This window comes from Rhodoferax sp. EU05-FHT12H12, assembly GCF_058791215.1.
Genome location: NZ_JBYTDI010000003.1, coordinates 366697 through 422355, shown reverse-complemented (window position 1 = coordinate 422355; position 55659 = coordinate 366697). Strand labels below are relative to the sequence as shown.

At 61.6% G+C, this 55659-nt stretch carries 53 protein-coding genes and 3 tRNA genes (1 of these 56 only partly in view); 23 read left to right on the top strand and 33 right to left on the bottom strand.

Annotated elements, in window-relative coordinates:
* Nucleotides 1-685 precede the first annotated feature (685 nt).
* From AC3WS7_RS11435 to AC3WS7_RS11405, 7 genes are all read right to left on the bottom strand, one after another.
* On the bottom strand, nt 686-1717 hold the full coding sequence (locus AC3WS7_RS11435; protein WP_492656422.1) for a phage/plasmid replication domain-containing protein: 1032 nt from the start codon (nt 1715-1717) through the stop codon (nt 686-688).
* A 318-nt stretch (nt 1718-2035) separates the two neighbouring features.
* Nucleotides 2036-3892, bottom strand: coding sequence for a DUF3631 domain-containing protein (locus AC3WS7_RS11430; protein ID WP_492656421.1), 1857 nt, complete (start codon nt 3890-3892; stop codon nt 2036-2038).
* On the bottom strand, nt 3879-4178 hold the full coding sequence (locus AC3WS7_RS11425; protein WP_492656420.1) for a helix-turn-helix transcriptional regulator: 300 nt from the start codon (nt 4176-4178) through the stop codon (nt 3879-3881). Before AC3WS7_RS11425 ends, AC3WS7_RS11430 begins: the two co-directional genes overlap by 14 nt.
* Nucleotides 4179-4274: 96 nt before the next feature.
* The gene (locus AC3WS7_RS11420) at nt 4275-5036 is read right to left on the bottom strand and encodes a transcriptional regulator domain-containing protein (RefSeq protein ID WP_492656419.1); all 762 of its coding nucleotides are present in this window, start codon (nt 5034-5036) and stop codon (nt 4275-4277) included.
* A complete protein-coding gene (locus tag AC3WS7_RS11415) occupies nt 5036-6280 on the bottom strand; it encodes a tyrosine-type recombinase/integrase (RefSeq protein WP_492656418.1) in 1245 nt (414 codons plus the stop codon). The genes AC3WS7_RS11420 and AC3WS7_RS11415 overlap by 1 nt, the downstream gene beginning before the upstream one ends.
* Before the next feature lie 487 nt (nt 6281-6767).
* A complete protein-coding gene (locus AC3WS7_RS11410) occupies nt 6768-8525 on the bottom strand; it encodes a methyl-accepting chemotaxis protein (protein WP_492656417.1) in 1758 nt (585 codons plus the stop codon).
* Nucleotides 8526-8578: 53 nt separating this feature from the next.
* Entirely contained in the window at nt 8579-9109 is a 531-nt protein-coding gene (locus tag AC3WS7_RS11405) for a chemotaxis protein CheW (RefSeq protein ID WP_296468947.1), read from the bottom strand.
* Between the two features lie 314 nt (nt 9110-9423).
* Between AC3WS7_RS11405 and AC3WS7_RS11400 the strand changes: the two genes are divergently transcribed.
* Nucleotides 9424-10674 (top strand): MFS transporter, encoded by a 1251-nt coding sequence (locus tag AC3WS7_RS11400; RefSeq protein ID WP_492656416.1) that lies wholly within the window; start codon nt 9424-9426, stop codon nt 10672-10674.
* 1 nt (nt 10675) lies between these two features.
* On the opposite strand, the gene AC3WS7_RS11395 is transcribed toward AC3WS7_RS11400, so the two are convergent.
* The 6 genes from AC3WS7_RS11395 to AC3WS7_RS11370 form a co-directional block, all read right to left on the bottom strand.
* Nucleotides 10676-11362: a CBS domain-containing protein gene (locus AC3WS7_RS11395; RefSeq protein ID WP_296468943.1), complete on the bottom strand. Its 687-nt coding sequence runs from the start codon at nt 11360-11362 to the stop codon at nt 10676-10678.
* A gap of 99 nt (nt 11363-11461) precedes the next feature.
* On the bottom strand, nt 11462-12694 hold the full coding sequence (hemW, locus tag AC3WS7_RS11390) for a radical SAM family heme chaperone HemW (RefSeq protein ID WP_492656415.1): 1233 nt from the start codon (nt 12692-12694) through the stop codon (nt 11462-11464).
* A gap of 6 nt (nt 12695-12700) precedes the next feature.
* Nucleotides 12701-13306, bottom strand: a complete 606-nt coding sequence (gene rdgB, locus AC3WS7_RS11385) for an RdgB/HAM1 family non-canonical purine NTP pyrophosphatase (protein ID WP_492656414.1) — start codon at nt 13304-13306, stop codon at nt 12701-12703.
* Between the two features lie 42 nt (nt 13307-13348).
* Complete coding sequence (gene rph, locus AC3WS7_RS11380; RefSeq protein WP_492656413.1) at nt 13349-14077, bottom strand: ribonuclease PH; 729 nt, start codon at nt 14075-14077, stop codon at nt 13349-13351.
* 38 nt (nt 14078-14115) lie between these two features.
* A complete protein-coding gene (locus AC3WS7_RS11375) occupies nt 14116-15030 on the bottom strand; it encodes a PP2C family protein-serine/threonine phosphatase (protein WP_296468937.1) in 915 nt (304 codons plus the stop codon).
* Nucleotides 15027-16034, bottom strand: a complete 1008-nt coding sequence (locus tag AC3WS7_RS11370) for a serine/threonine protein kinase (RefSeq protein WP_296468935.1) — start codon at nt 16032-16034, stop codon at nt 15027-15029. Before AC3WS7_RS11370 ends, AC3WS7_RS11375 begins: the two co-directional genes overlap by 4 nt.
* A gap of 79 nt (nt 16035-16113) precedes the next feature.
* Between AC3WS7_RS11370 and AC3WS7_RS11365 the strand changes: the two genes are divergently transcribed.
* The 4 genes from AC3WS7_RS11365 to AC3WS7_RS11350 all read left to right on the top strand — a co-directional run bounded on the left by AC3WS7_RS11365 (nt 16114) and on the right by AC3WS7_RS11350 (nt 20231).
* Nucleotides 16114-17031, top strand: coding sequence for a YicC/YloC family endoribonuclease (locus AC3WS7_RS11365; protein WP_296468933.1), 918 nt, complete (start codon nt 16114-16116; stop codon nt 17029-17031).
* 38 nt (nt 17032-17069) lie between these two features.
* Entirely contained in the window at nt 17070-17690 is a 621-nt protein-coding gene (gene gmk / locus AC3WS7_RS11360; RefSeq protein WP_296468931.1) for a guanylate kinase, read from the top strand.
* 16 nt (nt 17691-17706) lie between these two features.
* Nucleotides 17707-17910: a DNA-directed RNA polymerase subunit omega gene (rpoZ, locus tag AC3WS7_RS11355; protein WP_094477502.1), complete on the top strand. Its 204-nt coding sequence runs from the start codon at nt 17707-17709 to the stop codon at nt 17908-17910.
* A gap of 86 nt (nt 17911-17996) precedes the next feature.
* Nucleotides 17997-20231 carry a RelA/SpoT family protein gene (locus tag AC3WS7_RS11350; protein WP_492656412.1) on the top strand — a complete coding sequence of 745 codons (2235 nt, stop codon included), beginning with the start codon at nt 17997-17999 and terminating at the stop codon, nt 20229-20231.
* On the opposite strand, the gene greB is transcribed toward AC3WS7_RS11350, so the two are convergent.
* The 7 genes from greB to AC3WS7_RS11315 all read right to left on the bottom strand — a co-directional run bounded on the left by greB (nt 20228) and on the right by AC3WS7_RS11315 (nt 27657).
* The gene (greB, locus tag AC3WS7_RS11345) at nt 20228-20788 is read right to left on the bottom strand and encodes a transcription elongation factor GreB (protein WP_492656411.1); all 561 of its coding nucleotides are present in this window, start codon (nt 20786-20788) and stop codon (nt 20228-20230) included. The genes AC3WS7_RS11350 and greB overlap by 4 nt on opposite strands.
* 79 nt (nt 20789-20867) lie before the next feature.
* Nucleotides 20868-20944 (bottom strand) — tRNA-Arg (locus AC3WS7_RS11340).
* A 94-nt stretch (nt 20945-21038) separates the two neighbouring features.
* Entirely contained in the window at nt 21039-21917 is an 879-nt protein-coding gene (locus AC3WS7_RS11335; RefSeq protein WP_492656410.1) for a beta-keto acid cleavage family enzyme, read from the bottom strand.
* On the bottom strand, nt 21914-23875 hold the full coding sequence (locus tag AC3WS7_RS11330; protein ID WP_296468923.1) for an acetyl/propionyl/methylcrotonyl-CoA carboxylase subunit alpha: 1962 nt from the start codon (nt 23873-23875) through the stop codon (nt 21914-21916). Before AC3WS7_RS11330 ends, AC3WS7_RS11335 begins: the two co-directional genes overlap by 4 nt.
* Nucleotides 23876-24010: 135 nt before the next feature.
* Nucleotides 24011-24829 (bottom strand): enoyl-CoA hydratase/isomerase family protein, encoded by an 819-nt coding sequence (locus tag AC3WS7_RS11325; protein ID WP_492656545.1) that lies wholly within the window; start codon nt 24827-24829, stop codon nt 24011-24013.
* A gap of 29 nt (nt 24830-24858) precedes the next feature.
* Nucleotides 24859-26010, bottom strand: coding sequence for an acyl-CoA dehydrogenase family protein (locus AC3WS7_RS11320; protein ID WP_492656409.1), 1152 nt, complete (start codon nt 26008-26010; stop codon nt 24859-24861).
* A 36-nt stretch (nt 26011-26046) separates the two neighbouring features.
* The gene (locus tag AC3WS7_RS11315; RefSeq protein ID WP_492656408.1) at nt 26047-27657 is read right to left on the bottom strand and encodes an acyl-CoA carboxylase subunit beta; all 1611 of its coding nucleotides are present in this window, start codon (nt 27655-27657) and stop codon (nt 26047-26049) included.
* Nucleotides 27658-27809: 152 nt separating this feature from the next.
* Between AC3WS7_RS11315 and AC3WS7_RS11310 the strand changes: the two genes are divergently transcribed.
* Together AC3WS7_RS11310 and AC3WS7_RS11305 are read left to right on the top strand one after the other, a co-directional pair.
* Nucleotides 27810-28106, top strand: coding sequence for an SCP2 sterol-binding domain-containing protein (locus tag AC3WS7_RS11310; protein ID WP_296468916.1), 297 nt, complete (start codon nt 27810-27812; stop codon nt 28104-28106).
* 4 nt (nt 28107-28110) lie between these two features.
* On the top strand, nt 28111-28569 hold the full coding sequence (locus AC3WS7_RS11305; protein ID WP_492656407.1) for a MerR family transcriptional regulator: 459 nt from the start codon (nt 28111-28113) through the stop codon (nt 28567-28569).
* 80 nt (nt 28570-28649) lie between these two features.
* Here AC3WS7_RS11305 and AC3WS7_RS11300 read toward each other — a convergent pair whose 3' ends face one another.
* The gene (locus AC3WS7_RS11300) at nt 28650-30728 is read right to left on the bottom strand and encodes an AsmA family protein (protein ID WP_492656406.1); all 2079 of its coding nucleotides are present in this window, start codon (nt 30726-30728) and stop codon (nt 28650-28652) included.
* A gap of 233 nt (nt 30729-30961) precedes the next feature.
* On the opposite strand from AC3WS7_RS11300, the gene AC3WS7_RS11295 reads away from it, so the two are divergent.
* Complete coding sequence (locus tag AC3WS7_RS11295; protein WP_492656405.1) at nt 30962-31282, top strand: hypothetical protein; 321 nt, start codon at nt 30962-30964, stop codon at nt 31280-31282.
* Between the two features lie 35 nt (nt 31283-31317).
* On the opposite strand, the gene AC3WS7_RS11290 is transcribed toward AC3WS7_RS11295, so the two are convergent.
* The 3 genes from AC3WS7_RS11290 to hrcA form a co-directional block, all read right to left on the bottom strand.
* Nucleotides 31318-31704: a translational machinery protein gene (locus AC3WS7_RS11290; protein WP_296468908.1), complete on the bottom strand. Its 387-nt coding sequence runs from the start codon at nt 31702-31704 to the stop codon at nt 31318-31320.
* Between the two features lie 134 nt (nt 31705-31838).
* Nucleotides 31839-31915 (bottom strand) — tRNA-Ile (locus AC3WS7_RS11285).
* 34 nt (nt 31916-31949) lie between these two features.
* On the bottom strand, nt 31950-32954 hold the full coding sequence (hrcA, locus tag AC3WS7_RS11280) for a heat-inducible transcriptional repressor HrcA (RefSeq protein ID WP_492656404.1): 1005 nt from the start codon (nt 32952-32954) through the stop codon (nt 31950-31952).
* A gap of 39 nt (nt 32955-32993) precedes the next feature.
* Here hrcA and AC3WS7_RS11275 point away from each other — a divergent pair, with 39 nt between their 5' ends.
* The 3 genes from AC3WS7_RS11275 to rapZ are packed head-to-tail and all read left to right on the top strand — an operon-like array spanning nt 32994 to nt 36432.
* Nucleotides 32994-33890, top strand: coding sequence for an NAD kinase (locus tag AC3WS7_RS11275; protein WP_296468905.1), 897 nt, complete (start codon nt 32994-32996; stop codon nt 33888-33890).
* Between the two features lie 20 nt (nt 33891-33910).
* Entirely contained in the window at nt 33911-35560 is a 1650-nt protein-coding gene (gene recN, locus AC3WS7_RS11270; protein ID WP_492656403.1) for a DNA repair protein RecN, read from the top strand.
* Complete coding sequence (gene rapZ / locus AC3WS7_RS11265) at nt 35560-36432, top strand: RNase adapter RapZ (protein ID WP_492656402.1); 873 nt, start codon at nt 35560-35562, stop codon at nt 36430-36432. The genes recN and rapZ overlap by 1 nt, the downstream gene beginning before the upstream one ends.
* Nucleotides 36433-36459: 27 nt before the next feature.
* Here rapZ and mutY read toward each other — a convergent pair whose 3' ends face one another.
* From mutY to mutM, 3 genes are read right to left on the bottom strand one after another with little or no spacing between them, the layout of a single operon-like run.
* Nucleotides 36460-37503: an A/G-specific adenine glycosylase gene (mutY, locus tag AC3WS7_RS11260; RefSeq protein ID WP_492656544.1), complete on the bottom strand. Its 1044-nt coding sequence runs from the start codon at nt 37501-37503 to the stop codon at nt 36460-36462.
* On the bottom strand, nt 37500-39479 hold the full coding sequence (locus tag AC3WS7_RS11255; protein WP_296468897.1) for a dynamin family protein: 1980 nt from the start codon (nt 39477-39479) through the stop codon (nt 37500-37502). The genes mutY and AC3WS7_RS11255 overlap by 4 nt, the downstream gene beginning before the upstream one ends.
* 50 nt (nt 39480-39529) lie before the next feature.
* Nucleotides 39530-40345 carry a bifunctional DNA-formamidopyrimidine glycosylase/DNA-(apurinic or apyrimidinic site) lyase gene (mutM, locus tag AC3WS7_RS11250; RefSeq protein WP_492656401.1) on the bottom strand — a complete coding sequence of 272 codons (816 nt, stop codon included), beginning with the start codon at nt 40343-40345 and terminating at the stop codon, nt 39530-39532.
* 87 nt (nt 40346-40432) lie between these two features.
* Between mutM and AC3WS7_RS11245 the strand changes: the two genes are divergently transcribed.
* The 8 genes from AC3WS7_RS11245 to AC3WS7_RS11210 all read left to right on the top strand — a co-directional run bounded on the left by AC3WS7_RS11245 (nt 40433) and on the right by AC3WS7_RS11210 (nt 46543).
* Entirely contained in the window at nt 40433-42121 is a 1689-nt protein-coding gene (locus tag AC3WS7_RS11245; protein WP_492656543.1) for a tetratricopeptide repeat protein, read from the top strand.
* 77 nt (nt 42122-42198) lie between these two features.
* Nucleotides 42199-42624 (top strand): outer membrane lipoprotein LolB, encoded by a 426-nt coding sequence (locus AC3WS7_RS11240; RefSeq protein WP_492656400.1) that lies wholly within the window; start codon nt 42199-42201, stop codon nt 42622-42624.
* Between the two features lie 32 nt (nt 42625-42656).
* A complete protein-coding gene (gene ispE, locus AC3WS7_RS11235) occupies nt 42657-43529 on the top strand; it encodes a 4-(cytidine 5'-diphospho)-2-C-methyl-D-erythritol kinase (RefSeq protein ID WP_492656399.1) in 873 nt (290 codons plus the stop codon).
* 36 nt (nt 43530-43565) lie between these two features.
* Nucleotides 43566-43642, top strand: a tRNA-Gln gene (locus AC3WS7_RS11230).
* A 77-nt stretch (nt 43643-43719) separates the two neighbouring features.
* Nucleotides 43720-44691: a ribose-phosphate pyrophosphokinase gene (locus tag AC3WS7_RS11225; protein ID WP_105261220.1), complete on the top strand. Its 972-nt coding sequence runs from the start codon at nt 43720-43722 to the stop codon at nt 44689-44691.
* Between the two features lie 104 nt (nt 44692-44795).
* Nucleotides 44796-45425, top strand: coding sequence for a 50S ribosomal protein L25/general stress protein Ctc (locus AC3WS7_RS11220; protein WP_296468884.1), 630 nt, complete (start codon nt 44796-44798; stop codon nt 45423-45425).
* Nucleotides 45426-45516: 91 nt separating this feature from the next.
* Nucleotides 45517-46161: an aminoacyl-tRNA hydrolase gene (gene pth, locus AC3WS7_RS11215; protein ID WP_296468882.1), complete on the top strand. Its 645-nt coding sequence runs from the start codon at nt 45517-45519 to the stop codon at nt 46159-46161.
* Nucleotides 46162-46165: 4 nt separating this feature from the next.
* Nucleotides 46166-46543: a hypothetical protein gene (locus AC3WS7_RS11210; RefSeq protein ID WP_492656398.1), complete on the top strand. Its 378-nt coding sequence runs from the start codon at nt 46166-46168 to the stop codon at nt 46541-46543.
* 41 nt (nt 46544-46584) lie between these two features.
* Here the strand turns inward: AC3WS7_RS11210 and AC3WS7_RS11205 are convergent, their stop codons facing one another.
* Genes AC3WS7_RS11205 through rsmD form a run of 4 tightly spaced genes read right to left on the bottom strand, consistent with a single transcriptional unit; the run spans nt 46585 to nt 48499 of the window.
* Complete coding sequence (locus AC3WS7_RS11205; protein ID WP_296468876.1) at nt 46585-46863, bottom strand: YfhL family 4Fe-4S dicluster ferredoxin; 279 nt, start codon at nt 46861-46863, stop codon at nt 46585-46587.
* 41 nt (nt 46864-46904) lie between these two features.
* Nucleotides 46905-47348: a universal stress protein gene (locus tag AC3WS7_RS11200; protein WP_492656397.1), complete on the bottom strand. Its 444-nt coding sequence runs from the start codon at nt 47346-47348 to the stop codon at nt 46905-46907.
* A gap of 18 nt (nt 47349-47366) precedes the next feature.
* Nucleotides 47367-47855, bottom strand: a complete 489-nt coding sequence (coaD, locus tag AC3WS7_RS11195) for a pantetheine-phosphate adenylyltransferase (protein ID WP_492656396.1) — start codon at nt 47853-47855, stop codon at nt 47367-47369.
* A 26-nt stretch (nt 47856-47881) separates the two neighbouring features.
* On the bottom strand, nt 47882-48499 hold the full coding sequence (gene rsmD, locus AC3WS7_RS11190) for a 16S rRNA (guanine(966)-N(2))-methyltransferase RsmD (protein ID WP_492656395.1): 618 nt from the start codon (nt 48497-48499) through the stop codon (nt 47882-47884).
* Between the two features lie 100 nt (nt 48500-48599).
* On the opposite strand from rsmD, the gene AC3WS7_RS11185 reads away from it, so the two are divergent.
* A complete protein-coding gene (locus AC3WS7_RS11185; RefSeq protein ID WP_296468868.1) occupies nt 48600-49298 on the top strand; it encodes a GGDEF domain-containing protein in 699 nt (232 codons plus the stop codon).
* A gap of 23 nt (nt 49299-49321) precedes the next feature.
* Here the strand turns inward: AC3WS7_RS11185 and AC3WS7_RS11180 are convergent, their stop codons facing one another.
* Nucleotides 49322-50662, bottom strand: coding sequence for a M16 family metallopeptidase (locus AC3WS7_RS11180; protein WP_492656394.1), 1341 nt, complete (start codon nt 50660-50662; stop codon nt 49322-49324).
* 15 nt (nt 50663-50677) lie between these two features.
* Nucleotides 50678-52114, bottom strand: a complete 1437-nt coding sequence (locus AC3WS7_RS11175; RefSeq protein ID WP_492656393.1) for a M16 family metallopeptidase — start codon at nt 52112-52114, stop codon at nt 50678-50680.
* A gap of 29 nt (nt 52115-52143) precedes the next feature.
* Here AC3WS7_RS11175 and ftsY point away from each other — a divergent pair, with 29 nt between their 5' ends.
* The 3 genes from ftsY to AC3WS7_RS11160 form a co-directional block, all read left to right on the top strand.
* Complete coding sequence (gene ftsY, locus AC3WS7_RS11170; RefSeq protein WP_492656392.1) at nt 52144-53256, top strand: signal recognition particle-docking protein FtsY; 1113 nt, start codon at nt 52144-52146, stop codon at nt 53254-53256.
* Nucleotides 53257-53322: 66 nt separating this feature from the next.
* Complete coding sequence (locus AC3WS7_RS11165) at nt 53323-54522, top strand: ABC transporter substrate-binding protein (protein WP_492656391.1); 1200 nt, start codon at nt 53323-53325, stop codon at nt 54520-54522.
* A 15-nt stretch (nt 54523-54537) separates the two neighbouring features.
* Nucleotides 54538-55659 carry the 5' portion of a cache domain-containing protein gene (locus tag AC3WS7_RS11160; RefSeq protein WP_492656390.1) on the top strand. 336 nt of this gene lie beyond the right edge of the window, so 1122 of the gene's 1458 nt are visible here — the first part of the coding sequence; the start codon lies at nt 54538-54540; its stop codon lies beyond the right edge, outside the window.

The following is a 55659-nucleotide window of genomic DNA, read 5'->3' as shown; positions in this document are numbered from 1 at the left end:
GGCGCGAGGAGTTTCAGGCTGGCCTTCTGCAGGCCTCGTGCCCTTTGACGGACGTAACCTGATGTCGCCCGAATCTAGCAGCCGAACCTCACAGTAGTCACCTACGGTAAGTCCTGCGCCTTTGAGCACCTGTTGAGATAGGCGAATCCCCACGGAGTTGCCCCACCTAAGAAGTTTTACGGCCATAGTTTCTCCTCGGCTAAACAATGGCTAAATTGAGGAGCATCGTGGCCACAGTGGCGCTGAATTGCCATTTGGCGCCAAATAGCCTGCGATCACACGCCACGATGCGTCACGAGCAGGTTTACAGGTCGATCCTTGCTTGCCAAACTAGCCGCCCTGGCAATATTTGTCGGAGCGTCGCACCAGCTTCAGCGGCACCACAGCCGTAGATGCGGCCCTGAACCAGGATGGTGTCTGTGGTGTAGACGGAGATTGTTGCGCCACATCCCAATCGAATCCATATGTGATGCTTGTGCTCCACGATTTCGCATATGTGAAAGTCGTGCTTTCCGAGGAGCGAAAGTACCTGTCCCGCCGTAGGTGTTCGGGCTGGGAATTTACTCTTGGGGGAAAGGTACTTCTTACGTTGGTGTTCATTGAGATGGGTTTGAAAGCGGGACATAAAGGGCTCCTATTCGCACAAAGATGTGTAGAAGCCCTTTACAGAGCATTGCTTGACAGCTTAGAAGCGCAGTCCAGAAGGTGCTGCGATCAGGCCCAACGGAGTGAACACTTTTTCAAGCTCAAGGTCCGGGAGCGCGTCGGGGCGGCGATTTCCGCTGCAGTCAACGCTGGTGATCTCTCGAATCAGGTTGATGTGCTTCCAAGCGGTGCTTCTCGACGCGAACTGCTCGAACACTGCAACTCCCTTCAGCCAGAGCATGTAGACCTTGCGAGTCGCAAGTGGCAGGGCACTGAGCTCGTCCGAGGTGAGTAGGCGTTGAATTGCATGCTTCACCCCGAAAGCGTTAAGTGCGTCGAAGAAGGTGCTATTCAGGTCCGCACCTCGCCACATCCAACCTTCGTTCAGACCTAGGCGTTTCAATTGCATGGAGTACAACTTCAACTCGGCGCGAATCGAGTCCTCGATGGCATCCAGGATGCGCTGTTGCTCCTGGGTAGGGTCGGTCCACAACGTCTTCATCAAAAGCCACTTGTCATACAGGGTAAGAGCCCAGTAGCGCGAGCGGCGAGCCGGAGAGAACCCGATAGTTATCGCTGTTTCTGCGTCGCGATGCTTACCCTTGCGATGGTTCTGGTCTACGGCATCAATGGTCGGAAGCACGCACTCGCGCGGCATTGCCAGATTTCCAGTGATATGCGCCTCAGTTACCTTGAATTTACCCTCGCGCCAAGTACGCCACGGGTCGCCAAGGAGCTGAATGTCCTCTTGCTCGATGACCGATTCTAGGCAGCGAACGGCGAGATTGACGAGATCGTTACCGCCGAACACGTTCTGCTGGGTGAGCAGTTGAGGCGGGCAGACATGTAATTCGATCTGGCGAGCCTCGCTATGGCTCGAAAGCTGGCGCGACCGGACGTAGTAGTCTGGGGCACCTTTGACCGCTGTGCCCTTGATGGCGAGGGCCGAGTAGATTTCCCCGAAGAGGGCGACCTTACCAACTGGGCGGTGAGGGCAGTAGCCGATAACTCTGAAGCGGTCGATGTGGAGGTGGCCGTGTTGGTCTTGGCCGGTAGTACGCGTTGTAGGCATGGATGCTCCTATGGAGGGTTGTGCGGTATGCGCGTACAAATTGCGAACGGATGTGCATTGCTATAGCTTTTGGCTAGTTAAATGTGCATATCGGTGCGTTGTTTCTGGCGGTAACGTCGTAGATCCCGGAAAGTGGTGGCAAACCATCTCTTTGGGCCGCCGAATGGCTCTTCCGGACGGAATGTCGGCTGTGAGAGGATCAACCGATTGCTTGCATGCAAATTTCAGAAATTTGCAATTGGAGGAGTATTTGGTTTTCAATACCTGCTACACCCGCTACACCCGCTACACCCGCTACTGCGGAGCCGATATGCATGGTCAAATATCCTCGGAGCATGCAGCAGTGGTGGCCTCGTCTGGCAATTCGGCGTCCGGAAGATACCTGCTGAAAGCGACTTGAAGCGCTGAGGTGTGAAACCTTTTGACAATATGCTTCCCAATTCGAGCGTTTGCGGTCGAAAGGCCGTAGGGCCCGAGAATTCGCCACAGGTTAGCGCTGTTGAGGTGCGCCCAAGGCGAGTCCGGAAGTGCCTTCAGCTTTCCGACCAGGTCCGCGGTTGAGATGTGATTTTCGCCATATCCATGCATAACGTTGCGTATCTCCCAAAGCAACTGCAGGCCTGGGCTCGTGCTGACTCCTTCTGCCACGCTGGCCGTCGCCGCATTCACGGCCTCTTCCACGACATCAGAATTAATGGCACGCGCAATTGCCAACAGCGGCATGAAGACATCATTCGCCCGAGGATTCTTTAGCCCCAATGAAAGGACCTCGCTCTGAGAAAGTGTGGTGCTGTTGTCTTCAACCCAGCGGCGCATCATTGCTCGAATAGCCATGAATTCGCTCTGAACCGATTCGTCAAGCAACGTTTCCTGGCGCAAAAGTTCCTGGTCTGCGTCGAGTCGTTGCAACTGAATGTGGACGCTGCGGCTTGCCAGGGATTCCGGCAGGGAGTCTGCCCGATAGGCAAGGACGACGGACCCTTGCAGACCTTCTTTTGCCATCTTGTACTTTGTGCTTGTCGTAATCTCAAGAGACAAGCGGTCGAACGTCGTGCGCAGTGCAGCCACTACTTTTCGGTCATTGAAGATGTCCTGTGCCTCGTCCAGGATCAACGTCTCATGATCAGCAGCCCTGAATTCCCTTGCCGAGTTGAGTGTTCTGCTTGCGAGAAGTGTCTTTAGATTGGCCGAACCAATGAAGCTCGTGCCGTGTGCACGACGGCACAGGAACTGGAGCAAATAGGCTGTTGTGGATTTTCCGCAACCAAGCTCGGGCGAGCCAATTGCGAGGACCGGGCTGAATCGGAAGCACGTTGATGCATAGGTCCTGATGATCCAAAGGGCAACCAGAAGATTTGCAGCTGGGGTCATACTGATGAAGCTGCTTAGAGTCTGCCTAAGGTGCATCAAAAGGAACTGCCCCGCGACAGGGCTTGGCCATGACAGCGGCAGGTACTTCACACCAAGTTCTGGATGCTTTTCATACTTGAGGAATGGCGGTGATTTCGCCTCGCGCGCACGGTAAACGACCTCAGCCAGCCCCGCGTAGCCACGATGCTTATAGACGTCAAGGAAGGTTCGTCCAGCGCCGGATGGGATGAGGTGCAGTCGAGCCGATTTGTTCTCGAACAAGGACGTGAGGGCAATGAGCTCCGGGTTATCTATATCGTCTGCAGAACCGTCAAAGCAGACCCAGAACGACTGTTCCGTGCCCCGACTTGACCAAGTGCTGAGTACCTTAGGCATGTTTTCTGCAAAGAGACAGGCTACAGCCGCATAGCCCGTCACCTTTCCCAGCAGGTAGGCGGTGTACCAATCTGCTGTCACGATGAGGACCTGGGATGGCGGTGTCTTTGTGGCGGGAAAATGTATGTAGGTTCCGCTCACCGGCGCCAGTGGCAGCAATTCCTGCCGCCTATCCTCCGGAAAGCGGGGGTGCAACGTCAGCAAATTCACCGGCTCACCCGCACCGTTCCTTATCAACAGGGCGTGACCTGTCGACTCTCGACCGTTGTAACGAAGAAGGCCACCTGGGATCGGTCCAATACCGTTGATGCCTTGAACTTTTGTGTAGATGCGTCCTCGAAATGCGCCCTTCTCACCGGGACCCAACGCGCTGAGAGTAGCCAAGATTGACCTGCCAGTGAAAGTGTTGGCCGGTTTAGATGGCTTCATGATTCACCTCCAAGTTGGCGGTGACAGCACTTTCAACGGCAAGCTTCAGCCATTCGCTAATCCAAATATCAGGCCAACGAACTGAGCCGCGCCGACCAGGTGAAAACTTGATGGGGCGAGGAAAACAACCCGCAGCCATCATGTCGTAGATCTGCGCCCGACTGAAGCTGACGCGGGCACACACATCATGGATGAGCAGCAGGCGGACGGTGGAAAATTCGTGAGACTCCAGTACCCGCGGAGTCCAGCGCGGGAGATCATCGAACTTGCGTGTTTTTGCTGCCACTGTTTGCCTACTTCCATAGCTGTCTTGGAATGTGTAGTGTGCGGCGCAAGCACAAGAAAACTCTAAATTCCTATTAATCGTGATTGGTTTGCCGGATTAATCCCAGCTGGGAGGGGTATCAATGACAAGTACCTTGGATCTTGTCGGAATTGACTTCCGGCGCAGGGCGAACGGAACGCTCCGCAGCGGCGATAGTTCTTGATCCAAAAGGCGAGAATAGTCCTTCTCGATTAGAGAACTGGCTTTGACGTACGCCTCGTGCAATTCCCTCCCGGCCCGTGCCGATGTAAGCCCAAGTGCTTTTTGTAGCTGCTCTGCATCAATGTTTCTATCTTGCGCGACAGCGTCCGCGAATCGAAGGCAGGTAAGTAGGGAAGAGAGACTGTATGTTCTGCCTCCACTGTTTTTCTTCGGGAGGACCTTTCCCCAACTGTGTTCATCCGACCGGAAAAGTCGCTCGACGAATTCGGCGAGTTGCCGTTGCAAAACGTCCTTTTGCAAGGTGCGCCGTCGATCAAAGACCAACGCAATTTGATCCGCCGTCAAGCTCAATGGTGGTTGAGGTCCGAGAAGCAATTCAAAGGTTTGGAGCGTCAGCCACTTGGGACGAGAAGATTCTCCCAAACGTGCGAATGACTTTCGATAGTCCACCAACGCTACGAGGCCCCACTTCCCCGCCGATTCGTCATCGCCTGAATCCACTGATGCTTGGTATGAAGCATTGCGCCTAAGGAATTCCCATGCCCAACCTTGCATTGGCGTTTCTTCAGAAAGACCATACTTGCCCGGCTGCCTCCAGTTTTGATTGCCGCATGTCCATGACAGTTCACCTTTGCGCCATGCCGCAGTTCTGGCCATTACGACGCCCCCAAGGTGCAGTGAGCCATCCAATCATTCATCATGGCAAACCTCTTCTCATACAGATCAGATCTTGCGTAGGCCGCCGCAACTTTGTCCGGAAGCTTGTGGGCCAACGCGGCCTCGGCTGTGCGGTGGTCGTGAGTGGTCTTCTCTCCGACCCAGTCGCGAAACGTGCTACGAAAACCGTGCACTGTCGCATCAGCAACTCCCATGCGCCGAAGCAACATGGACAACGCCATATTGCTTAATGGCTTGTCTTCCGAGCCACTTGGGAAGATGTAAACACCGGCCCCTCTCTTGAAAGGCTTTACTTGTTCAAGTATTTCCAGGGCGCGAGGTACCAATGGCACTCTATGTTCCTTTCCCGCCTTCATCCGGTCTTTGGAAATGACCCACAGCGTGCCGTCGGAGGACACCTCTTGCCATTGGGCACCCAGCACTTCCGATGTGCGGCAGGCCGTGAGTATCAGGAATTCCAATGCCCATCTCGACATGCCATCTTGCTTGGCCAATTCAACAAAAAAATCAGGGATTTTGTTGTGAGGCATGGCGAGGTGATGCTTCTCGGCGCGTTGCTCCGGCGTTGAGCGCGCCAAAAGGTGCTCAAGATGTCCGCGAAAGCGTGCCGGATTCTCTCCACTACGCATGCCGTGGGCGGTAGCCCAGTCGAGTACAGCTTCAATGCGCCCACGAACCCGCGAGGCGGTTTCGTTCTTTGTCAGCCAGATTGGTTTCAGTATTCGCACTAGATCTGCAGTGGAAATACTGCCGATCTCCCGGTCACCGATGATCGGCGAAGCGTACATAGCCAAGGTATTAGTCCATTGTTGTGCATGCTTTGCAGACTTCCACTCGGCCTTGTGATCAGAGATGTAGGTTGCAGCGCAACTGTCGAACGTCGTTTTACTTGTTGCCGCGAGCTTCTCTTCGGCTTGTTGCGCCCGCTTTGAAGCCAGCGGATCCGTCCCATTTGCGAGCTGCTGTCGTATTTCTTCAGCCTTTTTCCTTGCGCCCTTCAAGCTAATGGCGGGGTACGGGCCCAAGCCCATGCCAACGGGTTTGCCATGACGCATATATCTATGGAGCCAGGAGGCAGTGCCGGTCCTAGAGATTTGGAGGGTTAGCCCTCCGCCGTCGCCCAAGAGGATCGGCTTTCCGTTGCCCTTAGAGGTGGCGGTTCGCGCCTTCTTGAGTTCGGCTTCGATCTTGGTATCCGTCAGCTTGTGGATTGGTCCAGGCATTGCTCCTCCAATAGGTGAGCATAACTGGCTCCGCCTTACTATCAAAATCAACTATCAAAATGTCAGAGGATACTGTTGGACATCGAGTAGTTGACTAGAAAGACATTCGTGGACAAGTCGGTTCACGGGCTCAATGATGCGTTCATCAATCGTGAGCATTCGCGTACATTCATGGAAACTCGTTACACCGACACAGCTTCCGCCATTCTGGCTTGCGCTCGCGCAGCCTGTCTAAATGTCCCATTCACCATAACCTGTCCATTTGGACACGTTGCGCTTTTTTGAACGATGGGCCGCATTTTGCTTTCTCGCAAAACCGCACTAAAGCCCAAGCAATGCAAAAACTCCCTCAGGACGCCCGACGGAGTTTTTTGGCTGGGCTCATCGCATCAGCGACAAACAGCTACCAGCACGCATGGTTCGGCTATGGAGTCTGCTGCGCGGACTGCCAAGCTTCTGATAACACCCGTAGCACAGCGGGCGCAGATTAGAAGTTCGCCCAGTCATCACCACCTGCAACCGCCAGTTTGGGAGTACTCAGACCAAATTGCCGCGGTACGACCGCAGCCTTTGGGGCTGTAAATCCCAGTTTTTTGGTCGCCGGTTTGGTCAACTTTGCGGCATTTGCGGGAGCGCTGCTGGTCGACAACTTGCGCTGCGTGTTAGCTTGGCCAACTGTCGGGCTTGTATGTGCCAGTTTGAACACCCCTACGGTCTGCACCAGATCGCCGGCTTGGCTTTGAAGGCTGCTGGCAGCGGCGGCCATTTCTTCCACCAACGCAGCGTTTTGCTGGGTGACCTGGTCCATTTGCTGCACGGCTTCACCAATCTGGGCTACACCGGCTGCCTGTTCGGTACTGGCGGCACTAATCTCACCCATGATGTCTGTCACCCGCTTGATCGAACTCACCACTTCGGTCATGGTTTCACCGGCTTGGTCAACCAGCACAGTGCCCTGCTCCACGCGGTCCACGCTGGCATTGATCAGTGACTTGATTTCCTTTGCAGCGTCCGCGCTGCGGCCAGCCAGGGAGCGCACTTCACTTGCCACCACCGCGAACCCACGGCCCTGTTCACCGGCACGGGCCGCTTCCACTGCAGCATTAAGCGCCAAGATATTGGTTTGAAAGGCAATGCCGTCAATCACGCTGATGATGTCGGAAATCTTTCTGGAAGATTCGTTGATGCCCTTCATGGTTTCCACCACCTGGCTCACCACTTCTCCGCCCTTGATGGCCACTGTGGAGGCGTTCTTGGCGAGTTGATCGGCCTGACGGGCGTTGTCGGCGTTTTGCTTCACAGTGGATGCGAGTTCTTCCATGCTGGCGGCGGTTTCCTCCAGCGCACTGGCTTGCTGCTCGGTGCGTGAGGACAGGTCGTGATTGCCGGATGCAATTTCAGCGCTGGCAGTTGATACCCCTTCGGAGCCCTGGCGCACACTGGACACGACCCTGGACAGGCTTTCCTGCATGCTCTTGAGTTGAACCATGAGGCTACTAGTGTCACCACCTTGGATCAGTATTTCAGTACTTAAATCACCCGAGGCAACACTCTTGGCCAAACTGACTGCGTCGCTTGGCTCTCCACCCAACTGGCGACCGATTCCACGCACCAGGGCGTATCCAAAAGCCAAAGCAAACAGGAGACCAGCCACGATGGCTGCAACGTAAATAGTCAATGTGGTTTGAAGACCCGCCTTGGCCGTTTCATACTCGCGCTTCGCAACATCGAGTTGCAGCTGATTCAATTTTCGAATCGCTTCGAACACGGCCGGTGACTGGCCTTCAATCTTTCCCACAAAAATGGCTTTCGCTGCCTCAAAGTCACCCGCGACGATTGCGTCGGCTGCAGGCAACAGTCCTTCCTTCACATAGGGGGTTTCAACTTTTATAAATTCCTGAGCCAACGTTGACTCATTTGGCGTCAAGTAGGTGGCCATATAAGAGGCCCACACTTGCACAATTTTCTCTGCATTTGTGCGGAACTCTTGGTTGTTCCGCTCGACCGCGGTAGCAGTCGGTTGTAGCAACATGCCCATTATCAAAACACGATTACGCTGCAGCAAGTAGCTCACTTGACCCAGTTGATCAAGGGCAACCACTCGGTCTTCATAGACCGTCTTCAGTGAGTCGTTTGACTTACTGATGCCATAGAGGCCCAGCATGCCGACGCCAATCAAAAGTGTTGATAAAACGCCTATGAGGATAGACAGGCGGGTTGATATTTTTAGGTCATTAAAGTTCATACAAGGTTCAATTCATGGGTTGTCTTCGTGCTTCACGCAGTGAGCTGCGGTATTTACTGGAGCGCAGGCTGTATCAGCCCCATGTCGCTGCCGCCCATCAGCTTTTCGATATTCAACAGAATCAGCATGCGGTCTCGACCGGACTGCTCTAGGGTCCCGATGCCGGTGATGCATGTGGAGGTCACGTAACCGCTGAATTCCGGCACGCGCTTGACCTGCTCAGGTGCAAGTTCCACGACGTCACTCACAGAATCAACCACGATCCCCACCACAAAATGGTCCAGCGCAAGAATCACGGTGACCGTCAGCGCGTCATACGAAGGGTCAGGGATTCCGAACTTCAGTCGCAGGTCCAGAATGGGCACGATGACGCCACGCAAGTTCAATACGCCTTTGACGAATTCCGGTGCACCGGTCATGCGAGTGGGCTGCTCGAATCCCCGGATCTCCTGCACCTTCAGGATGTCAATGCCATATTCCTCACCGCCAAGGCAAAAACTCAGGTACTCCTGCGGGCCGGATGAAAAATCGGCAGCAGTGCGATGGGCGACTGAAAAATTGGGGCTGTGTTCGGCAGTGTTCATCTGTATTACGTCCTTCATGAAATAGGCCGAAAATGATTAATTCATTGCCTAAATCAATCTTTAGCGGTGAAAATCAAATCAACTTGGTGTCAAATTTATCATATTTGCCATTTATTGGGAAGTAGAATCCATTCTTGACTGTTTTGGTTGGCTATGCCCAAGCCCGTTGTCATGCTGCCGCTGCCTCTTTCCATTCCTCTAGCGCTGACGCAGAGGGTGTTGTTTCAGGCATGGCCTGGCACGCCGTTGTTCAGTTGGACAATTCATGATTTTTCGAACACCGGGAAATACCCCGTTTTCCCGAAAGAACGGCCATGAAATTCTTGATTCGGCAGCCATCAAATGATTTGCAGCATCCCCACGAACCCCGCCTGCTGAACCAAACTGCATTCGTCCGGTTCTGGCTGGCCCGCCTGTCGGGCATCATGGGCAACCAGATGCTCATGGTGGCTGTGGCCTGGCACATGTACGACATCACCGCCAGTGCCTGGGACCTTGGTCTGGTAGGGCTCTTCCAGTTTGTTCCTGCCCTGCTGATGACGCTGCCTGCTGGCCACCTGGCCGACCGGGTGCACCGCGGGCGCATTTTTGCCTGCTGCATGGCCTTGCAAGCCGCAGTGGCCACCCTCATGCTGGTGTCTAGTTCCCAGGGCTTTGCCACACGGGAGCTGATTCTGGGGCTGGCGGTGATGCTGGGTGTGGCGCGTGCCTTCCAGATGCCGGCGCAGCAAGCCCTGATTCCCCTGCTGGTGCCAGCAAGTCTTTTGCCCCGCGCATTTGCCATCAGCTCCACGGGCATGGAGATGGCCATCATTGGCGGCCCGGCGCTAGGCGGACTGCTGTATGCCCTGGGCCCCCGTTACGTCTATGTCACCTGCATGGCCTTGTTGCTCGGTGCCGGTGCGCTGACCCTGCTGGTGCGCTACCGGCACAAGCCGCCGCAGGCTGCGGCCACTTGGCAGTCGCTGTTTGCAGGCATCGGTTTTGTCTGGCGGCGCAAAGTGATTCTGGGTGCCACCTCGCTGGACCTGTTCGCGGTGCTGCTGGGCGGCGCCACCGCTTTGCTCCCGATATATGCCAAAGACATTCTGCACACCGGCCCTGCCGGTCTGGGGTTGCTGCGCTCGGCACCTGCCGTGGGGGCTTTGGCCATGTCCCTGGCACTCACGCGCTGGCCGCTGCGCCGCCGGGTGGGGCCGCGGCTGCTGATCGCCGTTGGCGTGTTCGGGCTGGCCATGCTGGTGTTTGGTCTGTCCACCTCGTTCTGGCTGTCGCTGCTGGCGCTGGTCGTCACCGGGGCGGCCGACTGCATCAGCGTGGTGACGCGCAACACCCTGGTCCAACTGGAAACGCCGGATGAGATGCGTGGGCGTGTCTCTGCCGTCAACTCCATCTTCATCGGTGCGTCTAACCAGCTTGGCGAGTTTGAATCAGGTGCCACCGCGGCGCTGTGGGGACCGGTGGGCTCGGTGGTCATGGGCGGCGTGGGCACCATGCTGGTGGCGGGCCTGTGGTTCCGGCTGTTCCCGGCACTCGCACAGCGCGATCACATGGAAAAAGCCTGATTCAGGTCCACAAATCCAAGGGCGGGTCGGCCACCACGGCGCGCAGGATGTCGGAGCGCGACACAAACCCGGTGACCACGCCCTCATCGTCCACAACAGGCAGTCCCGGCAAACCAGTGTCCAGCAGCACGCGTGCCACACGGCGGATATCGGTGTCCTGTGCCACGCTGGGAACAGGCGTCCACATGACTTCGGTCACGCTCTGGGCCAGCCACGCGCGCCAGACCAGGGGGTGCTGTTCGGCCTGGGGCAAGTGATCGGCACGCATCAGGCCGGCACGGGCCAGCAGGCCCACGAGCACCTTTTGCTCCGACACCACGGGCGCTTGGCCTATGCCATGCTGCTCCAACAACAGCCAGGCCTGCTCGATGGTGCAGCTGTCTGGCACCAGCACTACCTGGCTGCTCATGATGGACTCCACCTTGGTCAGTGGCTGGCGGGGCGTGTCCGTCTTGCGCACCTCGGTGTAGGCGGCCAAGGCCACACGGTGGGCCAAGTCAGCAGGTGCTGGGGGTGGTGCAACAGCCATCAAGGCCGAGAAACCCGAGTCACTGCCGTGGTCGCGCCCCTCTTGCCCCACCGCGCTGAGGCCCCGCGTACGCGTGAGGCCCGCAGCCGCCCCGACGCGGCGCAACTCTTCCATGGAGCCCCGAAACACACGTCCCGCTTTGCCATACACCGAAAACATGAACAGCCTCCTGTCGTTGTGCCGGGACATGCGGGCAACGCCCCACAAAGCCGCCCGAAGGACCATGTGCCAACTTGCCGCAGTGGCGGGGCCGTGGGCTCATTCTTGCAGGAAAAGCGCCTGCAAGTCACTCAAAAAGTCAAAACCACGCACCGTGGGACGCACGCGTGCGAAGTCGCGCTCGATCAGGCCCTTACGCTCGGCCTCCTGCAGACCCGCCTGGATGGCCGTGATGGGCAAACCAGTCCGCTCGGTGAAATCGCGCAAGCCAAAACCGTTGCGCAAGCGCAGCGCATTGAGCATGTACTCAAACGGCAGGTCCGCACGCGCCACCTCCTCGTCCTGCGCCAGCGCGTTGCCAGCCAGTGCCTGTTGCATGTAGCGCACAGGGTCGCGAAAGCGCACCTGGCGTACCACGCGGTGCGCAAAACTCAGCTTGCTGTGCGCACCCGCACCAATGCCCAGGTAGTCGCCAAACTGCCAGTAATTGAGGTTGTGAAAGCAGCGGTGCGTGGGCTTGGCATAGGCCGACACCTCGTAGCGCTCCAGCCCGGCCACACCCGTCAGCTCGGTGATGCGGTCCAGCATGGCGTAGGCCGTGTCGTCCTCGGGAATCTGCGGCGGGAACTTGGCAAAGTAGGTGTTGGGCTCGATGGTCAGGTGGTAAATGGAGATGTGCGGCGGCGCGAACTGCAACGCCAGTTGCACATCGGCGTCCAGCTGCTCCATCGTCTGCCCGGGCAGCGCATACATGAGGTCCAGGTTGAAGGTGGCAAACGACTGCGCAGCTTCTTCCACCGCCGCCAGCGCCTGCGCGCGGTCATGCACGCGCCCCAACGTCTTCAGGTGCCCGTCATTAAAACTCTGCACGCCGATGGACAGGCGCGTGACACCGGCGCTGCGAAAGGCCTTGAAGCGGTCCTTCTCGAACGTGCCGGGATTCGCCTCCATGGTGACCTCGCAGTTCGCCTCCAGCCGCAGGCGGGCGCGGATGTCAGCCAACAGGCGGTCGATGGACTGTGGTGAAAACAGGCTGGGCGTGCCACCGCCAATGAAGATGCTGTGCACCGTGCGGCCCCAGATCAGCGGCAACGCCGCTTCCAGGTCGGCAACCACGGCATCGATGTAGCGCTGCTCCGGCAGGCCTTGTGAACTTTGCTCGTGGGAGTTGAAGTCGCAATAGGGGCACTTCTTCAAACACCAGGGCAGGTGCACATACAGCGACAGCGGCGGCAGCGCCGACAGCTGCAAGGTGCCGGGCCGCATGTAGTGCTGGATGTCGCGCTGCACCGCGGCGTCTGTTTCGCGGCCCACTGGCGTGATCGGAATCATGGCCGCTCAGGTCCCTAACCAGTTGGCGCGGATAAGTGCCGCCATGGCCTGCGCCGCACGGCCACGGTGGCTATGGGCATTCTTCACTTCCACCGGCAGCTGGGCAAAGGTCTGGCCAAACTCGGGAATCCACATCACCGGGTCAAAACCGAAACCGTTGCTGCCCAAGCGCTCGCGTGCAATCTCGCCCACCACCCGCCCCACGGCGATGAGTGGCTCCGGGTCTTCGGGCGAACGCACCGCCACCAGCGTGCTGACCATGGCCGCACGGCGGTTGTCAATTCCCTGCATCTGCTCCAGCAGCGCGGTGACGTTGTTGTCGTCACCCTTGGCGTAGCCGTGCTGGGTGGCGTAGTAGGCCGTGTCCACGCCCGGCAGACCACCAAAGGCGTCGATGCACAGGCCGGCGTCGTCGGCCAGCGCGGGCAAGCCGGTGTGCTGTGCCGCATTGCGTGCCTTGGTCAGCGCGTTTTCCACAAAGGTGCGGTAGGGCTCGGGCGCCTCGGGCACGCCCAGGTCGCCCTGGCGCACCAGGGTGCAGCCCAGCGTGCCAAACATGGCTTGCAGTTCGACCAGCTTGCCCTGGTTGTTGGATGCGAGAACAATTTGCATGAAATATGCCTCTAGCGCTTATGAATACTGCGCGAGCAGCTATTATTTTGATAGTGAATTTTGTTGCAAGGCCATCAGCTCGCCAATGCCTTGTTCGGCCAGCCCCAGCAGCTGGTCCATCTCGGCGCGCGTAAACGCCACGCCTTCCGCGGTGCCCTGCACTTCCACAAAATGTCCCGCCCCGGTCATCACCACATTCATGTCGGTGTCGCAGGCGGAGTCTTCGGTGTATTCCAGATCCAGCAGCGGGGTACCTTGCACGATGCCCACACTGATGGCTGCCACGGCGGCGGTGATCGGTGTCTCGGTAATCTTGTCGGCCTTGAGCAGGCCGTTCACTGCATCCTGGGCCGCCACAAAGGCGCCCGTAATGGCGGCGGTGCGGGTGCCTCCGTCGGCCTGGATCACATCGCAGTCCAGCTGGATGGTGCGCTCGCCCAGCTTCTTCAAATCAAACACCGCGCGCAGCGAGCGACCGATCAGGCGCTGGATCTCCTGCGTGCGCCCGCTCTGCTTGCCTTTGGCCGCTTCGCGGTCGCTGCGGCTGTGGGTGGCACGCGGCAGCATGCCGTATTCCGCCGTCACCCATCCCTCGCCACTGCCGCGCTTGTGCGGCGGCACACGCTCTTCCACCGACGCGGTGCACAGCACCTTGGTGTTGCCAAATTCGATGAGCACCGAGCCCTCGGCATGCATGGTGTAGTGGCGGGTGATGCGCACCGGGCGCAAAGCGTTGGCGGCGCGCGCGCCGCTGCGAACGAATTCAGTCATGGCAGTCCTTCTGGAAATGGCCGTCGCGCGGCCGGCGCCTATCCCCGGCGCGCGGCGGAACGGCGAATGGCTTCGTTGATCTCGGCGATGGAGCGTTCGATGGCTGCGTCGTCCAGGTCATCCACCTGCGAATCCAGCCAGCCGGCCTGCACCGTGGAGGCAAACACGCCGTCCTCAATGTTGTCGGTAGTAATACTGCCGCGGGTGGACTCAAAGCTGTCTGGCGTTTCCCACTCCATGGTGATCAGGGTCACGTTGTCACAATGCGGCCCGCCATTGGCCAGCGCCTGCTCCACCAGATCGGGGGCAGAGTCGGTCACAGGCTTCTGCGCCAGGTGGTAGACGATGGTGGAGTCGTCCACCGTCCCCCAGAGGCCGTCTGAACACAGCATGATGCGATCGCCCTGCAACAAGGACACGGGGCCCGTGATGTCGAACACCGGTTTGGTCGGTGAGCCCAGGCAGGTGTAGAGCACGTTGCGGTTGAACACCGCCGGAGTGTGGGCCAGGGGCCGCTCACCCTCACGTTGTTCCATGTAGGAGTGGTCGCGGGTACGGGCCAGCAACTCGCCCTGGCGCACAAAATACAAACGCGAGTCGCCACAATGCACCCAGTGCGCCACACCGCCCTGCACAATCGCGGCGACCAGCGTGGTGCGCGGGGTGTCCATCAGGTGCTTCTCGGTGGCGTAGCGCAGGATTTGGCGGTGGGCGGCCAGAATGGCACGCTGAAAGAAGGCCTTGACGTCCTCAATCTCGGGTGTAGCCTCTTTCTGGTACAGCGCCGAAATCACCTGCAACGTCATCTGCGCAGCCACCTCGCCCTCGGGGTGACCGCCCATGCCATCGGCCAGCAAAAACAAGCCAGACGCCTTGGTATAGCAATACCCCATGCGGTCTTCGTTTTTTTCGCGACCGCCTTTGCGGCTGATCTGGAATACGGAGAATTTCATTTGGGTTTGGCTGGCGCCGCGACAGCGCCCTGCACGGTCTTTTTGGTGTCGGCCACCATGGAGTCAAACTGCATGCGCACCTTCTCTCCCACCGAGAGCTTGGTGTAGCGCCGCTCACCTTCGCGCGACAGCTCCTTTTGCAGGGCAAATACCGACTGCGGACGCGAGAGCGGATCCAGCGACATGCACCACTCCACCACTTCAATCAGGTTGTCGGAATACACGCCACGCAAACGAGCCAGTGCGGTGGTAATGCGGTCTTTTTCCAGACGTTGCGGGGCTTCGTTGGGTGGATAACCCTGCATGCACGCGTAGATACAAGCGCCGATGGCATAAATATCGGTCCACGGCCCCATGGAGGCATCGCGCCGGTACATCTCGGGTGCAGCAAAGCCAGGCGTGTACATGGGGCGGATGAAGTTGCCTTCCTTGCTCAGCACTTCGCGTGCCGCGCCAAAGTCGATCAACACCGACTTGTTGTCGTCAGTAATAAAGATGTTGGCTGGCTTGATATCCAGGTGCAGCATCTTGTGCTGGTGCACGATGCGCAGACCGCGCAAAATTTCGTCGAACAGGGAGCGGATGGTCGACTCGCGGAACACCTTGCTCTTCTTCTGGTCGCGCGCAGTGACGATGAAATCCTGCAGGGCCGCGCCCTCCAGGTAGTTCATCACCATATAGACAGTTTCATTCTCACGGAAGAAGTTCAGCACGCTCACCACGGAGGGGTGGGAGATTTGCGCCAGCGAGCGGCCCTCTTCGAAAAAGCTTTTGAGGCCCAAGCGGTACAAAGACAGCTTCTCGGGCTGCACCTGGGGCAACAGCTCACCGGGTGCGCGGCTGGCCAGCGATGAGGGCAGGTATTCCTTGACGGCAACCTGCTGACCTTCCGAATCCAGCGCCAGGTAGACCAAACCAAAGCCCCCGGCCGCCACCTTGCGAATAATGCGGTAGCCGCCAATCGTGGTGTCGGGGGGTAACGGTGCTGGCTTGACCTTTGACATAAATTGCGGGGTAAGGGCTCGTCGGTTGCGTCTGAACCGGGTTATTCTCGGGGCCGTTTCAACGCAGCGAGAACCCGTGATGCCAGTTTACAGCATGACTGGCTATGCCAGTGCCCAGCACAGCACAGCCACCAGCGCCCCGGAAGGCGAGTCCAAAAACCAGCCCACCACCCAGCTCGGCCTCGAAATCCGATCGGTCAACAGCCGCTTTCTGGACCTCACATTTCGTCTGCCCGAAGACCTGCGCCAGTTCGAGCCGGCCCTGCGTGAGCTGCTGGGCAGCAAACTCAAGCGCGGCAAGATTGAAGTTCGCGCCTCGGTGGAGACCACCAGTGCCAGCAGCATCCCCGACCCCACGCCCAAGCTGCTGCAGCGCCTGAACGCGGCACAAGACAGCATCCGTGCCTGGCTGCCCAATGCCAACCCGCTGAGCGTGGCCGACGTCATTCGCCTGGCTGCCAGCGAACAAGGTGGTCAGCGTGACTGGAGTGCCGATGTGATGCCGCTGGCCGAGAAGACCCTCAAAGAACTGCTGGCAGCCCGCCAGCGCGAAGGCGCCCGCCTGGCCACCATGTTGCTGGGCCACATCACCCAACTGCGCAGCCTGGCCGAGCAAGCCGGTCCGCTGGTGCCCAAGCTGGTGGAGCAGCAGCGCACCCGCTTCATGGAGCGCTGGAAAGAGGCCATGGCCCTGACCGATGGCGCCACCCTGCCCGAGGCCGCCCAAGACCGCGCACTGACCGAGGCCACGGCCTTTGCCATCCGCATTGATGTGGCCGAGGAAATCACCCGCCTGAGCTCCCATCTGGACGAGCTGGAACGCCTGATCAAGAAGGGGGGCGAAATTGGCAAACGGCTCGACTTCCTGATCCAGGAACTGCACCGCGAAGCCAACACCATGGGCTCCAAATCAGCCGCGTTGGACCTGACCCACATCTCGGTGGACATGAAGGTGCTGATCGAACAAATGCGCGAGCAGGTTCAGAACTTAGAATAAGGCGACTTCAGCTAGCCGCCTTATCGGAGCCAATGTCAATGGACTACCCCGGAAATCTCTTTGTTGTCGCAGCCCCCAGCGGGGCGGGTAAGTCCAGCCTGTGCAAGGCCTTGTTAGAGCTGGATTCCCGGCTGCAGCCCTCGGTGTCGCACACCACGCGCCCACCGCGCGGCCAGGAAAAACATGGCCGTGAGTACTTCTTCGTGTCGCAACAGGAGTTCGACGCCATGGTGGCCGCCGACGCCTTTGTCGAATGGGCGCACGTGCACGCCAACCGCTACGGCACCTCGAAAAAAGCCATCGAAGACCGCATGGCCATGGGCGCCGATGTGATCCTGGAAATTGACTTTCAGGGCGCCATACAGATCAAAAATGTGTTTGCGAATGCCATCTGCATTTTTATCCTGCCCCCCAGCTGGGAAGAGCTGCGCTCGCGCCTGGAGCGCCGCGGCGAGGACTCCCCCGAGATCATCGACATGCGCATGAAGAACGCCCAGGTCGAGGTGGCCCAGGTCGGAAAATTCGACTTCGTTATAATCAACGAGTTATTCGACCGTGCGCTTTTCGACCTGAAAGCCATTGTCCACTCCCAGCGGCTCAAAATTTCGGCACAGCGCCGCGCCCGTGCCGAAACATTCCAAGCGCTGAACATCCTCTAGTTTCCCGGAGATTTCCATGGCCCGCATCACTGTTGAAGACTGCCTCGAGCAGATCCCCAATCGCTTCCAACTGGTTTTGGCAGCAACCTACCGTGCCCGCATGCTGAGCCAAGGTCACACCCCAAAAATCGAGAGCAAGAACAAGCCAGGCGTCACCGCCTTGCGCGAAATTGCAGCCGGCAAGGTCGGCATCGAGATGCTGAAAAAAGTACCTCTTTAATCGCACCATCTCTTTAAAAAGCACCGCTTGCGGTGCTTTTTTGCGTTTGGCCTGCACCCCTGCATAGGGCGCGCTACATTTAAGCTATGGGCAGTACTCCACACATCACATCACCGGCGGCTGCCGCCAACGCTGCAGCGGCCAGTTTTGCCGGATTGACGGCCAAACTGGACTACCTGAGCGCCAACGATGTGGAGCAGGTGCGCCTGGCCTACCGCTTTGCCGACGAAGCGCACTTGGGCCAGTTGCGCAACAATGGTGAGCCCTACATCACCCACCCAATTGCGGTGGCAGTGCAGTGTGCGGACTGGAAACTCGATGCCCAGGCACTGATGGCTGCCTTGCTACACGACGCACTGGAAGACTGCGGCATCACCAAGACGGAACTCATCGAGAAGTTTGGCTCCCCCGTGGCCGAACTGGTAGACGGCTTGACCAAGCTTGACAAGCTGCAGTTCAACACCCGCGAAGAAAATCAGGCCGAGTCCTTTCGCAAGATGCTGCTGGCCATGGCGCGTGATGTACGCGTCATCCTGATCAAGCTGGCGGACCGCAGCCACAATATGCGCACGCTTTCCGATGTGCCGCGCACCAAGTGGGGGCGCATCTCATCCGAAACCTTGGATATTTATGCCCCCATCGCCCACCGACTGGGTCTGAACCAGACCTACCGGGAACTGCAAGATTTGTCTTTCCGGCATTTGCGACCTTGGCGCTACGCCACGCTGTCCAAGGCCGTGGCCAAAGCCCGCAGCCGCCGCCGCGACCTGATCCAGAAAGTGCAGAAGGAAGTGGAAGCCGTGTTCGCCGCAGCCAACATGCCGGTGCGCATTGCGGGTCGCGAGAAGACGCTGTACTCCATCTACAAGAAAATGGACGACAAACACCTGAGCTTCGCCCAGGTGACCGACATTTATGGCTTTCGGGTGCTGGTGCCCAACGTGACGGACTGCTACACCGCATTGGGTATCCTGCACCAGCTCTACAAGCCCCTCCCCGGCAAATTCAAAGACCACATTGCGATTGCCAAGGTCAATGGCTACCAGTCGCTGCACACTACGCTGGTGGGGCCGGCCGGCATCAACGTGGAGTTTCAGATGCGTACCGAGGCCATGCATGTGGTGGCCGAATCCGGTGTGGCCGCCCACTGGCTGTACAAGGTCAACAACCCCGACGATGCGTCCGGCGAACGCCTGGGTACCAAGTGGCTGCAGTCGTTGCTGGACATCCAGGACGAAACCCGCGATGCCGCCGAGTTCTGGGACCACGTGAAGGTGGACCTGTTCCCCGACGCCGTGTACGTGTTCACCCCCAAGAGCCAGATCATGGCGCTGCCGCGCGGCGCCACCGTGGTGGACTTTGCCTACGCCATTCATAGCAATATTGGCGACCGCACCACGGCCGCGCGCATCAATGGCGAGCAAGTGCCGCTGCGCACCGAGCTGAAAAACGGTGACGTGGTGGAAGTGGTGACCGCACCCGTGTCCACCCCCAACCCGGCCTGGTTGGGTTTTGTGCGCACCGGGCGGGCCCGTTCCAAGATTCGCCATCACCTGAAAACGATGGCGCAAACCGAATCGGAAAGCCTGGGCAGCAAGCTGCTGCAGCAAGCCTTGCGTGCCGAAGGTATTGAACGCTTTCCAGACGACGCCCCAAGCTACAGCGGCCTGTGGGACAAACTGCTTCGCTTTACCGGCAACAAGACGCGCCAGGAGCTGTTGACCGACATTGGTTTGGGCAAGCGCATTGCCAACATCGTGGCCAAGCGCATGGTGAACCTGCTGGCCGACACCGGCGAGCGCCCCGATGCCCTGCTACTCACGCGCGAACGCTTCACCGCACACGAATCCACTTCGCTGGGCTCCATCACGCTGGACGGCAGTGAAAACGCCTCGGTGCAGTTCGCGCCCTGCTGCCGCCCCATTCCCGGCGACACAATTGTGGGCTACCTGGGCCGCGGCGAAGGCTTGGTGGTGCACCAGCAGGACTGCCAGGTCGCACGCAAACTCCAGAACAAGGACAGCGAGCGCTTCATTGGTGTGGAGTGGTCTGACGAGCCCATCCGTCCGTTTGAAACGGGCGTCGTGGTCACCGTCAACAACGGCAAGGGCGTGCTGGCCAAGGTAGCTGCGGCACTGGCCTCGGCCGAGGCCGATATCCTGCATATCGACATGGGGCAAGACGGGGTCCAAGACGCCTCCGACTTGCGCTTTGTGGTGGCGGTGCGTGACACCGCACACCTCGACACAGCGCTGCGCAACCTGCGCCGCACACCCTCAGTGCTGCGGGCCGAACGGAGCAGCAACAGCGCTAGCGCCTAGACAGGCTGGGGCGCGGGATAGACCACCTGCAACACCTCGATGGTGGCCACGCGGTCCGGCATGACCAACTTGAGTTCATCACCCTCACGCGCCTTCAGCAGGGTGCGCGCGATCGGGGAAATCCAGCTCACCTCACCCGCAGCGCTGTTGGACTCGTCAATACCTTTGATGGTGACTGTGCGCTCTATATCGGTGTCATCCACATAGGTGACGGTGGCGCCAAAAAAAATCTGATCGTTGCCATGGTGCACCGAGGGATCCGACACCTCTGCGATCTCCAGGCGTTTGGTCAGGAATCGGATGCGGCGGTCGATCTCGCGCAGGCGTTTTTTGCCATACAGATAATCGCCATTTTCGGAGCGGTCGCCGTTGCTGGCGGCCCAGTGCACCACTTCCACAATCTTGGGGCGCTCGTTGTCGATCAGGTCGAACAACTCGTCGCGCAGGACGGCATAACCTTGGGGAGTGATGTAGTTTTTTCCGCCCGACGGCAACGCAGGCAGCTGCAGTTCATCGTCGTCTGCATCGTCCGATTCTTTGGTGAACGCTTTGCTCATGGAGGGCACCGCCAGCAATGTGAATGCAACCGGAATAAGAAAAAGGTCTGCAACCTTTCGATTGCAGACCTTTACTTTTTGGTGCGGCTGGCAGGAATTGAACCCACGACCCCTTGGTTCGTAGCCAAGTACTCTATCCAACTGAGCTACAGCCGCTAAGCTTCGTATTCTAGCACGAAGTTTCTGGGGCTTGCTGGAAAAACCTGCAGAAACTTTTTCGGACCCAATTTCCGGGCCCTGGCCTCCCAGTTTACGCGCTGCGCAACCCCAACAGGCTGCGCGCCTCTGCCGGGCTGGCAATGGCTCGACCCGCACGCTGGGCACAGGCTGCCAATTCGGTGATCAACGCCCCGTTGCCTGCCGCACGTTCGCCTTGGGGCAAATAGAAGGTGTCTTCCAAGCCCGTGCGCAGCATGCCACCCAGATCGGCGGTCTTCTGGTGCACCGGCCAGATTTCGGTGCGACCTATCAGCGTGGTTTGCCAGACGCTGTCTTTGGCCATGTACTTGGGCAGCAGCGCGAGCAGGTCTGCGTCGCAGGGCATGCCAGAAGCCACGCCCATCACCAGGTTGTATTCAGCGCGGCCCATGGCGGGCTTGAGCATGCCATTTTTCAGGTACATGGTGACCGAACGCACGATGCCCACGTCAAAACACTCGAACTCGGGGTGGGTACCGGCCTCTTCCATCACACCCAGAAACTGTTGCACCTTGGCCACCGGGTTGTCGAACACCATGGGCGGCCAGGCCCAGGAGCCGTCTTCCTTGAGCTTGAGGTAGTTCAGGCTACCGGCGTTGCAGGCCGCAATCTCGGGCTTGACTCGGCGAATACAAGCCAACGGGCCGCTGATGTCCTTGCCCACCACGCCCGTGGTCAGGTTGATGATGACGCCGGGGCAAGCCTCCCGAATGGCGTTAACGATGCTCTCGGCCACGTCCGGGTCCCAAGACGGCATGTGGCCCATGCCCTCTTCCTGGCTGCGCATGTGGATGTGCATGATGCTGGCGCCCGCATTAAAAGCGTCACGCGCCTCCGCCGCCATCTGCGCCGGCGTCACCGGAACGGGGTGCTGCTTGGGGTTGGTCAGTACGCCGGTCAGCGCGCAGGTGAGTATGGCTTTGTCCATCATGCTTCCTTCTTCGTATTGAGTTCCAGCTCGACCAGCACAGCGCCGGACTCGACCTGGTCGCCCGCCTTGGCATACATCGCCTTCACCGTGCCCGTGCTTTCAGCGCAGAGCCACATCTCCATCTTCATGGCTTCCACACAGAGCAGCTGTTGGCCGTCCTGCACGGTATCGCCCGGCGCCACCAGCACCTGGGTGACCTTGCCCGCCACGGGAGAACGGGCGCGGCTCGCGTCTTTCAAAGCATCGGCATTGGGGAAGGCCGAGACTTCGGTGAACACATGGCTGTAGCCCGCGTGGGCAAGGTGCAGATCAGCCCCGACAAACACGGCAATCGCCGTTTGTGCCACCCCGGCAATCTCAAGCCGCAACACACCTTGTTCAAACTGCAACACGCGCGCAGCTGTGGTCTGGCGGTCGATGGTGACCGCGACTGCGCCATGCCGATCTGGCAACACACGCACCGCACGCACCGTGTCGCCGGTCTGCAGCGGGAAGCCATAAGACGCCACACTATTGGCACGCCAGCTGCTGCCGTGCTGCATGGCCAAAGCCACCGCCGCCACGACCCACGCCGCGTCACTGGCAACCGGTGCCTGCAACAAGGGCTCGCCCTGCTCCAGCCACTGGTCAATCAGGCTGGTCGTCATCTCGGCCTTGCGGAAGGCCGGATGGTCCACCAGGTCGCTCAAGAAACGACCGTTGTTCTTCAAGCCCAGCAAGGGCGTATTGGCCAGCGCGGCGCGCAGGCGGCGGATGGCGTCGTCCCGGTCTCGGCCGTGCACGATGACTTTGGCGACCATGGGGTCGTAAAACGGCGAGACCACACTGCCCTGGCGGATGCCGTCGTCCACCCTCACGCCACCATGGAGCGCGCGTTCGGGTTGCCACCAAGCCACGGTACCGGTCTGTGGCGCAAAGCCGGTATAGGGGTCTTCCACATACAGGCGTGCCTCGATGGCGTGGCCCGTGAGTGTGATGTCCTCTTGCTTCGCCGGCAGCACGTCGCCCGCGGCCACCTGCAGCTGCCACTCCACCAGGTCGTAGCCGGTGATGCATTCGGTCACCGGGTGCTCCACCTGCAGGCGCGTGTTCATCTCCAGAAAGTAGTGCTTGAGCTTGTCGTCCACGATGAACTCCACCGTGCCCGCACCGCGGTAGCCCACGGCCAGCGCGGCGGCGACGGCGTCTTTGCCCATGGCCGCACGCATGGCGGGGCTGACTACGGGCGACGGCGCTTCTTCAATCACCTTTTGACGGCGACGTTGGGCCGTGCAATCGCGCTCACCCAGATACACCGCGTTGCCATGCGCATCGGCAAACACCTGGATTTCGATATGGCGGCCGTTGTCAATCAAGCGCTCCAGCATCAGCGTGCCATCGCCAAAGGCACTGGTAGCTTCCCTGCGTGCGCCGTCTATCCCTTGCTGCAACTCGGCATCACTGCGCACCAAGCGCATGCCGCGTCCACCGCCACCGGCCACGGCTTTCACCAGCAGCGGGTAGCCCAACTTCTTGGCCTCCTTTGTCAGCACCGCATCGCTCTGGTCGGCGCCCAGATACCCGGGCGCACAGGGCACACCCGCCTCCAGCATCCGGCGCTTGGCCAACGCCTTGTCGCCCATGGCGGTAATGGCGCTGGCGGGTGGGCCGATGAACACCACGCCTGCGTCTGCGCAGGCCTGCGCAAACGCAGCGTTCTCGCTGAGGAAGCCGTAGCCCGGGTGCAGCGCATCGGCACCAGTCTTGCGGGCGGCGTCCAGAATGGCCTCCATCTTCAGGTACGACTCGGCAGCCGGCGATGCGCCGATGTGCACGGCTTCATCGGCCAGCGCCACGTGGGGCGCGTCACGGTCGGCATCGCTGTACACGGCCACGGTGGCGTAGCCCAGCTTGCGCGCAGTGCGGATAACGCGGCAGGCGATCTCTCCGCGGTTGGCGATCAGGATTTTGCTAAACATCAAACACTCCACTGTGAGGCTGGGCGGCAGAGCGTTTTGCGTAGGTAAAGGAGGAGCCCGCGCAGCGGGCGGGGGACACGAAGCAAAACGCTCTGCCGCCCAGGCTCTGCGAGGCCATCCGTGGTTTGGAAAATGTCATGTCACAGCCCATTGGGGTTTGCGTTTCTGAATGAAGGCCGTCATGCCCTCTTGCCCCTCGGGCCCTTGGGCCGCGTGGGAAAAGATGGCAGCAGCCTCGGTGACCAAATCAGCCGCAGCGGTAAAACGCGCCTTGCGCATCAGCGCCTTGGTGGCAGCCAAAGCGCCTGGCGCGCACGCCAATATGTCGGCCAAGGTCGTGTCCAACGCGGCCGCAATACCTTCGGAGGTTGTCACCGCATGCACCAGCCCCACCGCCAGCGCACCTGCAGCATCGAGCCGACCACCAGTCACAGCCAAGCGCTTGGCCTGCGAGTAACCCAGGCGCTCCACCAAAAACGGAGCAATCTGCGCAGGCACCACACCCAGCGATGTCTCAGGCAGGCGAAAGGCTGCGGTGTCGCTGGCAAGGGCCACATCGGCCACGCAAGCCAGACCAAAACCACCGCCCATGACCGTGCCCTCCAGCACCGCCACCACGGCCAATGGTGTGTTGGCATAGGCGGCACACAGGTGGCCAAAGGCGGCGTTCACCTCGGCAATCGGATCCGGCTCGCCCTCGGCGCGTTGCATGGCCCGCATGCGTGCACCGGCCATGTCTTTCAGATCGGCCCCAGCACAGAAGTGCCCGCCCTCGCCTCGCAGCACCACCACACGCACTGCACCGGGCGTGCCTGCCGTGGCCTCCGCCGCGCGCAGCACCTGCTGCAGCTCAGCCACCATCTGCAACGACATGGCGTTGCGCACCTCCGGTCGATTCAAGCAAATATGCAGGCTAGCGCCCGTGGATACTGCGCAAACAGCTCCTAATTGCATAGCATCCAGTTTTTGCTGCATGGTCCGCATCAGGCTTTGCCAGGCAAGGTGCCTTCGAGCTTGCAGATGATGCCCAGCATGATCTCGTCGGCGCCACCGCCAATGGAGATCAGGCGGCTGTCGCGGTAGGCCTGCGAGATGGGGTTGTCCGCCGTGAAGCCCATGCCACCCCAATATTGCAGACAACTATCCGCCACTTCACGCGACAGGCGCCCTGCCTTGAGCTTGGCCATGGAGGCCAGCTTGGTCACATCCTTGCCGCCCACATACGACTCCACTGCGCGGTAGGTCAGTGCGCGCAGGGCCTCCACCTCGGTGCGCAACTCGGCCAGGCGGAAATGCACCACCTGGTTGTTCAGAATCGGCTGGCCAAAGGTCTTGCGCTCGCGGGTATAGGCAATGGTCTGGTCGATCAGGTTGTCCAGCGAGCGCAGGCTGCCCGCAGCACCATACAAGCGCTCTTCCTGAAACTGCAACATTTGCAGCATGAAGCCCATGCCCTCCTGGCCAATCAGGTTGCGCTGGGGCACGCGCACGTTGTCAAAGAACAGCTGGGCCGTGTCGCTGCTGTGCATGCCGATCTTCTCGATCTTCTGGCGCGTGATGCCGGGCGCATCCATGGGCACGATGATGAGCGACTTGTTTTTGTGCACCGCGCCTTCGCTGGTGTTGGCCAGCAGGCAGCACCAGTCGGCCTGCATGCCGTTGGTGATCCACATCTTGGAGCCGTTGATGACGTAGTCACCACCGTCTTTGTGCGCCGTGGTCTTGAGCGCCGCCACGTCCGAGCCGCCACCGGCCTCGCTCACACCGATGCAGCCCACCATGTCGCCCGCAATGGCCGGGGCCAGGTAGGCCGCGCGCAGCTCGTCACTGCCAAAACGTGCCAGCGCGGGGGTGCACATATCGGTCTGCACACCAATGGCCATGGGCACACCGCCCACATTGCAGTCGCCCAGGGCCTCGGCCGCCACCATGGAGTAGCTGAAGTCCAGCCCCATGCCACCAAATTCGGTGGGGTACTTGATGCCCAAGAGGCCCAGGTCCCCCATCTTCTTGAAGAGTGCGTGCGCGGGGAAGATGCCCGCCTTCTCCCACTCGGCGGTGAAGGGGTTGATCTCGTTGGCAACAAACCTGCGCACGGTGTCGGAGATTTGGGTGTGTTCTGGTGTGAATTTCATGGGTGTCTTCTCGGGTCGTTGTTATGGGGTTTGCAATCAGAGGCGGGCCACGCCAAAGGTGTTGGCGTTGAGCTTGCGTTGCTCTGCCTCGGCGGCCAGCGCCAGGCACAAGCCCAGCAAGCGGCGCGTGTCGCGCGGGTCAATGATTCCGTCGTCCCACAGCCGGGCGGTGCCAAACAGCGCTGCGCTCTCCTTGTCCAGGCGCAGGCGCAAGCCGTCGGACATGGCCTTGAGCGCCTCGTCATTGGCCTCCATGCCCATGCGCTCCACCTTGGCGCGGTTGACGATGTCCATCACCTTGGCGGCCTGGGCACCGCCCATCACCGCGGTACGCGCGGTGGGCCAGCTGAAGATGAAGCGCGGATCAAACCCGCGCCCGCACATGCCGTAGTTGCCCGCGCCATACGAGCCGCCCAGCACCACGGTGAATTTGGGCACGCGCGCGTTGGCCACCGCCTGAATCATCTTGCTGCCATGCTTGATGGCGCCTCCGCGCTCGGCAGCAGAGCCCACCATATACCCCGTGGTGTTTTGCAAAAAGATGAGCGGCGTGCCGCTCTGGTCACACAGCTGGATGAACTGCGCCGCCTTGGTGGAACCCGTGGGCTGGATGGGCCCGTTGTTGCCCAGAATGCCGACCAGACGCCCCTCAATGCGCGCGTGGCCGCACATCATCTCGGGCGCATAACTCGCCTTGAATTCGAGAAAGTCGGAGCCATCCACCAAGCGCGCAATCACCTCACGCACGTCGTAGGGCTCGCGTTCATCCGCAGGCACGATGCCCATGAGTTCCTGCTCATCAAACAGCGGCGCAGCAAACGCTGTGGCTGCGGGGGTGGTGTCCCAGTTCAGCTTGTCCATCAGCTCGCGCGTCATGGCGATGGCATGGGCGTCGTCCTCGGTCAGGTACTCGCCCAGGCCGGTCACTTGCGCATGCATCTCGGCACCGCCCAGCTCGTCGTCGGTGCAGTCCTCGCCCATGGCGGCCTTCACCAGCGGCGGGCCGGCCAGGTAGATGCTGCTGCGCCCGCGCACCAGCACCACGTAGTCCGACAGGCCCGGCAGATACGCACCGCCCGCCGTGCTGGAGCCATGCACCACCGAGATCTGCGGAATGCCCGCGGCTGACATGCGCGCCTGGTTGGCAAAGCTGCGCCCGCCTTCCACAAAAATTTCGGCCTGATACATCAGGTTGGCGCCGCCGCTCTCCACCAGGTAGATGACGGGCAACTTGTTCTCCAGCGCAATCTCCTGCGCGCGCAGCGCTTTCTTCAAGCCCATGGGCGCCACGGTGCCGCCCTTCACCGCGCTGTCGCTGGCGGACACGATGCAGCGCCGTCCTGCCACCACGCCAATGCCGACGATGGAGCCGCCGCCCAGCACAGCGTTCTTGCCGTCGTCGTCGTGCATGTTCAGGCCCGCCAGGCGGCTGAGCTCCAGAAATGGTGTGCCGCGGTCCAGCAAGCGGGCCACACGTTCACGCGGCAGCAGTTGCTTGCGCTTCTCGAACTTCTCTCGCTTGGATTCAGACTCGGCAATCACCAGGCCTTCCAGGCGCTGCACCTCGGCCAGCAGCTCGGTCATGCGCAGGGCATTGGCCGCAAAGCCGGCCGAGCGGGGGTTGATCTTGGAGCGGAGAGCGGGCATGGCAACAGGTCCTTCAAAGGTCTTGTCGCATTAGAGGCCACGGTTACGTTAACGTCAACCTGTTGCCGTATAGGTGTTTTCACTATGCTTTACGTTATGCTGCGCGGATACCATCCAGCCCGAACCTCCCTCCAACTCTCAAGGAAACCACCATGTCCCTCGCCTCCGCAACCGAAGCCATCCGCGCCAAAGTGGGCGCCGACAGCGGCCTCAACGCCACCCTGAAGTTCGACATGGGCGCCGACGGCGTGATCGTCATCGACGGCATGAGCACCCCCAACAGCGTGAGCAACGACAACACCGATGCCGATTGCACCGTGGGCATCACGCTGGAGAACCTGCAAGCCCTGTTGGACGGCGACCTGGAACCTGCCACCGGCTTCATGGCCGGCAAGCTCAAGGTCAGTGGCGATATGGGCGTCGCCATGCGCCTGCAACGTGTCATTTAAGCCCGTGACCACCGACACCGCGGTGGCAGACGCGCAGGCCTTCGTCGCCTCCCACCGCGACGAGGGCACGGCCGAGCTGTTCGGCATCACCGAGCTGTGCCGCGAGTTCGGCATCACGCTGCGCGCGCTGCGCTTCTACGAAGACAAGGGCCTGCTCAGCCCACGCCGCATCAACGGCGCACGCGTCTACACCCGGCGTGACCGCGCGCGCCTGGCGCTCATCCTGCGCGCCAAGGCCATTGGCTCACCGCTGTCCGAGATCAAGCGTTACCTGGACTTGTATGGCGACCAGGGCGAAGGCCGCGTGCAGCAACTGCAGTACGTCATCGAACGCACCGACGCCGAGATTGCCGACCTGGAAACGAAGCGCGCCCAGATCGACGCCACGCTAGCCGAACTGCGCGTCATCAACGCCAGTTGCCGCGGTCATCTGGCCGAGCGCGAACGTTCGGGTAAAAAATAAGCCAAATTGGCCTCTAGTCCCCGTGGATATTGCACGAATAGCTCCTAAAAAAGGAGCATTTTCGTGTCTGGCAGCAGGAATTATTTGCCCAGCAAGCCTTTGAACAGGTCCTTGGCCTTGTCCTTCACGGCCTCTTCGGCCTTGGCCTTGATCTCCTGCTTCTTCTCTTCCACCTTGGCCTTGGTGGCGTCTTCCAGCATGGCGCCGAATTCGATCTTGTAGCTCAGGGCTTCAAAGGGGCCACTCACGCGCACCGGCACGCTCAGGCCCTTGAGTTGGCCGGCCTCCTTGCCGCCCTGCCCTTCACCGCTGGCCACCACCGTGGCCTTGGCCAGGTAGTTCATCTGGCCTGCGCCCACATCCACATCGCCCGCGCCGCCCAGGCGGATGAAGGGGGACTTCATCGCCAGGTCCTCGTTGTGCGCCACGCCGTTGGCGATCTTGAAGGAGCCGGTCAACTCCGAGAAATCGGTCTTCTGGTTCGCATTGGCCGCCTGCGTGCTGTCGGCCTGGCCCAGCTTGGCTTTCACATCGCGCAGGCTTTGCGCGAGGTTGATGCCTTTGATGGCGCCGTCTTTGAGCGCCAGCGACGCACTGCCGCCCAGTGCCTTCTTCATGGCGCCCACCGTGTCACCGCGGGTGTTGATGTCCAGCGTCACATTGCCCTTGCCCTCCAGCAGGTCCTTGGCCACCAGGTCTTTCATCAGCGGGTTGATGCTGATGCCCACCATCGCCTGCTTGATGGCCACCGCGTTGCCATTGGCATTGACCGACAGGCTGCCGCTGGTGCTGCCCTCGTACAGGTTCAGCGACAGGGGCGCCACGTCCAGCTTGCCACCAGCCAGCGCCAGTTTGGCGTTGATCTTCTCCAGCTTCAGGTGGGACACCTGCAGCGCGCCAATGCGGATGGCGCCGTTCACCGTGTGCCCCTTGAGCGCGCTCAGGTCCATGGGCGCCTCTTTGCCGGCAGTGGCTTCTTTGGCGGGTGCTGCGGCAGCGGGCTTGGGTGGCAGGTACTTGTCCACGTTGAGCGTGTCCACGTCCAGGTCAAACGCCAGCACCAGCGGCGCAAACTTGGCCACCTTCACGCTGGTGGCGATCTTGGATTCGTCAAACTGCGTGGCCAACTCCAATGCAGCGGTTTGCTGCAGCGCGTCCACCTTCAGGCTGCCATTGACGGGGAGTGTCACGCTCTTCATGGGCATGCCGGGGTGGGCCAGGTCCAGACTGCCAGCAAGCTTGGCCAGCACCACACTTTGCCCGGCCACGTTCACCGCTACGGGCGAACTCAGTTGGCCCTTGATGGCCGCATCGCCCGCCTTGGCATCCAGCTTCAGCGCCAGGCTGGCAATCTTCAGCACATCGGCATTGCCCTGTACGCCGTTCAACACCAGGTTCACCGTGGCGTTGCGGCCCACACCTTGCAGCGTGGCCGACAGCGTGATGGCCTTACCCCCTGATGTCTCGGGCGACAGGCTGAGCTGGGGCGCGTCCAGCGCCACCGTAAATGCGTCGGTGCCGCTCTGGCCCTTGGCCGACAGGCTGAGCTTGTCTACCGCAGCCGTCTTCTTGCCCGTGTCCGCCAGCACCTGGCCGGTAGACAGGCTCAGATTCGACAACACGGTGCTGCTGCCCGCCTTTTCATCGCGCCACGTCAATTGGGCGTTGGCAATGCGGATACTGGAAACATCAATCTGCAGCGGCTCGGCCGGCTCGGCCGGCTTGGCAGGTTCAGCGGGCTTGCCCGCTTCGGGCGGCGTGGGCTGGCCCAGCAGGTCGGCAATGTTCAGCGTGCCGTCTTTTTTCTTCACCAGCGTGAGCTTCAGGCCTTCGATGTCCAACGCACGCACCTGCACTTGCTTGCTCAGCAGCGGCATCAGCGCCACCGAGATGCGGGCCGATTGCAGCGCGGCAAACTCGTCTTTGCTGGCGTGCTCGGAGAGCGTCACGCCGTCCAACTGAATGCCCACATTCGGCCACACCGAGAGCTTGGGCTGGCCCGCAATCACCAACGTGCGCTGCTTCTGCTCCAGCACCGTGCGGCTGATCTCGGCCTTGATCTTGTCGCCATCAAACAAGGCGTAGAGCACGCCCACAGCCAGGGCCAGCAGGCCCACGATGGCGATGACAGCCAACCCAACAACGCGAAGCGCCTTCATGAAAAGTCCTTGTGCAAAAGGGCGAACCCGATGCGAACCATTCTATTTCTGCAATCCGCATGCGCCCGCCCCCGCATGTGCGGTATTGCGCAGTAACGCTTTGTAATTGCTGGCACAACGCTTTGCCAAAGTGACGCTTTGTCAGACAGCCTTCACACGCGCAGGGCACACTGCGGACATGAGTTACCACAACGCACCCGAGTGCGGCGTCGGTAACCACAAGGACTGACGACATGCGCATCAAAAACAGCTTCTGGAATTTTTTGGCTCCCGAGCCCCTGGAGAGCCCTGAGGACGCCCTCGAGAAAATCCGCAACGCCATGCTGAGCGTGGTGCGCAGCTACTGCCGTGCGGCGGACTTCCACCTGGAGTTCAAGATCAGCTACGCACGCGACGTGGGCGAACTTTGGTATTTGCGCTCCGACCTCATGCAAGCCCTGTGCGACCACCAAGACGAAACCCGCGCCCATGCACTCATGGTCGGGGTGACCACCCTGTTTGTAGGGCACCACCCGGCCGCGGTGAACTCCAAATTCAAACAGCAACAGCGCTAGGCCGCAGCCCGCGGCGCCGCCGTAGCAGGGCGGGCTCAGGCCAGCATCTGGTCCTTGGCCACAAAGTACTTGCGGGCATAGGCCACCAATTGCGCGTCGCTGGGGTGGTCAATGCTCTCCACACCCACCACCTTGTCCCCCACTTGCGGGTCGTGGCTGTGCAGATGTTTGATGAGTTGCAGCTTGGCCTGCGCCGGACCCACCACCAGAACTTCCTCCGCGCCCTTCAGCGCCTCGGCAATGGCGTGGTAGTACTGCTTGTCTTCCGCGGCCTTGCCGGAGCCCACCACGCCACCCTTGGCGTGTACCTGCGAATGCGGGTGCTTGGGGCGCACGACGGATGCTTCCACATCATCCGGCGCAATGTGCATGACATGCGCCTCCGAATGATCGAGCCAGACAACTGCGTGGTAATGCGACATGGTGTGTTCCCTTTCAAAAGAAGTACACCTGCAGGGTAGTCTTATCCAAGACCGAACACCTTGCGCAAAGTCAACTCAACCACGGACACAAAAAAAGCCTGCGGTCCGGGGAACAACAGGCTTGGTGCATGGAATGGTAGGGCGTCACGGACTTGAACCGTGGACCAAAGGATTATGAGTCCTCTGCTCTAACCAACTGAGCTAACGCCCCAACCGAAGCGCGGATTGTACCGGGGTGGCGCGGGCTATTTGTGGTGGCTCAGCGCGTTGCTCACCAGCTTGGAGGTGATGTCCACGATCTGGATCATGCGGTCGTAGGCCATGCGCGTGGGGCCAATCACGCCCAGCGTGCCGACCACTTTGCCGTCCACCTCGTAGGGGCTGCTGACGATGGACAGGTCTTCAAAAGGCACCACCTGGCTCTCGCCGCCAATGAAGATGCGCACGCCTTCGGCCTGGCCGGTCACGTCCAGCAGGCGCATGAGTTGGGCTTTTTGCTCAAACAGGTCAAACGCACGGCGCAGGTGGCCCATGTCGCTGGAAAAGTCAGACACCGAGAGCAGATTGCGTTCGCCAGAGATCACCACCTCATCCTGCGACTCGCTGATGGCCTCGGAGCTGGCGTGCACAGCAGCCTGCATCAGGGTGGCAATCTCGCTGCGCAGGCTGTCCACCTCGTTTTGCAGGCGCTTGCGCACCTCTTCGATCTCCAGCCCGGCGTAGTGGGTGTTGAGGAAGTTGGCGCCCTCCACCAATTGGCTTTGGGCGTAGTCCACCTCGGTGTAGATGACGCGGTTTTGCACATCGCCATCGGGCGACACGATGATGACCAAGAGCCGCTTTTCGGACAGGCGCAAGAATTCGATGTGCCGAAACGCCGAGGTGCGGCGCGGCGAGATGACCACGCCCACAAACTGCGAGAGGCTGGACAAGAGGTTGGCCGCGTTGGAGATGACACGTTGCGGCTGGTCGGGTGCCAGGCTGTGGGTGGGCATATGGCCCTGCTGCACGGTGAGCATGGTGTCCACAAACAGGCGGTAGCCGCGTGCGGTGGGAATGCGTCCGGCCGAGGTGTGGGGGCTGACGATGAGGCCCAAATCCTCCAGGTCCGCCATGACGTTGCGGATGGTGGCGGGGGATAGTTCCAGGCCCGAGGCCTTGGACAAGGTGCGGCTGCCAACGGGTAGTCCATCGGCGATATAACGCTCGACCAGCGCCTTCATCAACAACTTGGAACGATCATCGAGCATGCGGCCATTTTAGTAACCTATTTAGTGTCTAATTTGCGCATGTTGTCCCAATTTAGGCATGTCGCTCTGATCGGCAAGTACCAATCCACCGGCACCAGCGCTGCGGGGGCGTCGTCCCGCAAATCGCTGGACGAGATTGCCCACTATTTGATGGACCAGGGCTGCGAGGTGGTGATTGAGGCAGACACCGCCACCAATACGGGCCTGAGCAACTACACCACCCTGGATGTGGCTGGCATTGGCAGCCATTGCGACCTGGCCCTGGTGGTGGGCGGCGACGGCACCATGCTGGGCATTGGCCGCCAGCTGGCGCGCTACCGGGTGCCGCTGATCGGCATCAACTCCGGGCGACTGGGGTTTATTACCGACATCCGCTTCGAACAGTACACAACCACCTTGGCCCCCATGTTGGCCGGCCACTACGAGGTGGACGACCGCGCCCTGATGCATGCGCGTGTGATGCGCGACGGCCACTGCGTGTTTGAGGCCGAGGCCATGAACGACGTGGTGGTGAACCGCGGCGCCACCTCGGGCATGGTGGAGCTGCGCGTGGAGGTGGACGGGCACTTTGTGGCCAACCAGCGGGCGGACGGGCTGATCATCGCCTCGCCCACGGGCTCCACCGCCTACGCCATGTCAGCCGGCGGGCCGCTGTTGCACCCCTCGATCGCCGCCTGGGTGATGGTGCCGATTGCCCCCCATACATTATCAAATAGGCCGATAGCCCTCGCCGATACTGCGCGGATAGCTATCGAAATCGTAGCAGGTCGCGATGCCAGTGCCAACTTTGACATGCAGAGCCTGGCCAGCCTGATGCACGGCGACCGCATTGAGGTGACCCGCTCGGAGCACAAGGTGCGCTTTTTGCATCCCGTGGGCTGGACCTACTTTGACACCCTGCGCCAGAAGATGCATTGGAATGAAGGGGTGGCCTGAGCGCCACCGGTAGTGAACCCATGGCACTCAAGCGAATTGTTCTCAGAGACTTTGTAATCGTCAGCGAGCTGGAGCTGGACCTCGAATCCGGCTTTTCGGTGCTGACGGGTGAAACCGGCGCAGGCAAATCCATCCTGATCGATGCGCTGCAACTGGTGACCGGCGCACGCGCCGACACCGGCGTGATCCGCGAAGGTGCGGCTCGCACCGATGTGAGCGCCGAGTTTGACAACGCACCGGGCTTGCAAGCCGTGCTGGACGAAGCGGGCTTTGAGTCCGGCGACTCCCTGCTGCTGCGCCGCACCGTGGACACACAAGGCAAAAGCCGCGCCTGGGTAAACGGCAGCCCCGCCACCGCGCAGCAACTGCGCACCATTGGCGAACAGCTGCTCGATATTCACGGCCAGCACGCCTGGCAGAGCCTGACCCGACCCGACGCCGTGCGCGGCCTGCTGGACGCCTACGCCAAGGTGGACACCAACGCGCTGAGTGGCCTGTGGACCACCTGGCGCCAGACCCAACAAGCCCTCACCCAAGCCCAAGCCGCCCAAGACAGCCTGCAGCGCGAGCGCGAGCGCCTGGCCTGGCAGATTGGCGAGGTCGACAAGCTCAACCCCGGCGCGGATGAGTGGCCTGAGCTCAACGCCAGCCACAGCCGCCTGGCCAACGGGCAGGCGCTGATTGACGCCGCCCAGGGCGCCGTCAACCTGCTGGAAGACGACGACACCAACGCCCTGGCGCCGCTGCACGCCGCCCTGCAGCTGCTGCAAGCCCAATCGCACCTGGAAGCCGAATTCAAAGACGCCATTGAGGCCCTGAACTCCAGCATCGCGCAGGTGGAAGACACCGTGCACAGCCTGCGCAGTTATGCCCGCCGTGCCGAGCTGGACCCCGAGCGCCTGGCCGAGCTGGACGAGCGCATGTCACTCTGGGTGAGCCTGGCGCGCCGCTACAAGCGAGCGCCCGAAGAGCTGGCCGAGCTGTGGGCGAGCTGGAAGACCGAGCTGGCCCAGCTGGACGCCGCGGCCGACCTCGACGGACTGCAAGCCAAAGAGCGCAAGGCCCAGGCCGCCTTCATGGCCGAGGCCAAAGCCCTTTCCAAACAACGCGCCAAGGCCGCGCCCCTGCTGGCCCAGAGCATCACCCAGGCCATGCAAGGCTTGGGCATGCAAGGCGGCCGGTTTGAAGTGGCGCTGGAACCTTTGACCCAACCCCAGGCCAGCGGCCTGGAAGATGTGCAGTTTCTGGCCGCAGGCCACGCCGGCAGCACACCGCGCCCGGTGGGCAAGGTGGCCTCGGGTGGTGAGCTGTCGCGCATGGCACTGGCCATTGCGGTGACCACCAGCCGCCTGGGCACGGCCCAGACCCTGATTTTTGACGAGGTGGACTCCGGTGTGGGCGGCGCAGTGGCCGAGACCGTGGGCCGCCTCATGCAGCAGCTGGGCAGCGACCGCCAGGTGCTGGCCGTGACCCACCTGCCCCAGGTAGCCGCCTGCGCGCACCACCACCTGGTGGTGTCCAAACAACTGCAAGGCAGCGCTACCCTGAGCACCGTGGCCCCCGTGGGCGGCGAGCAGCGCGTGGCCGAAATTGCCCGCATGTTGGGTGGCGAAAGACTCTCCAGCACCACGCTGGCCCATGCCAAAGAGATGCTGCAAGCGGGGGTGTGATGGAAATTGTGCTCATCACCGGCATGTCCGGCTCCGGCAAATCGGTGGCACTGAATGCGCTGGAGGACGCCGGTTTTTACTGCGTGGACAACCTGCCGCCCGAGCTGCTGCTGCCCTTTGTAGAGTTGGAGCAACAACACAACGCACCGCGCGTGGCCATTGCCATGGATGTGCGCAGTGCCACCTCCCTGCCCCTGGTCCCGCAGCAACTGGCCGCCGTGCGCGCGTTGGGCGTGGAGGTCAAGTCCCTGTTTCTGGATGCCACCACCGACACGCTGGTGCGACGCTATTCGGAGACACGGCGCAAGCACCCGCTGTCGCAGAACAGCTCGGACCACGGCGAACGCGACGAACGCCGCGCACTGGTCGACGCGATTGAACTGGAGCGAGAACTGCTGGCCGATCTGCGCGAGCAGGCGCATGTGATCGACTCCAGCATCATCCGCCCCTCACAGCTGCAGGGCTACGTGAAATCGCTGATTGCTGCACCGGGCGGGCAGCTAACGCTGGTGTTCCAGTCTTTTGCCTTCAAACGCGGTGTGCCCACCGATGCGGACTACATGTTTGACGTGCGCATGTTGCCCAACCCGCACTACGACCCCGAACTCAAACACCTGACGGGGCGCGACCAGCCGGTGATCGACTTTCTGAAAGCCCAAGAAGATGTGGAACGCATGCAGCACCACATCACCCATTTTCTGGAAAGCTGGCTGGATGCTCTGGCACGCGACCACCGCAGCTACGTGACAGTGGCCATTGGCTGCACGGGCGGGCAACACCGCTCGGTGTACCTGGTGGAGCAACTGGCCCGGCGCTTCCAGGACAGCTGGGTCACACTCAAGCGCCACCGCGAGATGGACGCCAAGGGATAGAGACCCCACTGGGGCGCGAGCTTCGGCCTAAGCCTCCAGCAGCTTGCGCACAGGGGCAGGCAGTCCTGCAGCGGCCCACTCTGCTGGCAAGAACCAGCCCCCTGCTCCCAAATCTATAGCTGCTTGCGCAATATCCATGCGGGCTACATGCATAAACAGGTCTTTATGTGTGAGCACGTGGATGAAGACCGGCAGCATTGCGAGGCGCTGAGCGGCCTGTGCTGGCAGCGCCGCACGCAAGGCGTCTTCGCTGTCAAACAGCGGGAAGCACTGCAGCCCCGCCCACACGCCGGGCGTGGGCCGCTTGGCCAGCCACACCGCACCATCCGCCCGCTGCACCCACAGCAGCCACAGACTTTGGCTGCTGCGCTTGAGCTTGCGGGTACGCACGGGGTAGCGCTCCGCGTCGCCGGCCTTGGCTGCAGCGCAATGGCTGTGCACCGGGCAGAGCAGGCAACTGGGCTTTTTGGGGCTGCACACGGTGGCCCCCAAGTCCATCATGCCTTGGGTGTAACGCGGCATGTCTGTCGCCGCGTTTTTGGCTGCGGGCAGCAGGCCGGTGGCGGCGTTCCACAGTTTCTTTTCGTTGGCGGAAGACGCCAGATCGGCATCAAAGCCCAGCACGCGGGTGACCACCCGCTTCACATTCGCGTCCAGAATCGCCACGCGTTCGCCGAAACACAGGGAGGCAATGGCCGCGGCGGTAGACCGGCCTATGCCGGGCAGCGTGGTCAGCGTGGCCGCGTCGCGCGGAAACTGGCCACCGTGCAGCTCCACCACCAGTTGCGCACAGCGGTGCAGGTTGCGCGCGCGGCTGTAGTAACCCAGGCCGCTCCACAGGCCCATCACTTCGTCGCTGCTGGCTGCGGCCAGGTCGGCCACGGTGGGGCAGCGCTCGAGGAATGTGGCAAAGTAGCCGATGACGGTGACCACCTGCGTCTGTTGCAGCATGATCTCGGACAGCCACACCCGGTAGGGGTCTTGGGTGTTTTGCCACGGCAGGGTGTTGCGCCCATGCTGGCGCTGCCAAGCCACCACCTGGGTGGCAAAGTTGCTAGCAGTCACACTCAGGCAATAACCACGTCCACCGCAGAAGCTGCAGCGGCCACCGCCATGAGTTTGGCAGCGTCCTGGGCCGCGATCAGGTAGTCGGTCAGTTCGGCCAGCTTGCTGTCGAGTTGGTCCAGTGCGGCCTCTTGCTGCACGATCTCAGCAATGCGGTCGTCCAGTCCGCCCGCGGCCTGGGAGATACGGTCAATGGCCTCGATGCGGCGGGCAAAGTTGCGGCGGCGTTCGCGCAACTGCGCGTCCAACTGGGCGGCGGCGGACTTGCTCCACAACTCCACTTCGCCCAGCGCGTTTTCGTGCACGGAGCGCAAACGGGTCGACAGCGCGCGCACCAGCCGGTCAGAAAACTCCGGCTGCGCGAGCTTGAACGCATTGCCCACGCCCAGGTACTGCAGATGGTTGCGTTCGATGGTGTCGAGCTCGGTTATGAAGTGGGCCATGGCCGGTTCGGCCGGTGCCTGCAGCGAAAAGCCATATTCACCGTTGAGCAGCTTGAAGCTGGCCACCAGCATGCTCTGGATCTCGGCACACAGGGCCTGCACTTTCTGCAGGTTGCCGCGCAGGCGGTCAAAGGTCTCCCCGTAGGCACGCTTCACACCCAGCTTCAGGCCCTTTTGCATCAGCGCATCGTTGAGCTGTGCCATCTCTTTCTTGAGCGCACTGGAGCCCAGGATGCCAAACACCTCACGCAGCAGCTTGAGGTGTACCGAGCGCACCGCGTGGATCTTGGCGCCACCTTGGTCAAACTCCGCCTGCTCTTGCGAGATGCGGTTGCGCATGTGTTTGATGACCGTGGCATTTTTGCCCTGCAGACCCTTGAGCTCCATGGTCTGCTCGGTCAGGTCGCGCTTGCGGATGTTGATGACGCGGCCGGTCTCGGTACGCAAACCGGTAATGCCATCGGCCATGGCCGCGCCCAGAATTTTCTGGCGCTTGCCCATCATGCCGCGGCCCAATACGTCTTCGAGCACAGGCAGGCAGCTGCGCTTGAGCAGTTCGTCGTCCTCCGTCACCTTGGCCACCAGCCCCTTTTGGGCCGACACTGCAATCACCTTGTCTTTGGGCAGGCCCAAAATCTCGGCGGTGCTGGCTTTTTGTCGGTCAATCTGGGTCTGGATTTGTGCGGGAGTGCTCAGTGCGTCCCACAACGTATCAATCTTGTTGAGCACCACCAGACGTGCGTCCGGGTCGGTCGACTCGGTGATCAGGTGTTCTCGCCAAATGGCCAGGTCAGACTTGGTCACGCCCGTATCGGCACCCAGCATGAAGACCACGGCATGCGCCTGCGGAATCAGGCTCACGGTCAGTTCAGGTTCGGCTCCAATGGCGTTGAGCCCTGGCGTGTCCAAGATCACCAGCCCCTGCTTGAGCAGCGGGTGGGCAATATTGATCAGCGCGTGGCGCCACTTGGGCACCTCCACCATGCCCTGCGCGTCGACCATGGGGTTGTCTTCAGGGGCCTGGCTGTGCCAGAAACCGAGCGCGCGTGCCTCGTCCTGGGTCACCTTGCGGGTCTCGGCCACTTTCTCCAGGGCCTTGGCCAACTGCTGGGGGTTGTTCACATCCAGGTCGATGCGGGTCCACTTCTCGGGCGCCATGCGCCATTCCATCAGCGCTTGCGGTTGCAGGCGCGTCTCGATCGGCAGCAGGCGCAGACAAGGGGGGACGTCGGCGTCGTAGCCCATTTCGGTAGGGCACATGGTGGTGCGGCCGGCACTGGCCGGCATGATGCGTCGGCCATACCCTGCAAAAAACAAGGCGTTGATCATCTCGGACTTGCCGCGTGAAAACTCGGCCACAAAGGCGACCATGACCTTGTCGGACCGCACCTGGCCTTCGAGGCGGCGCAATCGTTCCTCCACGCCAGCGTCCAGCAGGTCGTGGTCTTTCATCCACTCCCCCAGCAGTTTCAAGCGCAAGGCAAACTCACGGCGCCATGTGCCATGCTGGTCAAACTGATCGTTAAATGAAGTAGCCAAGAGTCCCCCGTGGAATCATTCAATATAGCACCGTCACCCTGCAGCGCCGCTCAGGGTTTTTGACAAGTGGGGCAGAAAAACGTGGAACGCTGGCCCTGCCGAATGCTCCGGATCTCCGCACCGCAAACCCGGCACGGCTCACCTTGGCGACCATACACCATCGCCTCCAACTGAAAGTAACCGCTCTCCCCCTTGGCGTTGGAAAAATCCCGCAGGGTGCTTCCCCCTTTTTGCACCGCACGGGCCAGCACATCGCGCACGGCGGTGTGCAACCTTGCCAAGCGGGGCTTGCTCACCTTGTTGGATGCCGTGGTGGGGCGAATGCCGGCCAAAAACAGTGCCTCGGACGCATAAATATTGCCCACGCCCACGACCACATCCCCCGCCAGCAGAACCTGTTTGACAGGCGCCTTGCGCTGGGCCATGGCAAGCTGGAAATCCGCCAGGACGAACTCGCCACCGAGCGGTTCCACACCCAGATGCCCCAGCAGTTTTTGCGCCACCGGATCGGTTTCACCGGTGGCAAACACCACTGCACCAAAACGGCGCGGGTCGTTCAGGCGCAGGGTGCCTCGGGTGGTCACAAGGTCAAAGTGGTCATGTACGCCCGGCGGCGCCATACGCCCGCCAAACGCCACACTGCCCGACATGCCCAAGTGCACCATTAGCAGGCCCGCACTCAGATCCAGCAGCAGGTACTTGCCCCGGCGGCGCACCTGCAGCACACGCTGGCCGACCAATTGGTCCGGATCGCAGCCCAGTGGCCAACGCAGGGGCTTGCCAAGATGCACCGCTTGCACCTCTGCGCCGGCAATCCGGTCGGCAAAACTCAGGCGGGTGACTTCAACTTCGGGTAATTCAGGCATGGGGCCTTCGGGCTATTCGGGTTGGATTATTATGGTCCGATGAACCGTTCCAAATGCCTTGTTTCCCTCAGCATTCTGGTGGCCAGTTTGGGTCTGGGGCCTCTGACTTGGGCAGCGGATGCGGAGCCGGTCCAAAACTCCGAACTGAACCGCGAACTTTTTTACCAATTGTTACTTGGCGAGTTGAGCGCCAACAACGGCGACGCCAGCAATGCCTACGCCCTGATGCTGGACGCGGCGCGCAAGACCAATTCGGAAAAACTGTTTGAGCGTGCTGTGGAACTGGCGCTGCGTGCCCGCAGTGCCGACGCCGCACTGGACGCGGCGCGCGCCTGGCAGCGTGCACTTCCGGCTTCCAAAGAAGCCAACCGCTACGTGCTGCAAATCCTGATTGGCCTGAACCGGGTGAGCGACACGCTGGAGCCTCTCAAACGCGAACTCGCAGGAAGCACCGGCAAAGAACGCATTGCGGCCATCAGCCTGCTGCCGCGGTATTTTGCCCGCGTGACAGACAAAACCCTGGCCGCACAGCAGGTGGAGCAAGCCTTGGCAACCGACCTGGGCACCAAAACCACGGGGCCATCGGCCTGGGCTGCCGTGGGCATGCTGCGCCTGAGCGCCACCAACCCGGTGGGCGCACTGGAAGCCGCCCAGCGCGGCGCCGCTCTGGACAGCCAGTCGGATGAAGTCGCCATCTTGGCGCTCAACCTGATGGAAGCCAAGGTGGTGCAGGCTGAACCCTTGCTGCGCAAGTACCTGGACGGCAAACCCATGCCCGAGCTGCGCATGGCCTACGGCCGCAAACTGATTGACAACGCGCGGTATGCCGAAGCCCTGCAGCAGATGCAGACGCTGACCCAACAGACACCCACCTTTGCCGATGCCTGGCTGGTGAAAGGCTCACTGGAACTGCAAGACAAGAAGCTGGGAGATGCCGAAGCCTCGCTCAAACAGTACATACAACTCAGTGCTCCGCAGGAGGCCGCATCCGACGACACAGAAACCGGGCGTGGCATGGTGCAAGCCCTGTTGCTGCTGTCCCAGATTGCCGAGCAAACACAACGCCCAGACGAGGCCAGCGCGTACCTGGCCCGCATCAACAGCCCGCAAGACGCCCTGCGTGTACAAACCCGCCGCGCCACCCTGCTGGCCCGCCAGGGCAAGCTGGACGAAGCCCGCGCCCTGATCCGCGCCACCCCGGAAACGCAGGCCGACGATGCCCGCGCCAAGCTCAGCACCGAGGTGCAGTTGCTGCGCGACTTCAAGCAGTTCGACGCAGCCTACACATTGCTGCAAAGCGGTGTCCAGCGCTTCCCCAAAGACGTGGGCATGGCCTACGACCTGGCCATGCTGGCCGAAAAGCTGAACAAGCTCCCCGAGATGGAACAGCTGCTGCGTCGAGTCATTGCCGAGCAGCCCGACTACCACCACGCCTACAACGCACTGGGCTATTCGCTGGCCGATCGCAATCTGCGCCTGACCGAAGCACGCCAGCTCATCACCAAGGCGCTGGAGTTTGCGCCCAATGATCCGTTTATTGTGGACAGCCTGGCATGGGTAGAGTTCCGCAGTGGCAACCTCTCCGAAGCCAGACGCCTGCTGGAGCAGGCCTATGCCAATCGGCAAGATGCAGAGATTGCCGCACACCTGGGCGAGGTGCTGTGGGCCATGGGCTTGCGCGAGCAGGCCACCACCCTATGGCGCAAAGCGCTGGAAGACAACCAGGAAAGCGACACCTTGCGGGACACCATGCGCCGCCTGCGTGGCGCGCTGTGAGTTTGCGCGGAGGCTTGGCAAGCCTGCGTGGGCTGTGTTTGATTGCTATTATTTTTATAGCTGGCTGCGCAACACCCATGCGCACCACAGGCACTTTTGATGCCAAAAACCACTGGCAGGGACGGATTGCCATCAAGGTGATGGGCACGCCGCCTCAGGCATTCTCGGCAGACTTCGAACTCGACGGCCATGGTGAAGCCGGTACTCTGGCGTTGTTTTCGCCCCTGGGCACCACGGTGGCGCAGATGCAATGGGCGCCCGGCCTAGCCCAGCTGCGCAATGGGGGGGAACTGCGCAACTTTGACTCGCTCTCCGCCTTGGCACAGCAGGCCACAGGCACCGAGCTGCCAGTGGCTGCCTTGTTTGACTGGCTGCGCGGCACCGCCACTCCCGCCCCCGGCTGGGAGGCCGACCTGGGCCAACTGCCCGAGGGCCGGCTGCTGGCGCGACGCAACGCGGACAGCGCCCCCGCCGTGGAACTCAGAATCCTGCTGGAGCGCTGAATGCACGCCATGCTGCACCGATAATTCGGGCCATGCAGTCGCTCTACGACATTCCCGCCCCGGCCAAACTCAACCTGTTTTTGCACATCGTGGGGCGTCGGGCCGACGGCTACCACTTGCTGCAATCCGCCTTCATGCTGATTGACTGGTGCGACACCCTGCACTTTGCGCTGCGCCGTGATGGCCAGATCAGCCGCGAAGACCTGAACGTGCCCCTGCCCGCCGACGACCTGAATGTGCGCGCCGCCCGCGCACTGCAGCGGGCCACAGGCTGCACGCTGGGTGCACATATTGGCGTCCTCAAATCCATCCCCGCGCAGGCTGGCATGGGCGGCGGCTCGTCCGACGCTGCATCCACGCTGCTGGCACTCAACCGCCTGTGGCAGCTCGGCCTGTCGGTGCAAGATCTGTCCACCATTGGACTGGCGCTGGGCGCCGATGTGCCCTTCTTTCTGAGTGGCGGCCACGGCTGGGTCGAAGGTATTGGTGAGAAAATTACCTCGCTAGCTCTGCCCACACGGCGCTGGGTGGTAGTCAAACCCGATGCGGGTTTGGACACAAAAATGATTTTTTCTGATCCGGAGTTGAAACGCGACTCAGAGCCTGCTACAATCACAGGCTTCGCTGCAGACGCTATCGGAAAAACACAAAACAATTTGAGTTTTGGCCGAAACGACTTGCAAGCCGTTGCCCAAAAGCTGTGCCCCGGTGTGAATCAAGCCTTGCGATGGCTTGATGACAAGGGATTAAGTGGCAGGATGACAGGCTCTGGAAGTGCGGTGTTTGCGCCATTGCAATACGACATCGATGTGGGTGACGCGCCTGGTGCGCTTCAAATTCGGTTGTGCAGCGGTTTGGATGTTCATCCTTTGAGGGGATGGGCAGACAGCGACGGAAAAATTTAGGTTTAGCGGTGGGCAGCATTTGCTGCCAACCTGTGTAGGGGAGTCGCCAAGTTGGTTAAGGCACTGGATTTTGATTCCAGCATGCGAAGGTTCGAATCCTTCTTCCCCTGCCAAATTGCTGTTCGGGACACATCCCGCTTCAGCATGCGCATAGTGACGACATAAACCCAATCTCTTCGCTGGATCCCACATGCAGGCCTTCACTCCCCCTGATTTCATGGTCTTCACTGGCAATGCCAATCCTGGCATGGCTGCGGACATCGCCAAACACCTGGGCATCTCCCTGGGTGCCGCCACCGTGGGGCGTTTCTCCGATGGTGAAGTGACGGTTGAGATCAACCAGAACGTGCGTGCACGGGATGTGTTTGTGGTGCAGAGCACCTGCGCCCCGACCAACGAAAACCTGATGGAACTGCTGATCATGGTGGATGCGCTCAAGCGCGCGTCGGCCGAACGTATCAGCGCCGTGATCCCGTACTTCGGTTATGCGCGGCAAGACCGCCGCCCCCGCTCCAGCCGCGTGCCCATCACCGCCAAGGTGGTGGCCAACATGCTGCAGACCGTGGGCGTGGCCCGCGTGCTGACCATGGATTTACATGCCGACCAGATCCAGGGCTTTTTTGACATCCCGGTGGACAACATTTATGCGTCCCCCGTGCTGCTGGGCGATTTGCGCCAGAAGAATTACGAAGACCTGATCGTGGTCTCGCCCGACGTGGGTGGTGTGGTGCGTGCCCGTGCGCTGGCCAAGCAGCTGAACTGCGACCTGGCCATCATCGACAAGCGCCGCCCCAAGGCCAATGTGTCAGAAGTGATGCACGTGATCGGTGAGATCGAAGGCCGCAACTGCGTGATCATGGACGACATGATCGACACCGCCGGCACGCTGGTGAAAGCCGCCGAAGTGCTGAAGGCCCGGGGTGCCAAGAAGGTGTACGCGTATTGCACACACCCCATCTTCTCCGGCCCGGCCATTGAACGCATTTCCAGCGGCGACGCGCTGGACGAAGTGGTGGTGACCAACACCATCCCTTTGAGCGCTGCCGCCGCGCAGTGCACCAAGATTCGCCAACTGTCCGTGGCACCGCTGATTGGAGACACCATCCAGCGTATCGCCCGCGGAGAGTCGGTCATGAGTTTGTTCTCGGATCAGGACGCTTAAGTCGGATCGGGACAAAAAGTCGACGCCGCTGACCCACCGGGCTGGCAGGCGTCTTTTTAAATCGGAGTCACACTGGTCGCGGTGGACTCTCACTGGAGTTAGATATGAAATTTGTCGCTTTTGAGCGCGCCAAGCAGGGCACGGGTGCGAGCCGCCGTCTCCGCGTTACTGGCCGTACCCCCGGCATCGTGTACGGTGGTTCTTCCGAACCCGCACTGATCGAGCTGGACCACAATGCTTTGTGGCACGCCATCAAGAAAGAAGCCTTCCACGCCTCCATCCTGGACATGGAACTGAATGGCAAGGAAAGCAAGGTTTTGCTGCGCAACGTGCAGATGCACCCCTTCAAGCAATTGGTGCTGCACATCGACTTCCAGCGCGTGGAAGCCAACACCAAGCTGAGCATGAAGGTGCCTTTGCACTTCAGCGGTGAAGAAAACTCCGCGGCCGTCAAGGTCGACGCCTGCTTGGTCAACCACGTGGTGACCGAACTGGAAGTGGCATGCTTGCCCGCCGATCTGCCCGAGTTCATCACCGTGGACCTGTCCGGTCTGGTGAAGGGCAAGTCCCTGCACGCTGCTGACCTGTCCATGCCCAAGGGCGTGACCGTGGTGACCCACGGCAAGGCCAACCCCGTGATCGTGGCCGTGGTGGCTCCGGTGGAAGAAGTGGCGGCTCCGGTCGCTGCGGCTCCCGCTGCTGACGCCAAGGGCAAGGGCAAAGGCAAGAAGTAATTCTTAGCTGCGCTTGTTCGCTGCAAACGGCCCACTTCGGTGGGCCGTTTGCTTTTGTGCAACACGCTTTTTGTAAGCCATAATTTTCCCGATGATCAAACTGTTTGTTGGCCTGGGCAACCCAGGCCCCGAATACGACGCCACCCGCCACAACGCGGGCTTCTGGTGGGTGGATGCCCTGGCGCGTGAGCTTAAGGTGAACCTGTCCATGGACCGCGGCTACCACGGCCTGATGGCCCGCACCACCCTGCAGGGTCAAACCGTCTGGCTGCTGGAACCGCAGACCTTCATGAACCTCTCGGGCAAATCGGTCGGGGCATTGGCGCGCTTCTTCAAAATCCAGCCGGATGAAATTTTGGTGGCGCACGACGAGTTGGATATCGTGCCCGGCGAGGTCAAACTCAAATTTGGCGGCAGCCACGCCGGTCACAACGGCCTGCGCGACATCCATGCCCAGCTGGGCACGGGTGACTACTGGCGCCTGCGCCTGGGCGTGGGCCATCCGGGTGTGAAGTCGGAGGTGGTGAACTGGGTACTCAAAAAACCATCGCTGGACCACCGCATTGCAATTGACCAATGCATAGACCGCTCCATGAAAGCCCTGCCCCACCTGCTGGCCGGCGAGATGGACAAGGCCACCATGCTGATCCACACCAGCAAGCCACCGCGCCCCAAGCCGCCCCGCCCCCCCGCGGAGACCGTTGCACCTGTTTCGCCCCCAACTTCTGTGGAGTAAGTCCATGCAGCCTGCCAAGTTTGCTCTTGTTTTTATAGCTGCTTGCGCAGTATCCACGGGGGTTATAGCCCAAAAAGTCTACAAATGTGGCAGCAGTTACAGCCAGATCCCCTGCCCGGACGGCGTCACCGTAGAGGCCAGCGACGCGCGCACCAGCGCGCAAAAGGCCGCAGCCGGCCAAGCTAGCAAGAACCAGTCAAAACAAGCCGATGCACTGGAAAAGGAACGGCTCAAGGACGAAGCCCAGGCCCGAACGGCCGACCAAGCCTTAGCCAAGGCCCGCCCCCCCAAAGCGTCGACCGCCAGCAAAGCCGTCGCCAAGAAAAAAAGCAAGGACCCGGAGTACTTCACCGCCAAACCACCGGCGCCCGCCAAAAACTAAGGCCGCAACAGCGGCCCGGTATCGGCACCAGGGAATGGAACTCAGGCGGCAGGAGGTGCGACGGGGGCACTGTCCTGCGCTTGCAGGCGGCGGTACTTCTGCCACAGGGTCTCTTTATCTTCCACAAACTCCGGGTTCACGGGGATGCAAGACACGGGGCACACCTGCACACACTGGGGCTCGTCAAAATGGCCTACACACTCGGTGCACTTGTGTGGGTCAATCTCGTAAATCTGCTCACCCAGATAAATCGCCTCATTCGGGCACTCGGGCTCGCACACATCGCAGTTGATGCATTCGTCGGTAATTAACAGTGCCACGGCAATTCACGCTCCATGGCGGAATTATCGCCGCAGGTGGCTCAAAGCCCTTCTGGGTCCGCGGGTTTGACGATGACCACCGGCACCGAACTCGCGTGCAAGACCTCGTTGGAAACGGAACCCAACATGGTGCTGCGCAGCGCGCTGGTTCCTCGCGCGCCCATGATGACCATGTCACAGCCAAAACGCTCCGAGATGTCGATCAGCGTGTGCGCCGGATCGCCCTTGGCCACTTCACACTCGTAGTCCACCCCGGCTGCATCCAACAGCACCCGGGCAGGCTGCAGCGCATGCAGACCGGCTTCGGCGCTCACATGGTCAATCACGTCGGGATCGTGGGCCACCAGCATTTCGTACAGGCTGGCGGGCTCCTGCACGTTGGCCAACACGGCGTTCAGCTTCAAACCGTCCTGTCGCATACGCAAGGCCAGACGCACGGCCTCCATGGACAACTCCGAACCATCAACCGGTAACAGAACTTTCATGGCGACCTCCTTGCGGTGTCAGGTGGGCAATTTGTCCATCAGGCGGGCATGGACCACGGCGGCCACAAAGGGGGTGACATCCCCCTTCAATGTGGCGATCTCGCGCACCAGCGTACTCGAGATGAACTGATAACGCGAGTCTGGCGTGAGAAACACCGTCTCCACATCGGGCGCCAGCGCCTTGTTCATGCCCGCGAGCTGGGCTTCGTAGTCAAAGTCGGTGACCGAACGCACACCGCGCACCATGGCCTGGGCACCATGCGCCACCGCAAAGTCGCGCACCAGCCCGGTAAAACTCTCCACCTGCACGTTGTCCAAGGGCGCAAACACATCGCGCACCATGGCCAGGCGCTCATCCAGCGAAAACATGGTTTTCTTGTGGTGGGCCGCCGCCACCGCCACGATGACGGTGCCAAACAGGCGCGCCGAACGGCGGATCAGGTCCTGGTGCCCCAGGGTGATAGGGTCGAAAGTGCCGGGAAAGATAGCGGTCACGGAATTGGGCATGGGCGCTCCAGACAGGAATGCAGAAATTAGACGGCGCTGCGCTTGAGCAGGTGGGCATGCACCGCACCGGCCTTGAGGTGCCGGTGCACGGTGAGCCCCACCGCGGTGAGCAGCTCGTCGGTGTAGGCGCTGGGGGCCTCCAGGTAGACCCAGCCTTCGGGCGCCAGCGCGCGGGCACAGGCGCCCAGCGCGGGTTCAAACAGCGGTGCATCAAACGGCGGGTCGATGAAGATCACGTCCAGGCTGCCGGGTGCGGCCTGGCGGATGGCCGACACACCGTCGCCACGCACCACATGCACCGCGCTGGCCTGCAGCTGCGCCTGGGTCTTCTTGAGCTGGTCCGCCAACGCGCTGTCGTACTCCACCAGTTGCACCTCTTGCGCGCCGCGCGATGCCGCTTCAAAGCCCAGCGCCCCCGTGCCGGCAAAGGCATCCAGGCAGCGCAGGCCACTCAGGTCCTGGCCCAGCCAGTTGAAGACCGTTTCGCGCACCCGGTCGGGCGTGGGGCGCAGGCCCGGTTTGTCGGCAACCTTGAGTTTGGTGCGCTTCCACAGCCCGCCAATGATGCGGATCTCGTGGGTCTGGGCGGCACGGGGCCGGGGGGGACGCTTGGCTGCGTTCGGAGAAGTGACTTTGGCTTTCATGCGAGCAGCTTACCGCATGGGCCCCGACGGGTGGGCGGTCATGTTTGGTAACAAATTGCCAAGTACAAACCCTAGGCCCGCCCCGCAAAATGGACGGCCCATGAAGTCCCCGTTCGCCCCCTTCCAATTCGAGGCTCTGGCCCTGCTGGTGGCGGTGCTCAGCTTGGCAGTGTCCCCTTACCTGGCGTGGCTTCCTTTGGGCTGGATGGTCGTGCGGCTGGGCCTGCGGCTGCGCACGGCACTCAAGCAGCAGGCCGTGCTGCAGCGCGAACTGGCGACCCTGGAGCGCACCACCCTGCAGCTCAAAAACCAGGCCTTCACCGACGGCCTGACCGGCCTGGCCAACCGCCTGCTATTGGCCGACCGCTTTCAACTCACCTTGGAGCGCTCCAAACGCAACCGGGTGGAATTTGCGCTGCTCATGGTGGACCTCAATGGCTTCAAGGTGATCAATGACCACTACGGCCACGCGGCTGGTGACATCGTGTTGCGGACTGTAGCCCGGCGTCTGCTCTCGGCGGTGCGCGCCTCGGACACCGTGGCCCGCATCGGCGGCGACGAGTTTGTGTTGCTGATCGAATCGTTTGAAGACCCCGACGAACTGGTGCACATCGGCCGCAAGCTGATTGCCACCATCTCCGAAGACATCACCCTGCAAAGCGGGGCCACCGTCAACGTGGGCGCCAGCGTCGGGTTTGGCCTGTTCCCGCGCCACGGAGCGGACCTGGACGGCCTGCTGCAAACCGCCGACGAGGGCATGTACGACTGCAAGGCCTCCGGGCTGATGGAGCTGCGCTGAGCACCTGCCGGTGATCTGTCCGCTCAGGGTGCGCCCAGCACCACCGTGGCCAGATTGGCGGGCTGCACCTTGCGCGCAAACGCAGCGCGCACGTCGGCCACGGTGAGCCGCTCCACCCGCTGAGTCCAGGTGTCCAGGTAGTCCAGTGGCAGGCCATTCCAGGCGATGTTGGCCACGTTGTCCAGCAGCTTCCTGTTGCTGTCCAGACGCAAGGCAAAACCACCGATGAGGTTGTCTTTGGCAGCCTGCAGTTCCTTCTCGGTCGGGCCTTCGGTCACAAACTTGCTCAGTACGTCTCGCACCAACGTCAGCGCCTGCTCTGCCTGGTCTGGCCGTGTTTGCAAGCCGATGGTGAAGGCCCCCGCATGCAGGCCCGGTGCAAAGTAGCTGTAGACGCTGTAGGTCAGGCCCCGCTTCTCGCGCACCTCTTCGGTCAGGCGGGCGGTGAAGCCACCGCCACCCAGGATGTGGTTGCCCACAGTGAGTGCAAAAAAGTCCGGGTCATTGCGCTGGTAGCCGGGCTGCCCCAGCAGCACATGCGCCTGCGCCGAGGCAAAGGCAATGCGCTGCTCAGACGCCTGGGCCAGCGGCTGCACCTCGGGCACGGCGGCTTGTGGTGCGCAGGGGGCCTTGGGCAGACGGGCCAGCAGGCGCGTCACCAGCGCATCGGCTTGGGCACGGTTGAGCGCCCCCACGATGCTCACGCGTGCATCACACGCCCGCACAGCGCGTGCATGCAGCGCGCGCAGGTCCGCCACACTGGTGCGCAGCAGGCTCTCCTCTGTCATCTCCCAGCCATAGGGATGGCTGCCGTACACCGCGCGGTTGAAAGCGCGAGCCGCCAGAGTGGCGGGCCGGGTGTTGGCTTCCTTGAGGCTGGCAACCAGCTTGGGGCGGTCGCGCAACCACGGAGCTTCGGGAAACGAGGGCTCACCCAACTGGCGTGCCGCCAAGCCCACCGCCTTGTCCAGCAGGTCCGGGTAAGTCAGGCTGCGCAGGGCAAAACTCATGCGGTCCGCGCTCGCGCTGCCGCCAAACGAGGCCCCCAGGTCCGCCCAGGCTTCGCTGAGCTGGTGTTCGTCCATAGCGGGCGCAGCGCCACTGGCCCGCACACCATTGGAAGTGCTCGACGCCATCAGGCTGGCCAGCCCCGGCTTGTCGGCCGGGTCGCGGCGCCCGCCTGCGTCCAGGTCAATCTGCACATCCACCATGGGAATGGCCGGGCTCTCCACCAGGTAGACGCGCGCGCCACCCGGTTGTGTCCAATGCTGGATGGGAATGCCTGCCCATGCAGAATTTGTAAAAAACAGGGCTGCAGCGCCCGCAAACACTGCGCGAGCAGCTACTGATTTGATAGCAATCATGTGTGATTTGGCAGCTTAGTGGCGGGCACCGGCCGTGGGCTGGCGGGGTTTGCGGGTCTTGTCCACGGGCTGGGGCAGCAGCGTGGCCACGGTCAGGGCATCGTCACCAAAGTACTTGGCGGCCACGGCCTGCACCTGGGTGGCCGTGACCGTGCGCAAACGCTCCAGCAGGCGCTGGTCGCTGCCCAGCGGGTAGCCGTTGATCCAGCCCACTCCCAGCAGGCGGGCCTGGTTGAAGACGCTGTCTTGTTTGTACACCTCCCCTGCCACCCACTGGTTCTTCACCCGGTTCAACTCGGCGGCGGTCACCCCATCCCGGGCCACCCCCGCCACCTGGGCACGCAATGCCTGCTCCACCTCGGCGGCTGTTTTGCCCGCAGCGGGCACGCCGTAGAGCGTGAAAAGTTCAGGGCCCCGGGACGTCAGGCTGTAATACGCCCCCGCGCTGTCGGCCACCGGGTTGGCATCCAGTGTCAGCGCACGCGGCAAGCGTGCACCGTCGTACCCGCTGAGCACCGCCGACAGCACCGTGAGCGCCAAACTGTCGTCGGCCGCTGACCCGGCGTCTGCCAAGGTCTCGGGAGACAGGCCGGGCACCTTGAAGGCCAGTGCGACATAGGCTTGCTCCGCCGGGGCCTTGAAGTCCATGCGGCGCAAGCCCGACTGCTCCGGCTCTTCACGCGGCTTGCGTGGCGGCACGGCACGTGTGGGCAGGCCACCGTAGTATGTTTCGGCCAGGGCGCGCACCTGGTTCACATCCACATCTCCGGCCACCACCACAGCTGCATTGGCAGGGGTGTACCAGCGCTGGTAGAAGTCGCGCGCGTCTTGTGCCGTCAGGGCCTCCAGATCACTCATCCAGCCCACGATGGGGCGGCGGTAGGGATGGGCCAGGTAGACCTGGGCCGACATGGCCTCGTGCAGGCGGGCATGGGGGTTGTCATCGGTGCGCAGGCGGCGTTCTTCTTTCACCACCTCCAGCTCCTTGGCAAACACCGCGTCATTCCAGCGGTTGTTGGCAAACCGGTCGGCCTCCAGGCGCATCACGTCTTCCAGTTTGCCCGCCGGAATCTGCTGGAAATAACCCGTGTAGTCCTTGCTGGTAAAGGCGTTTTCGCGCCCGCCCAAGGCCGCCACCTGGCGTGAGAAGTCACCCGCCTTCACGGTGGGGGTGCCTTTGAACATCATGTGCTCCAGCACGTGGGCCACGCCGCTGGTGCCGTCCACCTCGTCCATGGACCCCACCCGCACCCACAGCATGTGCACGGCCGTGGGCGCACGCCGGTCCGGTTTGACGATCAGCGCCATGCCATTTTTCAGCGTGAACTGCTGGGCCTGCACGGGCGGCGCCGATTGCGCACGGGATGGGGAGGAAAGGGAGAAAAGCGCGAGCGCCAGAGGCAAGCTGCAGGCAGCCATGCGGCGCCCCAGCCCGTGGAATGGGTGTTTCATAGAATGCTGTGATTCTAAGAACGCCCCACATGTTCAGTTTTTTCAAGAAAAAATTCTCTTCCTCCCCTGCACCCACCCCCAACGAGGTGCCTAGCGCCCCTGCGGCCAACACGCCACCGGCGATACCAACGCCTGTGGCGGCGCCGGCGCCCACGCCGCTTAGTCCCCTGCCCAGCGGCTCGCTGATCGGCAGCGCGCTGGTTGCTCCTATCGAGATACCCGCCGCACCCACCACCCCGCCCGAGCGGCAAAAGTGGCTGGACAAACTCAAGGCGGGCCTGGGCAAAACCGCCAGCAGCATCTCGGGCGTGTTTGGCGGCAGCCAGATTGACGAAGCGCTGTACGAAGACCTGGAGAGTGCGCTGCTGATGGCCGACGCCGGCGTGGCCGCCACCGAACACCTGACCAGCGCCTTGCGCAAAAAGGTCAAGGCCAGCGGCGTGACGCACCCCACCGCCCTCAAGAACATCCTGATTGCCGAACTGACCGAGCTGCTGCTGCCGCTGCAAAAGCCGCTGGTCATTGGCCAGCACACACCCACCGTCATCATGGTGGCCGGCGTCAACGGTGCGGGCAAAACCACCAGCATTGGCAAGCTAACCAAACACCTGGCCGACAGCAACGCCAGCGTGCTGCTGGCCGCAGCCGACACCTTCCGCGCAGCAGCGCGCGAACAGCTCACCGTCTGGGCCGACCGCAACACCGTGGAGATCGTCAGCCAGGAAGGTGGCGACCCTGCGGCCGTAAGCTACGACTCGGTGACCGCGGGCAAGGCCCGTGGCAAGGATGTGGTGCTCATCGACACCGCAGGCCGCCTGCCCACCCAGCTGCACCTGATGGAAGAGCTCAAGAAGATCAAGCGCGTGATCGGCAAGGCCGACGGCACCGCGCCGCACGAGGTGCTGCTGGTCATCGACGGCAACACCGGGCAAAACGCTGTGGCCCAGGTCAAGTCCTTTGACGACGCACTGGGCCTCACCGGCCTGATCGTCACCAAGCTGGACGGCACCGCCAAGGGTGGCGTGTTGGCCGCCATTGCGCGCGAACGGCCTATCCCCGTGTACTTCATCGGCGTGGGCGAAAAACTCGACGAACTGGAAACCTTCAACGCCCGCGAATTTGCGCAGGCCTTGCTGGCCTGAGCCCACCCGGGTGTAAGAAAACACCGCCAGCACCGACCAAACGGTTTTACCAACACCCTTTGCACCATGACAACAGCCTTTTCCCGCCGCCATGTCCTCGCCCTGTCGGGTGCCGCACTGGCCACCCCTGCTTTTGCCCAGAACACACCCGCCTGGGCTGCCATCGAGGCCAAGGCCAAGGGCCAGACGGTGTACTTCAACGCCTGGGGTGGTGCAGAAAACATCAACGCCTACATCCAGTGGGCCGCCACCGAGGTGGAGAAGCGCTTTGGCGTCAAGGTCGAACACGTCAAGGTCACGGACACCGCCGACGTGGTGAAACGTGTACGCAGCGAAAAGGCTGCAGGCAAGATGGCCGGCACAGTCGACCTGGTGTGGATCAATGGCGAGAACTTTCTGACCATGAAACGCGAGGGCCTGCTGTTGGGCCCCTTTGCCGAGCGCCTGCCTGCCTACGCCAAGGTGGACGTGCAGGGCAAGCCCACCACACGCATTGATTTCTCGGAGCCCGTGGACGGCATGGAAGCCCCTTGGGGCATGGCCCAGCTCACCTTCATGGCGGATCGCAAGCGCACCCCCAAGCCGCCCCGAAGCCTGGCCGAGCTGCAAGCCTTCGCCAAGGCCAACCAGGGCCGTGTGACCTACCCGCGCCCGCCCAATTTTCATGGCACCACATTCCTGAAACAGCTGCTGCTGGACAGCAGCGAGTACCGCAGCGCCTTTTACAAACCCGTGGCCATGGAGTCGTTTGCCAAAGCCACCGCGCCCTTGTGGGCCACCTTGGACCAGCTGCACCCGCACCTGTGGCGGGCCGGCAAGCAGTTCCCGCAAAACGCCGAAGCCATGCGCCAAATGCTGGCCGATGGTGAACTGCACCTAGCGCTGACCTTCAACCCCAACGATGCGGCCAATGAAATCGCCGCCAAGCGCCTGTCTGACAGCGTGACAAGCTACCAATTTGATAGCGGAACAATTGGCAACACACACTTCGTGGCCATCCCCGTCAATGCCTCGGCGCCCGAGGGCGCGCAGGTGTTTGCCAACTTTTTGCTCAGCGCCGAAGCCCAGGCCCGCAAGGCGGACATTGCCCTCTGGGGCGACCCCACCGTGCTGGCGCTGGACAAACTGAGCCCCGCAGAGCGCGCGCGCTTTGCGGCCAAGCCCCTGCCTGGCCAGGTGGAGAAGAGCGCCCCCGCCATTCCCGAACCGCACGGCAGCTGGGTCGATCCGTTGGAGAAGGAATGGACCCGGCGCTACGGCGCTTAGTCCACAATGGCGGGCATGTCTGACACTGTCCCGCACACTGAGGCGCCGGCCCCGTCGGCACGGCATATCCAGCGCCAACACGCCACCGCCCTGGCGATCGTGATGGCCGTTTTCACCGTGGCCCTGCTGGCCTACGGCTGGAGCGTGTATGCGCGCCAGCGTGCGGCCCTGTGGTGGGGCTTGAGCAGCCAGGGTGAGCAGATACAGCTGGCGCTGAACGACACCCTGGATGTGGCACGCAGCCATGTGGGTGGCATGCGCTTGTCCACCGAACGCAACCTGCGCCAGCCCCTGCTGGCCGACACCAGCCTGGTAGACCGCCTGGAGCGGCGCAACCTGGCGCCGCTGCGCGATGCGCCCTGGGACCGGCTGCCACAAGACCTGGTGAAAGAAGTCGGCGCAGTGCACGTGGACCCTGGCGCTGATGCCACCGCCTACCGCCGCGGCGTGGAAGCCCCATTGGGCGCACTGGCCCAGGTGGCCGCGTCGCACAGCCAGCACCAGCGCCTGCAATGGAGCTATTTTTACGACGCGCAAAAACAATGGCGCTGGGTCTACCCGGCCCAGTCGCGCGAAGACCTGATCACGGCCACCGGCCAGACCGAGATGGCTGGCGCCCTGGCCACGCTGTGGGACGCGGGGGGCACCGCCCCGCTGGATGCCGCAGGCCCCACGCGTAACCCGCAAAAGGAACTGGTGTGGACCGCCGCCCACACCGATCCGATCAAAAAAAATGCCGTGGTGTCGGTGCTGGCCCCGGTTTACAACGCTGAGCGTTATGTAGGTCTGGTGGGCGCCGACCTGACGCTGGACGCCCTGAGCGCCGTGTTGCTGCAACGCGCCCTGCCCATGGGTCAGGCTTGGGTGGTCAACGGCCAAGGCCAGGTGCTGGCCAGCAGCGACACCAAGCCCGCCGCCCTGCCTGCCGGCTCCTATGCGCCGGAGGCGGGCTGGTTGCGCTTTGCCTTGCGCGGCACCGACTGGAGCCTGCTGGTGCATGCGCCCGGCAGTGTGGTGGCCCGCAAAACGCTGGCGCAAATGGTGCCCATGTTGGCCACGGGTGTGGCCGGGCTGCTGGCGCTGTTGGGAGCCTGCCTCTGGCTGTACCGACGCTTCACCCAACCGGCCCTGCAACTG

Bases quoted from the DNA above. Each gene is read 5' to 3' on its own strand.
- AC3WS7_RS11435 (WP_492656422.1), bottom strand. From the start codon at position 1,717: ATGCCTACAACGCGTACTACCGGCCAAGACCAACACGGCCACCTCCAC.
- AC3WS7_RS11430 (WP_492656421.1), bottom strand. From the start codon at position 3,892: ATGAAGCCATCTAAACCGGCCAACACTTTCACTGGCAGGTCAATCTTG.
- AC3WS7_RS11420 (WP_492656419.1), bottom strand. From the start codon at position 5,036: ATGGCCAGAACTGCGGCATGGCGCAAAGGTGAACTGTCATGGACATGC.
- AC3WS7_RS11415 (WP_492656418.1), bottom strand. From the start codon at position 6,280: ATGCCTGGACCAATCCACAAGCTGACGGATACCAAGATCGAAGCCGAA.
- AC3WS7_RS11410 (WP_492656417.1), bottom strand. From the start codon at position 8,525: ATGAACTTTAATGACCTAAAAATATCAACCCGCCTGTCTATCCTCATA.
- AC3WS7_RS11405 (WP_296468947.1), bottom strand. From the start codon at position 9,109: ATGAACACTGCCGAACACAGCCCCAATTTTTCAGTCGCCCATCGCACT.
- AC3WS7_RS11400 (WP_492656416.1), top strand. From the start codon at position 9,424: ATGAAATTCTTGATTCGGCAGCCATCAAATGATTTGCAGCATCCCCAC.
- AC3WS7_RS11395 (WP_296468943.1), bottom strand. From the start codon at position 11,362: ATGTTTTCGGTGTATGGCAAAGCGGGACGTGTGTTTCGGGGCTCCATG.
- hemW (WP_492656415.1), bottom strand. From the start codon at position 12,694: ATGATTCCGATCACGCCAGTGGGCCGCGAAACAGACGCCGCGGTGCAG.
- rdgB (WP_492656414.1), bottom strand. From the start codon at position 13,306: ATGCAAATTGTTCTCGCATCCAACAACCAGGGCAAGCTGGTCGAACTG.
- rph (WP_492656413.1), bottom strand. From the start codon at position 14,077: ATGACTGAATTCGTTCGCAGCGGCGCGCGCGCCGCCAACGCTTTGCGC.
- AC3WS7_RS11375 (WP_296468937.1), bottom strand. From the start codon at position 15,030: ATGAAATTCTCCGTATTCCAGATCAGCCGCAAAGGCGGTCGCGAAAAA.
- AC3WS7_RS11370 (WP_296468935.1), bottom strand. From the start codon at position 16,034: ATGTCAAAGGTCAAGCCAGCACCGTTACCCCCCGACACCACGATTGGC.
- AC3WS7_RS11365 (WP_296468933.1), top strand. From the start codon at position 16,114: ATGCCAGTTTACAGCATGACTGGCTATGCCAGTGCCCAGCACAGCACA.
- gmk (WP_296468931.1), top strand. From the start codon at position 17,070: ATGGACTACCCCGGAAATCTCTTTGTTGTCGCAGCCCCCAGCGGGGCG.
- rpoZ (WP_094477502.1), top strand. From the start codon at position 17,707: ATGGCCCGCATCACTGTTGAAGACTGCCTCGAGCAGATCCCCAATCGC.
- AC3WS7_RS11350 (WP_492656412.1), top strand. From the start codon at position 17,997: ATGGGCAGTACTCCACACATCACATCACCGGCGGCTGCCGCCAACGCT.
- greB (WP_492656411.1), bottom strand. From the start codon at position 20,788: ATGAGCAAAGCGTTCACCAAAGAATCGGACGATGCAGACGACGATGAA.
- AC3WS7_RS11335 (WP_492656410.1), bottom strand. From the start codon at position 21,917: ATGATGGACAAAGCCATACTCACCTGCGCGCTGACCGGCGTACTGACC.
- AC3WS7_RS11330 (WP_296468923.1), bottom strand. From the start codon at position 23,875: ATGTTTAGCAAAATCCTGATCGCCAACCGCGGAGAGATCGCCTGCCGC.
- AC3WS7_RS11325 (WP_492656545.1), bottom strand. From the start codon at position 24,829: ATGCAATTAGGAGCTGTTTGCGCAGTATCCACGGGCGCTAGCCTGCAT.
- AC3WS7_RS11320 (WP_492656409.1), bottom strand. From the start codon at position 26,010: ATGAAATTCACACCAGAACACACCCAAATCTCCGACACCGTGCGCAGG.
- AC3WS7_RS11315 (WP_492656408.1), bottom strand. From the start codon at position 27,657: ATGCCCGCTCTCCGCTCCAAGATCAACCCCCGCTCGGCCGGCTTTGCG.
- AC3WS7_RS11310 (WP_296468916.1), top strand. From the start codon at position 27,810: ATGTCCCTCGCCTCCGCAACCGAAGCCATCCGCGCCAAAGTGGGCGCC.
- AC3WS7_RS11300 (WP_492656406.1), bottom strand. From the start codon at position 30,728: ATGAAGGCGCTTCGCGTTGTTGGGTTGGCTGTCATCGCCATCGTGGGC.
- AC3WS7_RS11295 (WP_492656405.1), top strand. From the start codon at position 30,962: ATGCGCATCAAAAACAGCTTCTGGAATTTTTTGGCTCCCGAGCCCCTG.
- AC3WS7_RS11290 (WP_296468908.1), bottom strand. From the start codon at position 31,704: ATGTCGCATTACCACGCAGTTGTCTGGCTCGATCATTCGGAGGCGCAT.
- hrcA (WP_492656404.1), bottom strand. From the start codon at position 32,954: ATGCTCGATGATCGTTCCAAGTTGTTGATGAAGGCGCTGGTCGAGCGT.
- AC3WS7_RS11275 (WP_296468905.1), top strand. From the start codon at position 32,994: ATGTTGTCCCAATTTAGGCATGTCGCTCTGATCGGCAAGTACCAATCC.
- recN (WP_492656403.1), top strand. From the start codon at position 33,911: ATGGCACTCAAGCGAATTGTTCTCAGAGACTTTGTAATCGTCAGCGAG.
- rapZ (WP_492656402.1), top strand. From the start codon at position 35,560: ATGGAAATTGTGCTCATCACCGGCATGTCCGGCTCCGGCAAATCGGTG.
- mutM (WP_492656401.1), bottom strand. From the start codon at position 40,345: ATGCCTGAATTACCCGAAGTTGAAGTCACCCGCCTGAGTTTTGCCGAC.
- AC3WS7_RS11240 (WP_492656400.1), top strand. From the start codon at position 42,199: ATGCGCACCACAGGCACTTTTGATGCCAAAAACCACTGGCAGGGACGG.
- ispE (WP_492656399.1), top strand. From the start codon at position 42,657: ATGCAGTCGCTCTACGACATTCCCGCCCCGGCCAAACTCAACCTGTTT.
- AC3WS7_RS11225 (WP_105261220.1), top strand. From the start codon at position 43,720: ATGCAGGCCTTCACTCCCCCTGATTTCATGGTCTTCACTGGCAATGCC.
- AC3WS7_RS11220 (WP_296468884.1), top strand. From the start codon at position 44,796: ATGAAATTTGTCGCTTTTGAGCGCGCCAAGCAGGGCACGGGTGCGAGC.
- pth (WP_296468882.1), top strand. From the start codon at position 45,517: ATGATCAAACTGTTTGTTGGCCTGGGCAACCCAGGCCCCGAATACGAC.
- AC3WS7_RS11210 (WP_492656398.1), top strand. From the start codon at position 46,166: ATGCAGCCTGCCAAGTTTGCTCTTGTTTTTATAGCTGCTTGCGCAGTA.
- AC3WS7_RS11200 (WP_492656397.1), bottom strand. From the start codon at position 47,348: ATGAAAGTTCTGTTACCGGTTGATGGTTCGGAGTTGTCCATGGAGGCC.
- coaD (WP_492656396.1), bottom strand. From the start codon at position 47,855: ATGCCCAATTCCGTGACCGCTATCTTTCCCGGCACTTTCGACCCTATC.
- rsmD (WP_492656395.1), bottom strand. From the start codon at position 48,499: ATGAAAGCCAAAGTCACTTCTCCGAACGCAGCCAAGCGTCCCCCCCGG.
- AC3WS7_RS11185 (WP_296468868.1), top strand. From the start codon at position 48,600: ATGAAGTCCCCGTTCGCCCCCTTCCAATTCGAGGCTCTGGCCCTGCTG.
- AC3WS7_RS11180 (WP_492656394.1), bottom strand. From the start codon at position 50,662: ATGATTGCTATCAAATCAGTAGCTGCTCGCGCAGTGTTTGCGGGCGCT.
- AC3WS7_RS11175 (WP_492656393.1), bottom strand. From the start codon at position 52,114: ATGAAACACCCATTCCACGGGCTGGGGCGCCGCATGGCTGCCTGCAGC.
- ftsY (WP_492656392.1), top strand. From the start codon at position 52,144: ATGTTCAGTTTTTTCAAGAAAAAATTCTCTTCCTCCCCTGCACCCACC.
- AC3WS7_RS11165 (WP_492656391.1), top strand. From the start codon at position 53,323: ATGACAACAGCCTTTTCCCGCCGCCATGTCCTCGCCCTGTCGGGTGCC.